The sequence below is a fragment of the Streptomyces sp. NPDC002835 genome (assembly GCF_053591995.1).
The window spans coordinates 1-40756 of record NZ_JBSFUW010000050.1 but is presented as its reverse complement, the minus strand read 5'-3'; the positions used below and the strand labels follow the sequence as shown (position 1 = coordinate 40756).

39 protein-coding genes and 1 pseudogene are annotated in these 40756 nt (G+C 69.4%); 38 read left to right on the top strand and 2 right to left on the bottom strand.

All coding sequences use genetic code 11. The annotated features are described in order from the left end of the window. From ACWD01_RS33595 to ACWD01_RS33410, 38 genes are all read left to right on the top strand, one after another. Nucleotides 1-975: hypothetical protein (locus tag ACWD01_RS33595; RefSeq protein WP_451167258.1), on the top strand; the 975-nt coding region annotated here is incomplete at its 5' end. 1027 nt (nucleotides 976-2002) lie between these two features. Further along, complete coding sequence (locus ACWD01_RS33590; RefSeq protein ID WP_451167256.1) at nucleotides 2003-3502, top strand: ParB/RepB/Spo0J family partition protein; 1500 nt, start codon at nucleotides 2003-2005, stop codon at nucleotides 3500-3502. 70 nt (nucleotides 3503-3572) lie between these two features. Then, entirely contained in the window at nucleotides 3573-3956 is a 384-nt protein-coding gene (locus ACWD01_RS33585; protein WP_451167254.1) for a hypothetical protein, read from the top strand. 59 nt (nucleotides 3957-4015) lie between these two features. Then, nucleotides 4016-5200 carry a DUF3560 domain-containing protein gene (locus ACWD01_RS33580; RefSeq protein ID WP_451167253.1) on the top strand — a complete coding sequence of 395 codons (1185 nt, stop codon included), beginning with the start codon at nucleotides 4016-4018 and terminating at the stop codon, nucleotides 5198-5200. A gap of 145 nt (nucleotides 5201-5345) precedes the next feature. Continuing rightward, entirely contained in the window at nucleotides 5346-5708 is a 363-nt protein-coding gene (locus ACWD01_RS33575) for a hypothetical protein (RefSeq protein WP_451167251.1), read from the top strand. Nucleotides 5709-5832: 124 nt separating this feature from the next. Next, complete coding sequence (locus ACWD01_RS33570; RefSeq protein ID WP_451167250.1) at nucleotides 5833-6417, top strand: hypothetical protein; 585 nt, start codon at nucleotides 5833-5835, stop codon at nucleotides 6415-6417. Nucleotides 6418-6944: 527 nt separating this feature from the next. Beyond that, nucleotides 6945-7358, top strand: coding sequence for a hypothetical protein (locus ACWD01_RS33565; protein WP_451167248.1), 414 nt, complete (start codon nucleotides 6945-6947; stop codon nucleotides 7356-7358). 269 nt (nucleotides 7359-7627) lie between these two features. Then, nucleotides 7628-8017 carry a hypothetical protein gene (locus tag ACWD01_RS33560; RefSeq protein WP_451167246.1) on the top strand — a complete coding sequence of 130 codons (390 nt, stop codon included), beginning with the start codon at nucleotides 7628-7630 and terminating at the stop codon, nucleotides 8015-8017. 65 nt (nucleotides 8018-8082) lie between these two features. Then, nucleotides 8083-8583, top strand: coding sequence for a single-stranded DNA-binding protein (locus tag ACWD01_RS33555; RefSeq protein ID WP_451167244.1), 501 nt, complete (start codon nucleotides 8083-8085; stop codon nucleotides 8581-8583). Between the two features lie 294 nt (nucleotides 8584-8877). Continuing rightward, nucleotides 8878-10098, top strand: coding sequence for a hypothetical protein (locus ACWD01_RS33550; protein WP_451167242.1), 1221 nt, complete (start codon nucleotides 8878-8880; stop codon nucleotides 10096-10098). Nucleotides 10099-10111: 13 nt separating this feature from the next. Beyond that, complete coding sequence (locus tag ACWD01_RS33545; protein ID WP_451167240.1) at nucleotides 10112-10837, top strand: hypothetical protein; 726 nt, start codon at nucleotides 10112-10114, stop codon at nucleotides 10835-10837. A gap of 68 nt (nucleotides 10838-10905) precedes the next feature. After that, nucleotides 10906-11817, top strand: coding sequence for a phosphoadenosine phosphosulfate reductase (locus ACWD01_RS33540; RefSeq protein WP_451167238.1), 912 nt, complete (start codon nucleotides 10906-10908; stop codon nucleotides 11815-11817). Nucleotides 11818-11845: 28 nt separating this feature from the next. Continuing rightward, nucleotides 11846-12181, top strand: coding sequence for a hypothetical protein (locus ACWD01_RS33535; RefSeq protein WP_451167236.1), 336 nt, complete (start codon nucleotides 11846-11848; stop codon nucleotides 12179-12181). A gap of 180 nt (nucleotides 12182-12361) precedes the next feature. Continuing rightward, entirely contained in the window at nucleotides 12362-13228 is an 867-nt protein-coding gene (locus ACWD01_RS33530; RefSeq protein ID WP_451167234.1) for a helix-turn-helix transcriptional regulator, read from the top strand. Nucleotides 13229-13434: 206 nt separating this feature from the next. Continuing rightward, nucleotides 13435-13644: a DNA cytosine methyltransferase gene (locus ACWD01_RS33525; RefSeq protein WP_451167232.1), complete on the top strand. Its 210-nt coding sequence runs from the start codon at nucleotides 13435-13437 to the stop codon at nucleotides 13642-13644. An 87-nt stretch (nucleotides 13645-13731) separates the two neighbouring features. After that, nucleotides 13732-14373, top strand: a complete 642-nt coding sequence (locus ACWD01_RS33520) for a hypothetical protein (RefSeq protein WP_451167230.1) — start codon at nucleotides 13732-13734, stop codon at nucleotides 14371-14373. 146 nt (nucleotides 14374-14519) lie between these two features. Continuing rightward, nucleotides 14520-15074: a hypothetical protein gene (locus tag ACWD01_RS33515; RefSeq protein ID WP_451167228.1), complete on the top strand. Its 555-nt coding sequence runs from the start codon at nucleotides 14520-14522 to the stop codon at nucleotides 15072-15074. Between the two features lie 424 nt (nucleotides 15075-15498). Continuing rightward, the gene (locus tag ACWD01_RS33510; RefSeq protein WP_451167226.1) at nucleotides 15499-16263 is read left to right on the top strand and encodes a conjugal transfer protein; all 765 of its coding nucleotides are present in this window, start codon (nucleotides 15499-15501) and stop codon (nucleotides 16261-16263) included. Further along, nucleotides 16263-16559, top strand: coding sequence for a hypothetical protein (locus ACWD01_RS33505; RefSeq protein WP_451167224.1), 297 nt, complete (start codon nucleotides 16263-16265; stop codon nucleotides 16557-16559). The genes ACWD01_RS33510 and ACWD01_RS33505 overlap by 1 nt, the downstream gene beginning before the upstream one ends. Beyond that, a complete protein-coding gene (locus ACWD01_RS33500; RefSeq protein ID WP_451167222.1) occupies nucleotides 16556-17080 on the top strand; it encodes a hypothetical protein in 525 nt (174 codons plus the stop codon). Before ACWD01_RS33505 ends, ACWD01_RS33500 begins: the two co-directional genes overlap by 4 nt. Beyond that, nucleotides 17080-19725, top strand: coding sequence for an ATP-binding protein (locus tag ACWD01_RS33495; RefSeq protein ID WP_451167221.1), 2646 nt, complete (start codon nucleotides 17080-17082; stop codon nucleotides 19723-19725). Before ACWD01_RS33500 ends, ACWD01_RS33495 begins: the two co-directional genes overlap by 1 nt. A 349-nt stretch (nucleotides 19726-20074) precedes the next feature. After that, the gene (locus tag ACWD01_RS33490; RefSeq protein WP_451167219.1) at nucleotides 20075-22573 is read left to right on the top strand and encodes a hypothetical protein; all 2499 of its coding nucleotides are present in this window, start codon (nucleotides 20075-20077) and stop codon (nucleotides 22571-22573) included. Between the two features lie 29 nt (nucleotides 22574-22602). Next, nucleotides 22603-23712, top strand: coding sequence for a C40 family peptidase (locus ACWD01_RS33485; protein WP_451167218.1), 1110 nt, complete (start codon nucleotides 22603-22605; stop codon nucleotides 23710-23712). A gap of 269 nt (nucleotides 23713-23981) precedes the next feature. After that, nucleotides 23982-24281 carry a hypothetical protein gene (locus ACWD01_RS33480; protein WP_451167216.1) on the top strand — a complete coding sequence of 100 codons (300 nt, stop codon included), beginning with the start codon at nucleotides 23982-23984 and terminating at the stop codon, nucleotides 24279-24281. Next, on the top strand, nucleotides 24263-26881 hold the full coding sequence (locus ACWD01_RS33475; RefSeq protein ID WP_451167214.1) for an ATP/GTP-binding protein: 2619 nt from the start codon (nucleotides 24263-24265) through the stop codon (nucleotides 26879-26881). Before ACWD01_RS33480 ends, ACWD01_RS33475 begins: the two co-directional genes overlap by 19 nt. Beyond that, a complete protein-coding gene (locus tag ACWD01_RS33470) occupies nucleotides 26878-27822 on the top strand; it encodes a replication-relaxation family protein (RefSeq protein ID WP_451167212.1) in 945 nt (314 codons plus the stop codon). The genes ACWD01_RS33475 and ACWD01_RS33470 overlap by 4 nt, the downstream gene beginning before the upstream one ends. Before the next feature lie 181 nt (nucleotides 27823-28003). Further along, the gene (locus ACWD01_RS33465; protein ID WP_451167210.1) at nucleotides 28004-28612 is read left to right on the top strand and encodes a hypothetical protein; all 609 of its coding nucleotides are present in this window, start codon (nucleotides 28004-28006) and stop codon (nucleotides 28610-28612) included. Next, a complete protein-coding gene (locus ACWD01_RS33460; protein WP_451167208.1) occupies nucleotides 28606-29493 on the top strand; it encodes an ATP/GTP-binding protein in 888 nt (295 codons plus the stop codon). The genes ACWD01_RS33465 and ACWD01_RS33460 overlap by 7 nt, the downstream gene beginning before the upstream one ends. A 20-nt stretch (nucleotides 29494-29513) precedes the next feature. Further along, complete coding sequence (locus tag ACWD01_RS33455; protein WP_451167206.1) at nucleotides 29514-30209, top strand: SAF domain-containing protein; 696 nt, start codon at nucleotides 29514-29516, stop codon at nucleotides 30207-30209. Continuing rightward, the gene (locus ACWD01_RS33450; protein WP_451167204.1) at nucleotides 30206-31054 is read left to right on the top strand and encodes a hypothetical protein; all 849 of its coding nucleotides are present in this window, start codon (nucleotides 30206-30208) and stop codon (nucleotides 31052-31054) included. The genes ACWD01_RS33455 and ACWD01_RS33450 overlap by 4 nt, the downstream gene beginning before the upstream one ends. A gap of 94 nt (nucleotides 31055-31148) precedes the next feature. After that, the gene (locus ACWD01_RS33445) at nucleotides 31149-32504 is read left to right on the top strand and encodes a CpaF family protein (protein ID WP_451167202.1); all 1356 of its coding nucleotides are present in this window, start codon (nucleotides 31149-31151) and stop codon (nucleotides 32502-32504) included. A 212-nt stretch (nucleotides 32505-32716) separates the two neighbouring features. Continuing rightward, the gene (locus ACWD01_RS33440) at nucleotides 32717-33409 is read left to right on the top strand and encodes a type II secretion system F family protein (protein WP_451167200.1); all 693 of its coding nucleotides are present in this window, start codon (nucleotides 32717-32719) and stop codon (nucleotides 33407-33409) included. Next, on the top strand, nucleotides 33406-34299 hold the full coding sequence (locus ACWD01_RS33435) for a hypothetical protein (protein WP_451167198.1): 894 nt from the start codon (nucleotides 33406-33408) through the stop codon (nucleotides 34297-34299). Before ACWD01_RS33440 ends, ACWD01_RS33435 begins: the two co-directional genes overlap by 4 nt. 46 nt (nucleotides 34300-34345) lie before the next feature. Then, nucleotides 34346-34603, top strand: coding sequence for a hypothetical protein (locus ACWD01_RS33430; protein WP_451167196.1), 258 nt, complete (start codon nucleotides 34346-34348; stop codon nucleotides 34601-34603). Further along, entirely contained in the window at nucleotides 34603-35016 is a 414-nt protein-coding gene (locus ACWD01_RS33425; RefSeq protein ID WP_451167194.1) for a TadE family protein, read from the top strand. The genes ACWD01_RS33430 and ACWD01_RS33425 overlap by 1 nt, the downstream gene beginning before the upstream one ends. A 3-nt stretch (nucleotides 35017-35019) precedes the next feature. Beyond that, nucleotides 35020-35463 carry a TadE/TadG family type IV pilus assembly protein gene (locus ACWD01_RS33420; protein WP_451167192.1) on the top strand — a complete coding sequence of 148 codons (444 nt, stop codon included), beginning with the start codon at nucleotides 35020-35022 and terminating at the stop codon, nucleotides 35461-35463. Between the two features lie 5 nt (nucleotides 35464-35468). Next, a complete protein-coding gene (locus ACWD01_RS33415) occupies nucleotides 35469-35930 on the top strand; it encodes a pilus assembly protein TadG-related protein (protein ID WP_451167190.1) in 462 nt (153 codons plus the stop codon). 56 nt (nucleotides 35931-35986) lie between these two features. Continuing rightward, entirely contained in the window at nucleotides 35987-39076 is a 3090-nt protein-coding gene (locus tag ACWD01_RS33410) for a LysM peptidoglycan-binding domain-containing protein (protein WP_451167188.1), read from the top strand. A gap of 135 nt (nucleotides 39077-39211) precedes the next feature. On the opposite strand, the gene ACWD01_RS33405 is transcribed toward ACWD01_RS33410, so the two are convergent. Next, on the bottom strand, nucleotides 39212-39664 hold the full coding sequence (locus ACWD01_RS33405; protein ID WP_451167186.1) for a hypothetical protein: 453 nt from the start codon (nucleotides 39662-39664) through the stop codon (nucleotides 39212-39214). Nucleotides 39665-39676: 12 nt separating this feature from the next. Continuing rightward, nucleotides 39677-40756, bottom strand: a pseudogene (locus ACWD01_RS33400) (hypothetical protein); the annotation flags it as partial.

The window sequence follows — 40756 nt, the reverse complement described above, 5'->3', positions numbered from 1 at the left end:
GTGATCATGCCCTGGGCGGCATCCCACGACCTCGGCGGCCGCAGCTACGCCGACGTCGTCTCCTCACCCCAGGTCCACTCCCCCCCTGACCACCCCACCAGCTCAGAAGTCAGCAGGAGACGACCAGTCATGCTCGAAGTGACCACGTCTTACGGCCCGGTTCGCCTCACGGCCGCAGAACCCGACGAGTCCGGAGCGGTTCTCTACACGGCCACCGGTGCCGTCCGGGGCCCGTTGCACGTGACAGCCACCCACCACCCCGCCGAATGGCACCGGTTCAGCGCCGTTCGCGTCACTCTCGGCGCGTTGCACGGCATGGATGCCATGCCGGCCGAACCCCTGCCGCGCGTCGCGAGCAGCGCCCGTCCCTACTGGGCAACGGCCCTGCGGAAGACCGAGGAGCCCGCCCATGTCCCGTGGGCATGGCAGTTCGGGGAAACGGTCGACGCGCGGAACGGTGACACGGCGCGCCCCCGCCCCGCTCAGGCACTCGAAGCCGTGATGCGCGCGTGCGCCGAGGACTACGCCAGCAGGCCCGACCTGCCGCGCCTTTCCGCACTCGCCCGACGTCGAGAGACGCCCGGACTGGTCCGGTGGCTCGTGATCCACGGCATCCCCAGCCGCGAGCAGGACGTGCAGAAGTACGAGCAGGAGGCCGAGCGGCACCGGCAGAACGCCGCGCAGGCCACGGCGGCATGGTGGGCCGCCGCCCGCTTGTTCATGGCAGCGCCGTCCCCCGTGCTCGCCCTGGTGCTCGCCCACACGCCCCACAGTTTCGCTCACCGGGCCGCGTATCTGCCGGAATTCGCGGATATGGCCGACGAGCAGGCGCGCCGAGAACGCCGGATCCTGCGGCAGTACCGGACCGAGGTCGAGGAGTTGCGAGGAGCAGCCCGCGCCGAGCGTCTCGCGCGCCGCTGCCTGTCGCATCTCCGCGGCGACGGGGAAGCACGCAACCAGGAAGTGGCCGCATGAATGGCTGTACTCAGGGAGTCCGCCGCAAGCGCGCCCGGCGTACCGTGCCGATCGCCTGCGTCCAGGTGGGCGGGTACGGAGTGAGTATCTACGTGCGTACCGGCCGGTTGTCCGGCCGGTACAGCGTGGACCCCGGTTTCCGTCCGACGCCGGACGGAGTGCTGCACCGTGTGCCGGTGGACAATGTCCGGGCGGTAGGGCGCTGGGCAGCGATCCGGGCCGCCCAGCACAGCGCCAGCAGGCACCGCACCGTTACGGAGAGGCGCGGCCGGGTGCCGGACGGGCCGGTCGTGCCGTTTGGGGGCGGAGCAGTCACTCTGTCCGACCCGGTTCGCCTCAGTCCCGCCAGTCTGGCGCGGCACCCGCACGGTACATACGTAGTTGCCGTGCCGTCATCCGTCATGGGCGACGAGTGGGCCGAGTGGTGGGAGCACGGTTACAGAGGCCGCCTCCGAGGAGTGCGCGCCCTTCAGTGGGCACGCCGGTACGAGACCCGGGCGGACCGTTTTGCATCGGTGAAACGGCGCGCCAAGTAGTCCGCCGCCCGCCGGTCCGTGCGGACCGGCGGGCTCTCCGAGCCGAGTTGACCGGCGCCGGCGGGCCCGCGCTCGGGCGGCCCCACGGTGGCCGACGTGCCGGACGCCCTCACCTGACCAGCGCTCAGCTCCGCCCATCGGCGCAGTTGGGACAGCCCTACAACCGGAGGAGAGCCCGATGGGCAAGCCCCGCACGACCGCACCGCAGACGCTCGCACGACGGCCGCGCGCGAGACCGTACAACACGGGCTGCATCTACTGCGGCGGCACAGCGAGCCGGCGTACTGACGCTGGACGGTGAAGAACGGCCGGTGCTCGCCTGCTCGCGCGACGCCCGATGGCGCGGCCGGCCCTGACGGGCAAGCAACACCGGTGGTGGGGCAGCCGACTTACGCGAAGTTGCCCCACCCCCGCAGCTTATGTATTATGGAACATGTCCGAGGGTGGCTCCCCCGGATCCCCGCAAGATCGTCATATACCAGGAGGTCCCCATGACCACCGTCATCACGCCCACTCCCGCCGAGACCCCCAGTCCCGATGAGGATCAGTTCGAGGTCGTACGGCTCGACCCCGCAGACCTCGAACGCGACCCGTGCAACGCACGCACCGAGGGAACGGCCCCTGACGACCGCCTGATCAACTCCGTGAAGGCCCTTGGAGTCGAGGACGCCATCAGCGTCCGTCCCCTGTCCAACGGCAAGTACGGCGTCTTCAAGGGCTGGCGGCGCGCCCAGGCCGCCCAGATCGCCAACGAGACAGCCGAAGCCGACGGACGGCCCCGCCAGACAGTCAAGGCCGTCATCCGCACCGACCTGGCCGGTCGCGACGCATGGACTCGCTTTTTGTCGCTGGTCGAGAACGACCACCGCTCCCAGATGGAGGCACCCGACGCCATTCGGGCAGCCGAACTGTCGCTCGTCGCCATGAACGACATCGAGCGCAGCCAGGCGAAGCGCGCCCTTGGGCTGAAGGGAAACGCGGTCAAGTCAGCCCGTCGCGCCGCAAAGCTCAGCGACGCCGAACTCCGCAAGGCCAGCGCCGAGGGGATGGACCTGGAACAACTCGCGGATCTCTCCGAGGTCGAAGGTGTCCCTGGAGCCCTGGACAAGCTGAGCCGCGCCAAGGCAGCCGACGACGAGGAAGGCCAGGGAAAGCGCGGGCACTGGGACCACGCCATGGCACAGCTCCGCCACCGGCTCGCCGACAGCGAGGCCAAGCAGAAGGCAGTCGAAGCTCTCAAGGAAGCGGGGGTACCGCTCCTCCGCGCCACGTACGGCAGCGACGGCCCCCGACCGCTCAGCGAGCTGACCAACGAGCTGCACGACCCGCTCACCGAGGACCGGCACACCTCGTGTCCCGGTCACAGCGCCAAGCTCAGCGAGGACTACCAGCCGGTCTGGTACTGCTCCGCCCCGAAGCAGTACGGGCACAACATCGTTCCCAGCGAGCAGGAGCCGAAAAACAAGCTGTCCCCCGAGGAATCCGCCACGCGGCGGCGCAGGATCGCGCGCAACAAGGCATGGGCCGCAGCGCAGGAAGTGCGCCGGGCCGAGATCGCCAAACTGTGCCGGGCCCGTTCGCTGGACGACAAGGCCCGCAAGTTCGTTCTCGTCTGCCTGATGAACACCAGGTCGGCGCACACGAAGTTCGCTCACAGCGCGATGGACAGCACCGCAACCGAGCTCGTGGCCGGGTTCCTCGGAGTGGACGACCCCAACGCCGACACGGCCGCCGCGATCCGGCGCAGCGGCGGACCGTTCGACGAACTGGTCAGCCAGACGGCAAAGGCCAGGGAGTGGCACCTGTTGTTCGCACAGGTCGCAGCCGCCATGGAGTACGCCATCCGGGAGCGGAACGCCTGGCAGAACCTCAGCTCCGAGGAGGGCCGGTGGCTGCTGCTACTCGAAGACCTCGGCTACACGCTCTCCGAGGTCGAGGCCGAGGCAGTGGCCCAGCACCGTCCGACAGCCCCGGACACAAAGGCCGCCTGACCATCCCACCCTGCCGGGGGCCGCTGCACGCGGCCCCCGGTGCCCCTCGCACAGAATCGAGCACCTCAGCATGACCGAACTGTCCGACGTTCTCGCCTACATCGCCCGCGCCAGCAAGGACGATCTCCCGCACCTCAAGCACGCCGCAAAGATCCGTCAGCGAAGGCTGCTCCAGGAGGCTGCCGCCAAGCTCGCCCCTGGCACGCTCGTCACGATCGCGGGGATGAGCCCTCAGGACTGGAACGGGAAGCAGGGCGAAATTGTCGAGGTCGACGCCAAGGCCGCGCGCCTGACGTTCACGGAGCAGTCCACCGCAGCCCTGCGACGCTCACGCGCTACCAGCATCACCCGCCGGATCCCTGAGGGCGTCGAGCGGTGGACGACGTACGCGTGGTTCCCGCTCCAGTGCCTGACGCCCGTGGACCGGGCCGACGGCGGCACCCCGACCCCGTGACATCCACCCGGGCGGCGGTCCTTTCACCGCCGCCCGGGCCCCTTCCACATGGAGCATCCATGGCCCAGAAGCCTTTCCCCACTGTTCAGACCTTTCACGTCGCCTGGTTGGCCGAGTTCGAGGCAGCCACCCCGCAGGAGGCCGCCGGCATGGCGCGCGATCAGCTCCGGAGCATGGATGAGCCAGAGGCGTTCCCGCCCGTGTTTCACGTGTCCGGCCCCGACGGTGAAGCCGTCACCATCGACACGACCGACAAGGGGGGTGCGATCACCATCCGGCACACCCGGTCCCAAGGAACGCTGATCGAGGGCAGCAGCAAAGGCGACGGTGTCTACGACGTCGTCCATCGGCACGGCTTCCGGTACTTCCGGAGCATCAACCGGCTCGGCCTGCCCCGGTCACGGGACCGGGCAGCCCGGCACGCAGTGATCGACGGGGCGGCCGAGGATCTGAGGAGCGCCGGGTACGCCGTCACCGTAGAAGTTCAGGAGGACGTGCGGCGCACCTTCACAGCGGCCGAGGAGGAGCGCAGGCGGCGGGCGGCAGTCCGCGCCGGCAGAAGTCAGGCCGCGGCGAACCGCGCCCAGGCGAAAAGCGAGGAGCTGTGGGCGGAAGCCAACCGGCGGCGCGCGTCGATCCCTCCGGGGCAGCCGCTGCTCATCGATCACCCCTCGTACTCCCGCGAGCTCAAATTCCGTGAGCGGACGTTCGCCATGGAAGGTCAGGCCGTCGCCGAAGGAGAGCGGGCAGCGCAGTTGTCCCACCGTGCCGAAGCAGCGGCGAACTACACCAGCCGCCGTGAAGCAGTGGGAACGACACGCCGCCGCAGAGAGCGTCTGGAGGCGGAGCTCCGGCAGGTACTCCGCCGCATCGAGACCGCCCATGCGGAGGCACCGTCACGCGAGGACCCGGCGGAGCTGGAACGCCGTGCAGCAGAGATCCGCGAGGAACTGACTCACTGGCACCAGGTGCTAGAGGATGCGGAAGCAGCGGGGCGGAAGGTGTGGACGCGAGATGACTTCGCAGCGGGCGACTTCGCACACGTCTGCGGGCGGTGGTACGAGGTCCTGAAGGTCAACGCTCGGTCTCTGACGCTGCCTCCCGGCCCGGTCGACAGCCGGCGGGTGGTCACCCGCGCCGACGCGGCGCCGGGCCGCAGCAGCTCCCGCGTGACCTACGACCAGATCACCGGGCGGCGCACCGCGGACGCGATGACGGCTGCGCCGGCGGAGGCAGACGTCTGACCCCGCACCGGGCGAGGCGTCCGCCTCGAGTCATGCCTGTGCCCACCGCGCTCCCGCGGCGCGCGTGCACGGCACCGCCGGCGGAGCCGAACGGCCGCTCCGATCCACCGCGACGCCCACCCACCGTCTGTTTCTGAGGAGTTCCATGCGTTACGAGGACGAGAGCTCAGCCGACGAGGTGGAGGCCATCAAGGGCGAGCAGGCGGAGGCGGACCAGGAGGCTGCCGCCATGCACGCGGCAGCGGACGCCTGGCACGCCGTGCGGGATCGCGGGTACTGCAACCACGGTTCGGCCGTCGGCTACCGGCACCCCGCCGTCTACCCCGAGCAGGAAGGCCTGGCAGTGGGTCAGCTCCGCTGCACCGCCGGGTGCGGCACCGTCTTCGAGTCCGACGCGGCCTGGTGCGCCGCCCTGGACGATCCCTTGGCGGACCCGGTGCTACTGCCCCGCCATGCGAGCGCGTTGGGGGCGCGGACGGCGGTGGATGGGGGTTGCCCTCCCCTCTGACCTTATGTAGATGCCCGGCCCCGGAGTGACACACCCTTCACGGCCGGGCATCCATCAGCGCTGAGTCGCAGCCCCCGGGGCCTGCCCGCGGCGCGAGCAACGCAACCCCTACGGGAGAGGTATTATGGAAAATGAGTCAAGCTCGCCGGGTCCCGAAACTCCCCTCCCCTATCGACTCGGTGAGCCCGACGTCGAATGCCACTACCCCGTTTCCATCGACGACGGTAAGCACATAGGCCGGATCTTCCGCTGGCACGGCGCGTGGCTGGCCGTCCCCGCTGGCTCCGAGGATGAGATCCGCGTAGCCGACGGACGCAAGGGACGGGACCGCGCCGCCCAATACCTGGCCGCCGAATACGCCGCGGGCCGCATCACCCCCCTGGACTCAGCCGCGAGTAGCGCCCGGGTTCCAACGCTCAGCGGCCCAGTGCCGCTGCTGCACTGGCGCCTGCCTGCCACAACGCGCAACGTCGAGGCCGCGCGGACGGCGATGGCTGGACTGGCCGCGTACCGATGGTGGCCGCTCAGCGGCTATCCCGGCAGCGACAACCCCTGGTTCATGAGCTGTCAACTCTGCGAGTGGACGGGACCGCGCTACTGGAGTCACCTGCGGGGTCGCAACAAGCAGCCACCGCCGCTGTCCCGTCATCGGGGGTGCGTCGACCCCGAGACGGTGCGAGCGCTGATCCCCGCCTACCGCGAGAAGTGACCAGCCAGCACCTGGGTCAAGGGGCCCAGCTCGTCACGCCATGAGGGCGGAGCCGGGGCGCGACCGTACGCGCCCCGGCGGCCCATCCACCCACCCCTGCACCACGAAGAACAGCCATGCCGCACCACACGCTCCCGGACACCACAGACACCTTCCATCTCACCGAATGGCCAGCTGACACATCCGAGTTCGACCCCCTGCCGCCCGGTGTGAGTCCCCGGCCACCACTCCTTCGAGACAGGAGCGACACCATGACCGATGCCGACGGCTCCCGCGGCCGCCACACCCAGACTTCACCAGCCACACGCCGCCCCCCGATACCCGACCGCTGCCGGCACCTCGCGCTGCAAGGGGGGCTCGCCGTTCCCTGGGTCTCTTACCAGCACGCAGGGCACGCCTTGTTCGGCGCGCTGGACTCTCGGCGACGGCTCCAGGCCCTCACGCAGCAGCTCTGCCAGATCTGCTGTGGCCCGTTGATCGAGCGGTCCTGTCTGCTGGTCCGCCCCCGTGACGAGGAAGCCGGGTATGTGGCAGAGCCAGCTCTCCACCCCGAGTGCCTGGCCTACGCCCGCCTGGCGTGCCCGATGCTCAACGGCAACGCGGACACCTACCGCTCGTCAGGAGTCCCCGCCGGACACCCGGTCAACCGCTCCTGCGCTGACCCCCAATGCCCATGCCCGAAGGCACCGAGCAGTGGAACGGACGCCCGCGCCGGCGCGATCGCGGAGGGATGGGCCTGCTGGTTCATCGACACCGCTACGGCCTACCGGATCAAGACCACAAAGGCTGGTGTCGTTCTCGGCCTGGACCTGAACGTCCCCGTGCTACGCATCCGCGTCATCCGGCGTGCCTCCCGGCCTGACCTCGAGACTCTGATGTCCGGCATCCGAGAACTCCTCGGTCTGGAGCAGCCCCCCGCCGAACCTCCGACCGCTTCCTGACCGACGCCGCTCAGTCCTCTAGCCGTGGCTCCGCAGCCTCGTGCGGGGCCACGGCCCGTACGTGCTCCAGCCCACCCCACCCCGACGGCCGAGCTTGACTGCCTCGCGCCTCTCCGGCGGTTGCCCATCGCTGCCCACGTCGTGGGCGGTGCCCGACTGCACCGCGCACGCCTGGCATACGCGGCTCTCTTCCCCGATGGCGTACCCACCCTCTCGCACAACACAGCCCCGAGCCACCGAACGCCACCCGGAACCCAGAAGGACCGACAGTGAACGCACCCATCCTCATCGTTGCCCCTCGGCTTCCCCTCGAACTGCTGCCGACAGCACGCACGTTCCCGCTCCTGACTCGCGAGTTCAGCGAGCTGACCCCCTCCGAGTGGATGTCACCGCCCCTCGTACTGGCCCACCGGATGTACTGCTCCAGGCTCTCCTCCCCAGACAACGACTTCCGCCGCCGGCCGGGCATCGTGGTCCTCGGTGAGGACCTGGACGACGCCCTGATCTGGTCCGACGCCGCAGCCATAGGCTCCGAGGCCGTCGTGATGCTGAGCGAAGACGTTCCGTGGCTCGTGCTGCGCATGCACGAGGCGACCGACTTCCGCTACGTCGACTGGAGCGCCCCCTTCAACGACCCGGGGCCCCAGCCCGTGTCTTGACCTTCCGGGTCAGAAAGTCAAGACACCCGCCAAATTATGTATTATGGAACACGATTGGAGTCGCCATGAGCGGCGAGATCACTCCTACCGTCCACGGCATCGTCCAGGGCGACCCACAGCTACGGCACGCACCCAGCGGCCGCCCCGTCGCCCGCTTCCAGCTCGCATCCACTCCCCGGGAGTACCACCGGCCGACCGGCGAGTGGCGCGACGGCGCACCTGTCATCTTCCTCTGCACCGTCTGGGGCCGCCTGGCCCAGCACGTCGCGGCCTCCCTCGCCGACGGAGTCCACGTGGTCGTGACGGGCCACCTGACCGCCTGTGACCGCGAGCTCCACATGACCGCCAGCCGCGTCGGCATCGATCTGAACACCCACGTCGCCTACGTCGACCACACGCTGCCCGCCCAGCTCACGGGGCGGCAACCTGCCGCTCCCCCGCCGAACCACCGCCTGCGCGACACGGCCCAACCTCCCCCGCAGCGCCACCCGGCAGCCGTAGGCGTCCCACGCGGCTGGGCAGCACGCACTCCGGCAGACGTCCCGACCTGGACGCCCGCCGCCTGACCCAGTCCTCCATTGACGTGCCGGGGCCGTGACCGCGCGCCCCGGCACCGGACACGCGGGGCGAGCAGCTCCCCGCCCCTCTGCCTCCTGCACGACACGAGCGGCATCACGGCCGGTGCGGCCGCGATGCCCCCACCCAGCCGGCGGGAACCCACCTGCACGGTCGCCGGGGCCTGACCACACCGGCCCGCCCGGGAGTTCACCCGGGCCCGGGGCCGGGTCTCCGCTACGCCCGCAACCGGGGCCGCTTTCACATCCACCGCCGTTCCGGCGACGCGACTTCACGAGGTACCGATGTCACACGATCACCCCACGGCGTTCCCCTTGTTCCAGTGCGGCGAGACCATCGACACCGTCGTCAACTGGGGCCTGGGAGTAGATTCGACCGCCTTCCTGGTCAAGATGCTCGATGATCCCCACGCGTACGGCGTAGACCTCGCGCGCACCGTGGTGCTTCACCAGGCCACGGGCAGCGAGTGGCCCCGCACCCGGGAACTGGCAGAGACCTACGCCCTGCCCCTGCTGCGCCGCAGAGGTGTCCGGCTGGTGCAGCTTGCGCGTGGCGGCCAGCACAAGGCCGCGGGCATCACCGTTCTCTCCGACACCCGCCAGCCCCACGAAGTGGTCGACCGCGGTGAGTGGACGCTGTGGGAGGAGTACGAGACCAACGGCACCGTCCCTCAGCAGGCTGGCAGCAGGCTGTGCAGCTTGCGCGCAAAAGGCGAGGTGGGCGACCGGTGGATAGCCGGAGCGATCGACCGCCCGTTCCGCCAGTTCATGGGCTTCAACGCCGACGAGGAAGGACGCAAGTTCCGCGACCAGGCGGCGGCGAAGAACCCTTTGCGCACCGGCTGGTACCCCCTTATCGACGACTGGAGGTGGGGCCGGGAGCGGTGCGAGCAGTTCCTCAGAGACCGTTTCGGCGTCACCTGGGACAAGTCCTACTGCACCTTCTGCTGCTACCCGGTATCGATGGGTGCCCTGCCGGCGCACCTTGCCCGGATGCGGCAGCACCCGGACATCGCCGGAGAGGTCCTGCGGCTTGAGTACACGGCCATGGGGCTCAACCCGAACGCCCGGCTGTTCGGGCGCCGCAGCCTGCTCGAGCAGTTCGATCCCGACCGCGCCAACGACCGCCGCGTCCTGGCCGCATTCGAGGACGAGCTGGACTGCCCCTGGGCTCTCTATCACGTCCGGCGGATCCTGCCCGCGTCCGCAAAGGACCCGGGCATGCGCGGCCGGGCCAAGCGATCGGTCCAGCGCATCGACATCGGCCGCCCTGGTCCGCTCGGAAGGCGCCTGAAGTCCCTTTCCGACCGCCACGGCGTTCCTGTGGAGAGCGACCCGTACGGACGTACCCGAGCGTGGGTGCGCACCCGCGGCACGGTACTGCCCGTGACCGAGGAGCTGTTCGTCACTGGTCCTGCGCGTGTGCGCGACAAGCAGACGAGCGGGTTCGAGGCGGCTTGGCGTGCGGCCGTCGGCGATCCGTCCACGCGACTGCCGACCGGCTGAGCAGGGGGTTGCTGTGCTGTACCTGGCGACGCCCTCCGGCGGCGCGGTCCGGGATGCGATGAGCCGCGGCCTGCTGGGCTGCATGACGACACCGGCTCAGGGCAACCGCATCCCGGACGGTGCGCTGTATGCCTGCGACAACGGCAAGTTCGGCAAGGGCTGGCCTGGTGCCGAACGGTGGTGGGCGTGGCTTTGCGCCACCGTGGACCGATACGGCCCCGCCCACTGTCTGTGGGCCGTCGCCCCTGACGTTCCGCTCGATAGCGCGGCGACCCTCGTGGAGTCGCTGCCCTGGCTATCGCGCATCCGGGAGCTCGGCGTTCCGGCGGCCTTCGCAGCACAGGACGGCTGCGAGAACTCCCGGCTGCCATGGGAGGAGTTCGACGTTCTCTTCCTCGCCGGCAGCACCGAATGGAAGACCGGCCCCGCCGCCGCTGGGCTCGCCGAGGAGGCCGCGGAGCGCGGCGTCACCGTCCACATGGGGCGTGTGAACTCCCTGCGTCGAATGGGCTGGGCCAACGCGCTGGGCTGCTCCAGCTGTGACGGAACGCTGCTCGCCTTCGGTCCGGACATTCACCTGCCGCGCCTGCTGGCATGGCTCGACTCACTGCCCGATCACTCAGGCCCTCCCGCGCAGCCACCGCCCGCCAGCAGTGCGCTCGGCGGAGACACCATCACCCAACTCCCAGGAGGAAGCACCCCGTGTCCGCTCACCAGCAGGTCGCCATTCCCGACCTGACTCAGTACGACGTGATAGCCCCGCAGCTGTCAGGGGGCAAGGGCAGCGCCGTGACAATGTGACTGTGCATGGACGCCGCCCGGCGTGCCGGCGTGGTCGACCGCGTGCGCAGCTACCATGCTGCGCTCCCGGTGCTCGACTGGCCAGGAGTCCACTTCGCGGGCCGCGAGTGGCTCGGCGTCGCCGAACTCGCCGCCGCGCAGAGCCTGGCGTTCGGCCTGCCGCCCGCTCAGCACCGTGAAGTGACCCGGACCGTGCCCGGCCCCGACGGCAGGCGAATGCCCCACTCCCTGCTCACTGAGATCGCGCTGTACGGGAGGTTCCCCAGGATGGGTACCAAGTACTGCACGAAGTCGGCGAAGGAGTCGGTCGTATCGGCAAGCTGGACCCCATACGTCTCGGCCCGCTCGCGGGAGCTGGGCCGACCGGTGCGCATCCTGAAAGTGCAAGGCCAGCGACGGGCGGAGAGCCGCCAGCGGCGTGACCTGCCGGCCATGCGCACCGTGCTGCGCAACAGCGCCCGCGTCGTCGACGAGTGGCTGCCCGCGCTCGACTGGTCTACGGAGGCGGTGTATGAGTGGCTCGACGACTACCCGGAGCTGCGCCACTGGACGTACGACTCGGCTCCCGGGGCGTACGACCGGGCGGGCACGTCGCGCTGCTCTTGCTCGCTGTGTGGCTTTGCCTCCCGGCGTGATCTGCTGATCTCCGTCGGTCGGCGGCCGCGGCTGGCCGCCCAGTACGCGGAGGTCGAGGCCGTTCGCGGAGACAGCTTCCGGCCGGACTACCGCATTCACCAGCTGATCCACGAAGCCGCCATGTCCGGTGCCCCGGAGCCGGGCATAGTCTGCGACGATGAGACTCCGGCCTTCGACCATGTCGCAGCGCAGGTTCGGGCAGCGCTCCGGAAGGAGCCTCGCAAGCTGGTCGATCTCGCACGCCGCGCAGCCGGGGAAGACGTCTGCACGCTCTGCACCTGATCGCCACCACAACAGCTGGGAGAAAGCAATGACCGCAACGAGCACCGCCCTGCTGCTGCAGCTCGCAGCTGTCGACGGCCCGACCGAACTGGAGCAGCGGCTCCCCGCGGGCCACGCCGCCTGGTGCGCGGGCTTCGCCGCCTTCCGCTCCGAAGTCACCATGCACTGTGAGGGGCTGAGTGCTGCGGAGTTGGCCGACCGGTGCGCCCAGGCCGGTGCCCAGCCGGTAGTAGGACTGACTCGAGACGAGGCCGTGGCCGAGTTGGCCTTCGCACTGTGGGAGTGCACGCCGGCCTCTATCGCTTACACGGAGGCGGCTGAGCGAGCCGCTGAACTGGGCATCTGTCTGGTCGACCAGTGGTGAGCGCACCGCGGTCGGGAGGGTACGCGGCCTGTCGGTAGCTTTCAGGTCGGCCGCACGCTTCCCGCGGAGTGGACAATTTTCCACGCCGTATGCATTATGGAACTTGCCGCTCGGGTTCGCGCGGCGCCCCTGACACTCTGGATGAGGTGCATCATGTCGCAGGCTGCGGATCGCCGGCTCGTGACCACTGCCGAGATCTGCGAGGAGTTCGACGTGCGGCCCTCGCGCATCAGCGAGTGGTCCGGGGCCCGGGCCGAGTCCGGATTCCCCGAGGTAGCGAAGACCGAAGGCCGGAAGCGCTACTGGCACTTCGACGAGGTCGCCGCGTTCTTCGCCAAGCGCGCCCAGGCGCGGGCTCCGCAGCCACTGCCGGCCGACGTCTACGAGAAGGACCAGGGTGAGCTGCTCACCACGGCCGAAGTCGCCAAACTCCTTGGTTACGCCCCGTCGACGATCTACTGGTGGTTGCGCCAGCTGCCCGGCTACTTTCCTGAGCCGGACGAGACCATCGATGGCATGAAGTGGCGTCTGGGCACGGTTGTCGCCTGGCACTCGAGCCGACCCGGCTCGGGCCGCACCAAGGGCAGCAGCCGGAAGACGGTAGCCCTGCCAGAGGTCAGCTGGGAGGGCGACCCGGAGGACCTCCTCGGCACGAAGGAAGTCGCAGCGCTCCTTGGTTTCTCCAGCTCCACTTCGTTCTCCAGCTCCCTGTACCAGGGCAATCTCCCCCGGCTGCAGGAGAACGTCGTCAAGGTCCCCGGCCGGGGGCGCGAGGTCAACAAGTGGCCCCGGCGCGTGGTCGCCGAAGTGGCCCGCGAACGCGGCATCCTGAAGGCGACCACGGAGGAGACCGTGGGCATCAAGGAAACAGCAGAGCTCCTCGGGTACAGCGACTCCAACAGCTTCCTGAGTGCACTGTCGCGAGGAAGGCTGCCGGAGCTCGCCGAGCCCGACGAACGGGTCGCTCCCGCGGCCGGCGGCCGCCAGCAACCCAGGTGGACCCGTGCCCGCGTGGAACGGGTCGCAGCAGCTCGCACCTCCTCCTGACGAGGTTCGGGCACCATAGATGTGGCCGTCTGGCTGTGGGCACGACGATCGCCCCGGCGGGCCGGACGCGCCACCCGATGGTCGGTATGAAGAGGCAGCCACCTCTTCTCCCGTACCGGCTCCGGCCGGTACGGGGCCGACCGTTGGCCCCTTCCACCGAGGCTCTCCATCAGGACACAAAAGAGCAGATTTAGACATCTAAGAGAGTGTATTTAGCTCTTTGCTGGGCGGCGGCAACCGTCGACGACTGCACCATCCGGATGCTCGGCACCAAGGAGTTGATGGCCTGCCAGCGGTTCCCCGCAGACTACGAGGTCCACGGCAACCAGACCCAGAGGATCCTCCAGGCCGGCAACGCCGTCAGTGTCAACGCAGCTCGCTGGCTCGGGGAGCGCGTGCTCCCCTGCCTGGTCTGAACCCCCTCCCGGCTTCCGAGGCGGCAACCGACGAAGCCGGGCCGACCCACCACAGACGCGGCCACCGAGCCGCTCGAAGGAGCCACCATGCCTTTGAATCCGCTTCGCCCTCCCCTGTGCGTCATCCACGCCATCATCGCCGACGAAGACGGACAACACCGGACCGTCGCCCGGTACTCGCCCGCCGCGCCTTTCGGGACAGCGGCCTGGCAGCTGCCGGTCATCTCGGGGTACCTCGCGCACCTGCGTCGCTCAGGGTCCGCGCCCTCCAGCAACAGCTTCGCCACCTACCTCGAGCAGCGCCGGAACACACCGGTGCCCGCCCCGCACCTGCCGTTTCCACACGCCCCCTGGCACGACACGCGGGTGACCTGCTTGATCGACCTCGCGCTCACCCCCAGGGGATCCATGGGGTGGCCCTCCGTGTCCCTCGTCGTCATGCAGCAGGAAGCCGGGCTTGGCCGCTGCTCCTGGAGCAGAATCGAGCGGCGCATCGGCTACCTCTCCGTCATCGACCACGCACGGCAGGAGATCGCCGCCGAGGAGCTCCGCATCCGCGAACGGCTACGCAAGAGCGACGACAGCGGGGTACGCGAGCTGCAGGACCTCGCCACCCACGTCGTCGCCTGGACGAGAAAGCTGCACAAGGCAGCGCAAGGTGACTACACGCTGTCACGGGCGAACGTGGTCCGAGCGGCCACCGCGGGTGCATCCAGGCCCTCGCGGTGAGGAGATGATGGCCGACGGGAGCACCATCGCTGGTGTCGGTCCGGGCGGCAACCCGACCGATCGTCCCGTCGGCCATCTGCACTCCAACCCACCAGGTCGAAGCGGTGCCAGTGTAGTGCCCTGTACGTTCACACCCAGGAGGCACGATGGCGAGGAAACGACGCCCCCAGGCGCGCGTCGTAGACGGACGCCGCGTGGTGAACCGCGACTGGATCGCCGAACGCACCGGCGCGGGGGCATCGACCGTCAAGCACTGGTACGCCTCCCGCCACGATCCTCGATACCAGGACGCCGGCTGCGAGCGACCGCCCGCCCCGTTCCCGGAGACGGCCTGCACCATCGGCCGCGTCGACTTCTACGACGAAGAGCAGTTCGAAGCGTTCTACGCCGCGCATCGCGCACGAAAGAGGATGCGGGTTCTGCCCACGGACCCGGAACTGTACGAGGGCAGCCATGAGGACCTGGTCTCCATCAACGATGCTGCCCGCTGGTTCCACTTCGCCGGTCCCGGTGTCATCCGGAAGTACCTGAGAGCGAACCCCGGCTACTTCCCCGCCCCGGTCGACACCGTCACCGGGCCTTCGGGGCGGGACATCCCTGCCTTCCTCCGGGGCGATCTGCAGGCCTTCGCCCGGCGCCGGGACGGAGACAATACCGGGGTCGCAGGCCGTCGATCCGCCCCGCCTGGCAGCACCGACTAGCTGTGCCAGCTCCCCGCCCCGTCTGACCTGCAGCGGGGAGTACGAGTCTGGCCAACTCCCTGCCGACTCCCCACTACTCCCAGCGCGGATCGCCGCCTTCTCGTGATGTAGCAGGCCCGGGACTGGGAGCGGATCAGGGAGTAGTACGCGGCTCCATGGAGGCGTTCCTCTCGCCTCGACTTGTGGAGTCCTCATGCCTACTTCTCTGCGGCGCAGGCCCGTAGAGCCTGGCGAGGGCCGGCCTCCGGTCCGCCTACGTCCGATGCGACGCGGTGTCTCGGCTACGCGGGCTGTCGCCTGGGCGGCCATTGCCACCGGCCCGGTCGCCCTCATCGTCTCCCACCTCACTCCGCGCACCGTCGTGGCGCCTACGCAGCAGGCCGCCGCAGCGGCACCTGCTGGGCGCACCGTTGATCCGTCCGGTGTGGCGGAGCTGTTCTGCGATCTGTGGCTGCGCAGCGATGCCCGGGTACCGGACAGCGACACTGCGCAGAGCGTTCGCGCCCTGGCCCCGGAAGTCGACCTCCCACGCAGCAGTACGCACGGTGATGCGCAGCGCGTGGTGCGCACGGTGGCCGTGCGCAGTGCTCAGCTGCAGGAGAGCCGTTGGTCGGTCGTGGTCGCCGCTCACTTCGAGGCGCCGGCCGGCCGGGACAGTGCGCAGACGTCGGTGCGGTACTTCGCCGTTCCGATCGCGGTGGCGCCGTCCGCGGGTGGTGCGGGGGCATTCACTGTCACAGGTGTCCCGGCACAGGTAGCTGGTCCCCGGACCGTCGGCCTGAGGGACGGTTCGTTCCCTCACGTTCTGCCTGCCCGCAGCGCACTCGGCACGACGCTGGGTGAGTTCTTCAATGCCTACCTGGCCGGTGTCGGCCGGGTTGACCGGTACCTGGCTCCCGGGACGGAGCTGGCCGGGGTCGGCGGGGCGGCGTACGTGTCGGTGCGGCTGGATGAGGTCGCTGCCGAGTCCGATGCCGGGGACGGGCCGGTTCCTGGGGACGGAACGCGAGTACGCGTGCAGGCCAAGGTGACTGCGCAGGGTTCCGGTCAAGCCCGCATGCCGCTGCGGTACACCGTGGTGATGGCTGCGCGGTCGGGCCGCTGGGAGGTCTCGGTCATCGAGGCCGGTGCTCCCGCCACGCCGGTGCGCAGCACGGGGACGGAGTCTGCGCAGGGGGGTGCGCAGTGATGCGCACTGTTCAGATCGCCGGCGCGCTGGACGACTTCGGAGATTCGCTCATCGACACGGCCGCATCGTGGGGTGACCGGATTCTCCCGATCGCTCTGATCATCATCGTGATCATCACGATCCTGCGGAAGGTGTCGTTCAAAGCTGCCATCGGGGCGTTGATCGCCATGGTCCTGGCGATGGGTATCTACAACTCCCGGGACAGCCTCTCGAAGATGGTCGAGGACGAGGTGAACAACCCGGCCGGATCTGCCGGGGTGGAGCAGGCCCCCGGCGGGGCGGGGGATCAGCCGTGAGCGGGCACGGTGCGGGGCGGCAGCGGGTCGCCCGGGTCTACACCTCCGCCCGGCGCCATCCGTGGGTGCTGGGCAAGCTCGGGGACTGGGTGATCTGGTTCGGCCCTTACACGCCGGCCCAACTGGTGGTCATGGGGGGCGGTGCTGTCCTGCTCATCTACACCTTCTCCTGGTGGTCGTGGATGGGCCCGATTCCGATCGCCGCGTGGGCTGTATCCATCTGGGCGGCCCGAGGGGCCAAGGTCGGGGGACGGTCGCCGTTCACTGCACTGCTCGGCTGGGTGACGCTGCTGGCGCAGCATCCGGCCGGGCGGGTGGGCGGCCATGTCGCACGGGACCGGCGAGCAGCCAGCCTCACCGGGTCCGTGGTCATCGAGGAGGGCCCTGCCTCGGTCGTCAAGGGTCAGGCGCGACCGCTTCGTGGGCCGGCATCGAGCCCTCAGCCCGCCGCAGGGCCGGCCAGTGGGCTGGCCCGACTGCTCGCCGAGACCGGTGACCACGCCGGGGCGGGGAGGTCGTGATGCGAGTTCCCTTCCGGCACGTGGCCGGGAATCTGGTGTGGTCGGCCAGCGGTGTCTGGGCGGTCTGGCGGGTGGATCCCACCGGCGGCCGATATGTCCCTGCCCGAGTTCGTGAGGAACTGCTCGACCGGGTCACCGGCCTGGTGCGGTCCCTGTCCGGTGCGCCGCGGCTGTACGGGTTGGCCGCCCGGGTCGATCCCGGCGAGGTCGCGGAGCAGATGGTCGACGGAGTCGACTGGGAGAACCGTCCGGCGTGGGCGGAAACCACGGCTGCATGTCTGGACATGCTCGCCGGACAGGAGATGCACCGGAGAACGCTGTGGCTGGCCGTTCCTCTGGATGCCGATCACAGCCGCCTGGGACTTGGGCCCGCAGTGACGGCTGCACGGGCTGAGCTTGATGACCTGCTGGGACTCGATCCGAAGCCGGTGTCCGCCGGAGCCGTGGCGGACATGACGGAACAGGCGCGGCGGGTCGAGGCGGAGTTGAGCGGTGGGTTGGCGATGCGTGCCGCCCGTCCTGCGGAGATCGTGTGGATGGTTCAGCATGCGGTCCACCGCGGGTTGGAGGAGCCGCTCCTGTCCGATGCCGAGAACTCTCGCCTGTTCGGGAGCCGGGTCACGGGCGGAGTGCTGCGGTCACCGTCGTATGCGGACCTCGGACAGGTCCGGATGCTGGAGGGTGGCCAGGGGGCGTCGTCCTACGCGCCCGCCGGCTCGGAGCCGGCGCAGGGGAAGGGGCGGCGGCGCGAGAGGAAGGCGCGGGGGCCCTGGTGGCGTGCGAGCGGGGCGTCACCGCTGGGGCGGCGGTGGCTCCAGGTGGAGTGCGAGAGCGGCACGGGCTATCAGGCTCACCTTGCGCTGGCGGAGATGCCTGCTGCTCGGACGGTGGAGTACGCGGATGTTCTGGCTCAGCTGGAATCTCTGGACTTCCCCGTGGACTTCACGGTCGATCTTCAGCTGGTTCCCGCGAGTCGGGCCAAGGAGCAGGTGCAGCGGAAGAAGAAGGACTTGCTGGACCAGGCCGAGCAGTACGGGGCTCAGCCGACGGGCATGCCGCACTCACTGCCCGACGCGGCCGGAGCCCTGGCGGAGGAGGACGAGCGGCTGTCGCGGACGAGCGTCGAAGTGGAAGTCCAGTCAGTGACGGTCTTGAGTGTGTGGGGGCCGGACGCGGCTGTGTGTGACGCTCGGGCCCGGGCGCTAGCTGGGCTGCTGTCCGGTGGGGACTACCGTGCCGTGCGCCCCCACGGCATGCAGGAGCAGCTGTTCCTGCTTGGTCTGCCCGGCGCTCGGCGGCCGCCGGCGGTGCGGGAGTTCGTGCAGCATCAGCTGTCGGAGGACTGGGCCGCGACGGGGGCGTTCACGAGCACACGGCTGGGTGATCCCACCGGCGTGATGGTCGGCACGGATCTTGATTGCGGCACGGTGCGGCCGGTCCTGCTGAACATCGCGGACGCGCCGCAGCGCAATGCGTCGGCGTCAGTGGGCATCGTCGGGGACCTCGGCGCGGGCAAGAGCGTGCTGGAGAAGCTGCTGACCTCCTCTGTCGTCGACCGAGGTGGGCGGGCCATCGTCATCGACCGGACTCCCATCCGAGAGTGGGCCTCCTTCGCGCGGTCGGCCGCGGGCGATCGCTGCCAGGTGATCGACGCCGCTCAGGCGGCGCTGTCGATCGACCCGCTGCGGGTGTTCGGCGGGCCTGTCGGGGCGCATTACGCCCTGTCATATCTCACCTTGCAGCTCGGGGTGGGCCCGATGTCAGCATCTGGCGCCGTGCTACACCATGCGGTGGAAGAAGCGGCAGCCGGCACGGCCCCGTCGATGGCGCGAGTGCTGGAGATTCTGCGCGAGCTCGCGCGGGGCGACAGCGGTTCGCCGACGCGCCGGGACGCGGCGGCGACCATGGCGGATCTCCTTCAGATCGTTGCGACCAACCCGCTGGCCGCCTTGGTGTTCGATCCCTCGCTGCCCCCGGTGACCTTGGACGGCGACCTCGGCGCGGACATGGTGGTGGTGACCACCGCCGGGCTGACGCTTCCACCGCGGGAGGCCTTCGCGAATGTGGAGATGCTGCGCCAGCAGCCGCTCGAGGCCTTGATCGGCCGGGCGGTGCTGTATCTGATTGCGGCGATAGCCCGGCAGGCCGCGTTCAGCGACCCGTCTCGGTTCTGCACGGTGTCGATGGACGAGTGCTACTGGCTCACCTCCTCTGCGGAGGGCAGCGCGCTGGTGCACGAGATCCTCCACGACGGCCGCAAGCACGGCGCCGGGTGTCTCCTTGGCGCACACGACACCGACGAGCTGGGCAAGGACGCGGGTCTGTTGGCGTACAAGGTTCTGGCGCGGACCAGCGACACCGCACGCGCCCGCAAAGGGCTGGAGTTCCTCGGACTGGACAGTTCGTCGGAGGACCTCGTGCGCTTGGTCACCACCGGGTTGTCGCCGGTCGGGCAGAAGGGCCGCGACGGCGAGATGCTGCTGCGGGACCCGCGGATGCAGGTGGGGCGGGTCCGTGTTCATGTTCCTCCCGTGCCGCGAATTCAGCGGGCGATCTTCACCACCCCGCCGACGGCTGCCAGGCACGAGACGGCGGACGGCAAGGACACGGCGATGGTGTCCCCTGTACAGGAGTCTGCGCTGTGAGCAGGAGCAGGCGGGGAGGAGGGATCGCCAAGAGCTGGTTGGTGGTTCTGACCGGCTTGGCCCTGCTGGCGTGTGCCGGCGCGTCGTGGTGGCTGCCCTCCGCGCCGCCCGCGGAGAGGGAGAAGCAGCACAGGCAGGCGCCGGTCGGTCAGGACGGGGCGCAGTGCGGTTCCGCGGAATACGGCCGGCCGTCAGGTCTCCGTCGGGGCCTCTGCTCAGAGCAGCAACGGCTGTGGTTGCTCGGCTTCTCGACTGCCGCGCTGGTGTCGGGAGCGGGACTGATCGTCACGGCAAGGCGGGTGCGGCAATGATGTGCCTGGACAGGAGTAGAGCGCGGTCGGTCGCCTGGGTGTCGCTGCTGACGATCGTCTTCCTGACTGTCAACAGCAGTGTCGCGCATGCGGCCACCGGGGGGAACGCGGCCGGTGACTTCCTGGCGCCGCTGAACGTGCGCAGCAGTGAGGGCGTGCCGATCAATGGGTACGAGGTCGATGCCTCGGGCGGCTCGGTGCTGGACATCGAGGGGCAGGGCCTGTCGTTCGTCCTCGGCGGCCTGTTCACGATCGTGCGGCTCCTGGTGGGCCTTGCTGGCTGGGCGCTCGAGTTCGCCTTCCGGTTTCCTCTGTTCGGCATGCTGGCCGGTCCTGCCCAGGAGGTGTCCGACGCCTACGAGCGCGTTGTCGTCGACAGCCTGGGGCTGAAAGGGTTGCTGCTGTCATGGGCGTTCGTGGTCGGGCTCGTCACCATGGTCCGGGGCAGGGTCGGGCGCGGACTCGGCGAGATCCTGCTCACCTTGGTGATCGCGGCTCTGGCTGCTTCCGCGTTGGTTCGGCCTGACTACCTGCTCGCCGAGCACGGCCCCCTGGTGCGCACTCAGCAGGCCGCGGCGGAAGTCGCGACCACGACGGTCAATTCGTACGACTGGGGCGGAAAGATCGCGACGGTGGGGCCGTGCGACAACACGAGCGGCAGCGCGGAGCGGGACTGTTACCAGCGTGAGGCGCACACACCGGTGACTGCAGAGCAGGTGACCCGGCCCTTGCTGGACTCGGTCACCAACGCTCTGGTGGTGAAGCCGTACATGCTCCTGCAGTACGGCCGGATCCTCGACCCGGGCAAGGAGTCCGACCGCGCCGCCTACCAGGTACACCTGAAGTGGGTCAGTGGCGCGTATCGGCCTGCCGAGCAGTCGGACGGTGACGACAAAGAGGACCCGTGCGGCATGCTGAAGGGGCCGGCCAAGGAGTACTGCCGCGACGACGGCGATCCCAGCACTTCAGCCCCGGACGCCGATCTCCCCGAACTGACGCCCGGCGGCGAGCTTCTGGAAAGCAGAAGTCCCCTCGTTTCCGACGAGGACCGGCAATTCGCCGCCTTCCTCAAGGACCTCGAGGAGGCGGGGCCGGTCGGGAAGGCCTCCGCCCAGTACGCCAAGGAGCCGACCTGGTGGCGTGTCGGTGGCGCCGTGCTCCTCCTGGTCGCTGCCCTGCTGATCTGCGCCCTGCTGCTCTCTTCGGCCATGGTGCTCCTGGGGACGCAGGCCGCGAATGTCGGGGCAGCCGCCTTCGGCGTCGTCACGTTCGTGTGGGGCATGCTGCCCGGTCCGAGCCGCCAGGCGGTGTGGAAGTGGTTGGGGCTGTTCTGCGTCAGCATCATGACCCTGTTCGTGATCTGCATGGGCATCCCGGCCCTGGCTATCGCCATGGACGTGATTCTCACGGACGGGCCCGAGCTGATGGTCGAGCGGCTGCTACTCCTGGATGCTCTGGCCGTCGTCGGGCTTGCCTTCCATCGTCGCCTGCTCAACGGCGTCTCCACATTCGGGCAGCGGCTCGTTGTCCAGATGCGCTACGCCAAGGTCGGCGGGACGCACATGCCGGGCGACAGCTCCGAGATCGGTGCCGCGCTCGCGATGCATGGAGGTGGTTCCTTCACGGGGGTGCGGTCCGGGCTGCTCGTCGGCCCGTCCGGCGCACATCGCGCGTTCGGGCTGCGTCAGGCCATGCTGGGGAGTCTCACCAGCATGGCCGACGGAGCAGGGTCGCCGGGCGACCCGAGCCGGCTGCTGAGCGATGCGCGTATGCAGGCCCGTCGGGGCCTGGCCCCGCTGGCTCTCGGCGCGCACGGCGGCCGTCTGGCTCTACGCGGTGCACACGCGGCTCTCATCGGGCCAAAGCCCCCCGAGGAGGACCCCTCTCTGAAACTGCTGCGTGCCATCGCCGAGGGCGGCGGCGCCGGATCGGGGGCGCGGGGACAGGGACCGAACGGCATGGTCGTCAACCACCGGACCGGCGAGGTCCTGCACGACCCGCAGACCGACCGTCCACTGCTCGGACCGCGGATCCATCAGCACGCCTCCCGGCTGCGGGGCTACCGAGTGGCGGCCCGCGCCGCGCAACTGGGGTACGGCGCGACGATGGGGCTGCCCCGAAACGTGCGCACCGCCCGCGCGGGGGCCACGCAGTTCACAAGGGACGCTCGCACGCAGCTGCGAGTCACGGCGAACCAGGTCCGTAATGACGCAGAGCGGTGGCAGGGCATGGCGCAAGGCGCCATGCGCAGAGTCGACACCGTCGGCCAACGAGCCGCAGTGGCATGGCAGGTCAATGACCCGGCTGGGCGCGCGCGTGCCCTGGCCCGCGACGCGGCTGTCGGTGCGGCTCTGTACGCCCCGCCACCCGAGTCGCGCGACAGCGGCCCGGCGGCAACGGCCGTACGCCCGGAGGATCCATCCGTCGACGCGCGCCGCCGTGTGCTCGATGCCCTGATGCAGGCCCAGCGCGCCAGCTGGCCCAGCGACCCCCATTGGGTACGCCGTCGCGACGAGCGGGAGGGCAGCGAGGAATGAGTGCGTGGAGGAAGACCGGCTGCCTCGCCGTGCTGCTGCTGGTGTGCGCTGCCGGATGTGCGGTGCCGGTGCTCAATGCGTTATCCGCAGCGCGCAGCGTGCCGCTCGCCTTCGGGGGCGAGGTGAGCCCAGATCAGGGAGGCGCAGCGCCGGGGATACCGGTGCGGATGCTCGCGGCCTACAAGGGCGCTGTGCCGCAGATCAACGCTGCCGTGAAGGGATGCAAGGGGATGAGGTGGCCCATCCTGGCCGGCATCGCACGGATCGAGTCGCATCACGCGGCGAGCGCGGCGGTGACCGAATCGGGAGACATCCGGCCGCCGATCCTCGGGCCCGTTCTCAATGGCTCCGGGGCAGGCGGCAACATCACCGCCTTCCCGGACACCGACGGCGGCCGATGGGATCAGGACGTGCGGTTCGAGAGGGCAGTCGGACCGTTCCAGTTTCTGCTGGCGACGTTCAAGGCCTTCGGCCGGGACGGTAACAAGGACGGCATCGTCGACCCGCACAATGCCGACGACGCCGCTGTGTCGGCCGGGGTGTATCTCTGCGGGAACGGACGGGACCTCGGTGACCGCGGGCAGCTGAAGAAAGCCCTGTTCGCGTACAACCGGTCGGACGCCTACGTGGCCGACGTCCTCGGCTGGATCGACCAGTACGCAGCTGCTGCCGACTCCGGTTCTGACCTCTCCCAGGTGACCGGCACGGTGAAGACCGTCCTGGACGCCGCGCTTGCTCAGCGCGGGGTGCCGTACTCGTGGGGCGGGGGCAATGCCCGGGGCGCGTCCGCAGGCATCTGCTGCTCCCCCGGTGGGCAGAACGGCGCAGCGGTCGTCGGGTTCGATTGCTCGGGCTTGACCGTGTACGCGTTCGCCCAGGCCGGCGTGACTCTGCCCCGCACCGCAGCTGTGCAGGCCGGCATCGGAAAGCGAATCCCAGCCTCTGCGGGAGTCGGCGCACTCCAGCCGGGCGACCTCGTTTTCTACGGCTACCTGCCCGAGCGGAGCAGCACGATCCATCACGTCGGGATCTACCTCGGCAACGGAAAGATGGTCAACGCTCCCCGTCCGGGCACTTCCGTCCGCATCGACCCAGTATCGGCCATGCCCGACTACGCCGGAGGAGCACGCCTTCTGTGACCACGTCTTCACGCCCGACGCAGGGTCTGTTCATCGCCGCTGGTCTGCTTGCTGCTGGTGGATGCGTCATGATCGCGACTGCGCTGTCGCCCGGCATCCCGCAGACTCCGCGATCCGCGCCAGCACACATGGCCACCCCTTCCGCCGCGGCCGCCGCATCTGCTCACGCCTCTGCAAGTCCTGGGGCAGCTGCCGCTTCCGGAGAACTCCCGCCACCCGGGTCGGGCCCTCGAGCCGACCCGGCGATCCAAGACGCCTTGGACCGAGCCGTGAAGCCCAACCTGCCACTGGCTGTGGAGCAGCAGCTCAGGAGCGTCGGCCGCCAGGTCTGGATGGCTGAAGTCGGCGGGTTCGGCCGGGAACGCTGGCCCGAGTACTTCGCCGATTCGCGCCCCACGGCCTACAGCCGGGTGAGGATCCAGGCCGCCATCGCACGCCGGGAGGGCGGCGACGTGGTCGTGCACCTGGTGTGGGCGGGTGCGGACCCTTCTGGCCACTACGCCGACGGCCGGCGCGCCATGGTCCGGTTCTCGCATGAAGGAGGCAGCAAGTGGACACCGCGGCGTTGACTTCGGAGGCCGCCTCCGAGACAGGATCTCTGTTGATCGGACTGATCCAGCGGGTGTGGAGCGTCGGCCTGTGGTGCATGGCCAACGCCCTCTGGCTGGGCCTGGTGGGGCTCATCTGCGCCTGCGTCTGGCTCTATGTTCAGCGTCGGCTCGCAGCACGCGCTCTGGAGCAGCGTTCGTGTGTCGAGCTTGTGCCCTCCCGGCAGTTCGCAACAACTCCAGAAGAGGTACTGCGGTTCGGAACGCAGCTGATCCGGGCGGCGAGCGCCGGCAAGTGGTGGACTCCCCGGGCGGCCCGCACGGTGCGCATCAGGATGCGATCGGACGGGATCACCCCGCTGCGGTACCAGGTGGAGGGCCCTTCGTCTGCTGAGCATCTGCTGGTTCAGACGCCCTATGGGCCTCGAGTCCGGACGCGGGCCACGCAGCCGGTGAGAGACAAGGCTCGAAAGCACACGGTCCGCGCCGTGTTCGCGCTGCACGGACTGCCTGGGGCTGAGTTGCGGGAGGTCCCGCTCGAGCCAGACCCGCTGCAGCCTCTGATCGACGCAGTGGCTGACCTCCGAGAGGAGCATGGGGACTTGGCCGAGGTGTGTGTCGATCTCTCGCCGGGTGTCCGTTGGGGGTTGAGGGGGCGCCGCCGTCGCGTCATGCAGGGGGCTCGTGAGCGGGCCCGTCGCGACGCACGGCGGGAGGCTCGGTGGGCGACGGAGGACGCCGCATCGATCCAGGACTCTTTGCTGTGGCAGCTGTCGAACCTGCTCTCGCTGCGAAAGAGCCGTGACCGGCTGCTGATGTCACCGCGGCCGCCGCGGATCAATCGCGATGAGGTCCTCGGCAAGCTGACAGAGGACGTCGGCCTGGTGCGTGTCCAGATCATGGTGCGGTGCCAGTCCAACACAGTTGGACGGGCCGAGCGGCGCCTGCGCCACGTCGAAGCTGCTCTCGACATCTTCGCTGCACGTGTACGGATGTCGTCTCTGGGCTGGTCTCTGGGGCCCGTCCGGTTTGGCCCCGATCAGTGGCCGTGGCGGAATCGGTTCGATACGCGGTGGGCGAGCGGGCTTATACGGCCGGCTCGCGACTCCTGGGCCCGGGTGGAGGAGCTCGCCGGGCTCTTGAAGCCGCCGACCCGGCACGCCCGGCTGCCGCTGCTGCACAGCGACATCCCCTCGTACAGGCCTGGTGAGCAGCTGCTCCCCCAGGGGGTGCACCGCGGGCCGGACGGCAGACTGCGGCTGCTCGCCACTCGAGAGGACGACACGCTGTTCGAGGTTCAGGTCGGCAAGGCCGGCTGGGGGAAGACGATGCGGGCGCTGTGCCAGGCAACGGCTTCCGCTTACAACGGTCGAGGGCTGGCTTTCGTCGACCCGCACAAGGACTCCTGGGCGACGGTGGCGCCGTACCTGGCTCAAGAGGACCTGCTGCCGCGGGTCGACTTGTTCGACCTCACGGTCCGCGGCGACCAGGAGGCGCTGGGGTGCTGGAATCCGCTGGGCATGCACCGTGGTCAGGCCGGGCACGAGGTGGTGAGTGCCCTGGTCGACGGCTTCGCGACGAGTTTGGGGTGGGGGGATGCGAACGCCCCTCGGGCCATCACCATCCTCACCAAGGCTGTCGAGGTACTTGTCGCTTTGAACGCCAAGGCCGTAGCGGCAGGGCAGCCGGATTGTCAGGCCACGGTGCTTCACATCCGTCCTCTTCTGACCGATCCGAAGTTTCGCGCGACGCTTTTGGCCTGTCTGGGCGAGGGTTTCAAGTCCGAGGCGCGTTGGTGGAAGACGTCGTTCCCGGAGATTCCGATGGACGCGCTGCCCACGGTGCTCAATCCGCTCGACCGCCTGGTTTCGTCACCCGTGCTGAAGGCCTTCTTGGGCTCGCCGGTCGGCACTTATGACATTCGCCGGGCGATGGACGAGTCCCGAGTCGTGTGGATCTGCCCGCCTGGAAGCGGGCCGACGGACCGCCTGCTGCTTTCTCTGCTGGTTCGGGACATGCTGCGGGCCGGCCTGTCGCGGCGGGATACCCCGGACGGAGCGCGTCGACCGTTCCGGGTCTATCTCGACGAGCTCATCTCACTGGACGGTGCGGCTTCCGTCTCACTGGCGCAGATCACCGAGCAGCTGCGGAAGTTCCAGGTCCGTCTGCATGCGATGACTCAGCTGCTGCATCGCATCAGTCCCGAGGTACGGACCGCGCTGGTGCAGAACGCGTCCTGCCTGTCGACGACGGCCGGCTCCGTTGAAGCCATCAAGCACATCACCGATGAGTGGGGCGGCAGGGTGGAGGCCGCAGACGCGGCCGAACTGGACCGTTTCGAGCACTGGGCCTCTTTCACCGTCGGCGGTAAGCGCATCGGGCCCGTACAGATCCGCGGTCCGCTCTTGGCGGAGGTGTTCCCCCGGCGGGCGGCCAATAGGGCCCGCACGGCGCGGCTCGTCCGCGCAGCACTGCACAACACCGGGGCCGTTCGGCTCCCGGAACTCATCCGGATCGCGGACGGTCAGGAGGAGCGGGTTCTCACCTTCGCGAGCCAGCACGCCGGAACAACCGCTCAGACCGGCAGCATCACCGATACCTACGAAGGACAGCACCGATGACGGTCAACGATGCCCCAGAGCACACGTACTCCGCCGGTTCGACGACATCCACGCGTCCGGGGGCCATTGGCGAGACGTCCGCACGGCGGGCGTTGGCCCTCCTGGGTCAGCATCGGCTTCTGACCACGGCGCAGGTTCACATCATGCTGAGCCCGCACGCTGGCCGACGGGTGGTGACCAAGCGGCTCGCGGCGCTCGAGGCAGAGGATCTGGTGGGACGGCAGAAGGCGCCCACGGGGTTCGACCACCTGTGGTTCCTCACCGCGCATGGCGCGCGGACTGTCGGTGACTGGCCAGAGTTCCGCGGCCGGACCGTACCAGCGCCTGCCAATGGGTTCGATGCGTCGCTCCGGGCCGCGCACACTCACGCGGTGACGCGGACGCATCTGGCGTTCCTTGCTGATGCTCAGCGGCGCGCTGACGAGTACGGGCCGCTCGACTGGCTGCCCGAGACCGCCCACAGGCTGCCGGACACCGGCGGCGACGACCGTCTCATCGCCGACGCGTTGCTCTATTACACGGCAACAGCTCCTCGCAGGCTGCAGTACCGCGCCTTCGTGGAGGTGGACCGCGCGACCATGAGCTCGGAACGTCTCGCGAGGAAGCTGATCGCCTACGCCCGCTTCTTCGACTATGCGCCCCAGCCGGTCGGACGACGCGGCGCCGTCGGTGATCAGGCTGCGGGGCTCGCCTGGCAGCGCTTCTACCCCCGCTTCCCCCGAATCCTGTTCGTCCTCACCGGTGCCGCGAGGCCGAGCCTGGGGCGGAGGATCGAGGACCTACGGGCCATGGTGACCGGCCACGCCCTGGTCGCCAGTATGGCGTCGGAGGTGCCGCTGGGCGCGGCCATCCTCGACGACTTGGAGGCGAGCGGTCCGTCCGCCGCGGTGTGGTCGCCGTTGGCCGGTACTGGCCAACCCTGCTCCTGGATGGAGTTGTAGGGGCCCTGACGCATCTGCCGCTCGTGAGGGCTGTGCAACCCGACAGCTGTGAGCGCCGCGTTTGTGCAGGGATGAAGTGTCGGGGGTGCTCCCTTACTCCTTACGGTGAGCCTGCAGAGGGCCGCCCCTTTGCGGCGATGGGGAGCGGTACGCCGGGATGGCGCCGAACACAGGGGGATTCATGCGACGCGTCGAACGCGATGCGGGTTCGCAGAGGCGGGTGCAGATCGCTGCGGCCGGTGCCGCTTGCGCGGTGCTGCTGGTGGCGGCCTGCGGTGGTGCCGAAGATGCGTCCAGTGAGCCGACTTCGCCGTCTGGTGGTCCGTCCGCATCGGCCGCCGAGACGTCGTCGGCGGCGAAGCCAGAAGATCCAGATGCAGGGGCGAAAGCGGCCGCGTTGAAGGCGTACGGCTCCTACTGGAAGGAGAAGCAGGCCGCCTACGCGAAGGCAGATGCTCAGGGCACCCGCCTGCCCGAGTACGCCGTGGCTGAGGCGTGGGCATCCGCTGAACGCGAGATCGCCAGCCTCGCCAAGCGAGACTTCGTCGCCCAAGGCGTGCCGAGGCACGATCCGTCCGTCACCAAGGTGGACGTGACGGGGAAGGTATGGGCGGCCACCTTGAAGGACTGCCTGGACATCTCCGGTTGGACGCTGGTCGACAGGAGGACTCAACAGCCAGTTGATCTGCCTGATGAGCGTCGCACCCGGTACGTCAGTTCCATCTCGATGGAACGCTGGGACGGCCGGTGGGTCGTGGTCAAGACGACTCAGGAGAACCGGTCATGCTGAGCCGGCGAGTCGCTTCGGCACTTGCCGGGACCGTGGCGGCGTTCACGCTCGGCGCGGCCGGAGCGGCAACAGCCGACAACGGACCGTCGGTTGACGTGGGCGGTTGTGAGTTCGAAATGTTCTGTGTCGGCGCCAGCAGCCCCGGTTCGTCGGGGAAGCAACCGGCCGGCGGCACCGACGACGCGAGGTCAGGTGACGGGTCCGGCTCGGCGCAACCTCCGGTATGCACGGTGAAGAAGATGGAGCCCCAGCCCCCTCCGGGCAGCCAGTACTGGCAGGGGCACAACCCGAAGACGACCACTCTCTACATCCGATCGTGCCCGTACTTCATGCGCGAGGGTGCGAGCGCTATGTTCGACGAGCCCGTCTGGGCTCCGAATGGAACTGAGCCCGAAGCACTGAACCCGATCGTCCTCGCCCAGCAGGCAGTGGACAAGATGCGGCTCTCCGGACCCGAGATCGGGATGGCTCCACGGCTCGGGGCAACCGGGCTGGTGGGAATGCCGGTGTGGATGTGGACAGAGACGGGTCCCACCACCTACGGGCCGAACACGGCCTCCGCGACGGCGGGCGGGATCACCGTGTCGGCGACGGCGAAGGTATCGAAGATCGTATGGTCCATGGGCGACGGCAGCACAGTCACGTGTGCCGGGCCGGGGACCCGGTACGAGCCTGCCTACGGCAAGAGGCCCTCCCCCACTTGCGGTCACACATACAGCCGGACCTCCCGTGACGAAAGCAGCGGACGGTACACCGTTTCCGCCACATCGACCTGGGTGATCGACTGGCAGGTCACCGGTGGGGCCAGCGGCGGGCAGTTGACGGAGACACGCACCTCGCAGGCAGAGGTCGCGATCGGCGAGATGCAGGCAGTCGGCTGATGGGGTCGGGAGGCTCTGCCGTGAAGGAGGCGTCCTCACCGGCTCCGGTCGTAGAGGCCGGGCAGGACGCCGCGGTGTCGTTCCGGGCCCGTCGCCGCCGGCCTGGCATGGCGGCCCTGGGCATTGCGCTGGTAGCCGCAGGGGGTCTGGGGGGCTTTGTGGCCTGGGAAGAGTCCGGTCAGCGGGTTCAGGTCCTTGCCGTCGCCCGCGAGGTTCCGGCCGGAGAAGTGATCGAGGACGCGGACGTCAGCGTAGTAGCCGTCTCGCTGGACCCCGTTGTGTCGTCGTTGAAGGCGTCCGACCGAGCCGAAGTGGTGGGGCGGCGAGCTGCGGTGCCACTCCTGCCGGGTGCGCTGGTGTCGGCTGGACAGGTCACCGACAGGCCACTGATCGAAGCGGGTGAGCAGCTGGTTGGCATCGGATTGAAGCCTTCACAGCTGCCGGCGTCGCCACTCGCACCCGGAACCGGAGTCCTCGTGGTGTTCACCGCTGGGGAGAGTGGCGGTGAACAGCAGCAGGGACAGGCGCGACAGGAGACGCCGGCGGTCGAGAGCGTGAAGGCGCGGGTGGTGCGCGTGGGTGAGCGCGAGCAGGCCACCGGCGAGGTGGTTGTGGACGTCGCGGTGCCGCCCGGTGAGGGGCCGCGGCTCGCCGTGCAGGCGGCGACGGGTGGCGTCGCGCTGGTCGTGGACGCCAGGAAGGGTGGCGGGCGATGACCGCTGTGGCGCTGGTGGGCCTACCGGGGGCCCCGGGGGTGACGACGACAGCTCTGGCACTGCTGCGGGCCTGGCCTGTGCAGGATCGGCGGCTGCTGCTGGCGGAATGCGACCCCGACGGTGGAGCGATTCTCCCCGGTGCATTCCAGGGCCGGGTTGCGGCCGACCGGGGCCTGGCCAACCTCGCGGTGTCGCGGGCCCAGGAGCTCGTCTCGTCGTTCTGGACCCAACTGATCTTCGTGGACGACGGTCGTGACTCCAAGGACCGGCGCCGGCTCCTGCTGCCGGGCCTCGCGGATCCGTCACAGGCCGCCCAGTTGCGCGGCGTGTGGCGGCAGTTGGCGGAGCTCCTGGTCCGCATCGATGAGCATCAGCACGACGTCCTGATCGACCTCGGCCGCAGCGGAGCATTCGGCCCTTCCCAAGAGCTGGCGGCGCGCGCTGATGCTGTGGTGCTGGTGGTCCGCGGCACTATGCGCAGCATCCACGCGGCACGTTCCCGAGTCGCGACGTTGCGCCGGATCCTGGACGCCGACGGGGCCCGCGGCTCGTCAGGTCTCGGGGTACTGCTCGTCAAGCAGGGTCCGTACGGGCGGCAAGAGGTGCAGAAGGCCTTGGGGGTTCCCGTCGTGACGGCCATGCCGTACAGGCCGGAAGAGGCATCGGTGCTGTCTGACGGCACGCCGGAGGACAGGCGGTTCCCGCACGGCGAATTGATGCGCACTGCGCGTCAGGCGGTCATCGACCTGAGGGGATTTGGTGAATCGCGCAGGGTGCGCGGGCCCTCAGGTCATCGGCCGGTGGTGAGCGATCCTCGGCAGGCGGTGGCCCGTCATGCGGGCTGAGCCGGTGCATCCGCAGCCGTGGCAGCCGTCGGGGTCGAGTGTGCGGGGCCACGGCAGCTCTGGCAGAGCTCTGGATGCTGAGCGCCATGCGGCCGTGCCGCAAGTGCGGGTGGACTACCGGGTGGCACGAGAGATCAAGCGGACGGTCAGCGAGCAGCTGCTCGCTGAGTACAAGGCCGGCGGGCGGGCTCTGTCGGAGGCGGCGTCGGAGCAGCGCGCACGGGCGCTGATCAACGAAGCGGTGACCGTGTGGGCAGATGCTGCTCACACCAGCGGGCAGCATGTGTCGCAGAAGGTCGAGCTGGCACTTGGCTCCGCGGTGTTCGACATGCTCTTCCGCGCAGGCAGGTTGCAGCAGTATCTGGACGACCCGGCGGTCGAGAACGTCTTCGTCAACGGCTACGACGCCGTATATGTGGACTACGGCGACGGCAGGCTGGTCCAGGCGGATCCGGTGGCGGACTCCGATGAAGAGCTCCGGGAGCTAGTGCGTGATCTGGCCCGTACCAGCGGGCAGGCAGAACGGACGTTCTCGACAGGCAGCCCGCTGTTGGGGCTGCGGCTCGCGGACGGTTCCCGGCTGCAGGCGATGACCGAGGTCACGGGTGAGCGGACGTACGTGACGATCCGCCGCCACCGCATCCAGCACGCCGACCTGGACGAGCTGGTGCGCCTGGGCACCCTGACCCCTGCGGTTCAGGACCTGCTCGGCGCCGCCGTCCGCGCGGAGCGGAACATGATGATCGTCGGTGAGCAGAACAGCGGGAAGACATCGCTGCTCCGGGCGTTGCTGCGGGAGATTCCGGCCGACGAGAGGTTCGGGACGCTGGAGAGCGAGTTCGAGCTGTGGGCGCACAAGAACGGCTACCACCGTCAAGTCGTGCCGATGGAGGCCCGCGAGTCGAACGGTGAGCGAGTCGACGGCCGGGCAGCCGGGGAAATCACGCTGCTGGACCTGATGCAGCGGGCGCTGCGGATGTCGCTGAGCCGGATCGTGGTCGGCGAGGTCCGAGGACCGGAGATCACCGCCATGATGCAGGCGCTGACGAACGGACGTGGCGGCAACCTGTGCACGATGCATGCCTCCGCGCCGCACGTCGTGTTCGACCGGATCGCGGAGCTCTATCTGCTGGCCCAGGGCAACTTCAGCGAGCGGCTGGCCTACCGGCAGATCGCGAACGGGCTGCATCTGGTGGTCTTCCTGTCTGTGGACCGGTCGGCCGGGCGATTTCAGCGGTACGTGTCTCACGTGTGGGAGATCACGGGCCTTGGTGAGGGCGGCCGTCCCGCGTACAACGAGTTGTTCGGGCCGTCACGTAAGCCTGGGGAGACGGCAGCGGTGCCGCGGACGCCGCCGTCGCCCGCGCTGGCGAAGCTCCTCGAGGAGCATGAGGGCGATCTGTCGTTGTTCCGGCAGGTCGGCGGGTTCCGTCCGGCGGTGAGACTGTGACAGGCGGGCTGTGGTGGTCTCTGTGCGGTGCGCTGGTCGCGGCGGGCACCTTGGCGGTGTTCGCCGGCGTGCGTGGGAGTGAGGCTGTGCCGCGGTCCGGCCGGATCGCACGGTGGCGGGCGGCTGCGTTCGGCCCCGGAGGCTTGAGGCAGTCGGCGCGCTGGCGGATGCTCGCAGGCGCGGGTGCCGCCGTGACAGCTCTTGTGTGGCTGATGACCGGCGTGTTCGTCGCGGGGGTGCTGCTGGGTGCAGCGGTGCTCGGGGTGCCGTGGCTCCTTTCGCCGACGTCGTCGCCAGCGGTGCGGATCAGCAAGCTTGAAGGCCTGGCGGAATGGACGCAGCGGTTGTCGGACGTGATGCGGCTCGGTTTTGCTCTGCAGCAAGCCCTGTTGTCCACCCGGAAGGCGCCGCCGGAGTCCATCGGTGATGAGGTCGCGGAGCTGGCGGACAAGCTGCGGGCGGGGTGGCATCCGCGCGAGGCGCTTGAGGAGTTCGCTGATCAACTCGACGACGTCACCGCGGATCGGGTGTGTGCTGCGTTGGCGCTGTGCGCAGTGGACGCTGGTCCTGGTCTTGCCCAGGCGCTCGAGGACATGGCGGCGTCGGTGCGGGAGGAAGTCGCCAAGCGTCGCCAGATCGAGGCGGACCGGGCCAAGTCCCGTACGGCAGTTCGCTGGATGACGCTGATCAGCATTGGTGTGGTGCTCGCCGGTTTCATGGTGCCTGACTACACCGCCCCGTACGGGACGTTGCTGGGGCAGTTGGTTCTCGCGCTGCTGGCCGGGGCGTTTGTACTGGTGCTGCTGTGGATGAGATCGCTGGCGGGGCACAAACCGGTGGCTCGGTTCCTCGTTCATGACCCGCAAAGTCGCGTGAAGGTCGCCGATCCGGGGGTGGCGCCGTGAGCGTGACGACGGTGCTGGTGCTGAGCGGTAGTACGGCCGGTCTTGGGCTCGCCGTGATCACCGGGGCGTTGGTGCCGGCGGCGCCCCGTCTGGGTTGGGCACTGCGTCGCCTGTCGCCGCCTGGTCCGGACAGACCTGCCGTCCCTGCGGGCGGGGGTCGTGCTGCCGTGGCTCAGCAGGCATGGGGGCGGTGGCTCGTCGAGCGGATGCCGGGTCGTCTGCCGCGCGCGGATCTGAATCTCCTGGGGCAAAGGCCCGAGCAGTACGTGCTGGCCAAGGTCGCCTTCGCATTGGCAGGTCTGCTTCTGCCAGTGGTCGTCACGGCCGGGTGGAGGCTGATGGGTCTGGGTGTTCCGGTGCTGGTCCCGGGAGTGGTCGGCGTGGTGGCGGCCGCGGGCCTCTGGTTCGTGCCGGACTGGCAGGTGCGCGACCAGGCCGGCAAGGCCCGGACTGAGTTCGCGCACGCGGCTGCGGCCTATCTGGAACTCGTGGCGCTGCGGATGGCGTCGAATGTGGGCGCGTCGCAGGCCCTTGAAGAAGCCGCGTGGGTCGGCCGGGGATGGGCTTTGACCAGGGTGCAAGACGCCCTGCTGCGGGCCCGTACGGACAAGTCCTCGCCGTGGGCGGCTCTGGACGACCTGGGTGAGCAGCTGCGATTGCCGATCCTCGGCGATGTGGCCGACATCATGCGCCTCTCGTCGGCCGACGGTGCCGCTGTCTACGACACGCTGCGCGCCCGAGCGGCCAGCCTCCGTACCGAACTTCTCGCCGCACAAGCCGCAGAGGCGAACGCGGACAGCGAGCGGATGAGCGCACCGGGAGCGCTGCTGGCCGCCCTCGTGATGCTCGGCATCGCGTTCCCGGCGGTCTTGAGCATGGTGATCCTCTGATCGCTTTCCCCCGGCGGGCGTGGTCAACGATTCAGGAGAACGAACAGTGCAGAACACCCAGAAGGGCCGGCCGTCGGTGAGGTCGGGAACGCTGCGCGCCACGGTGCGTGGCCAGGTTGCGGCCAACGCCGTGCGGGCACGGCTGGTAGCTGCGCGGAGCGAGATTGCCGAACGCGGCGACCGAGGGGACGGACCGATCCCCACGGTGATCATCATCCTGGCGACGATCACCGGGGCGATACTCATTGCGGGCGCACTCGCGGCGCTGTACGGGAAGTACAGCGCGAAGCTGACGGGCGGCTGATGCCTCGGCCCGGAGCTTGGACGAGGTCGCAGGACGACCGGGGACATGCGGCCGTTCAGGCCGCCATCATCTACCCGTTCGTCCTGCTCATCGTGATCGTCGGCGTTCAGGCCGCCCTGTGGGGCTATGCCCGCAACATCGTCCAGACCGCAGCGCGAGACGGTGTCGCGGCGGGCCGTGTGCAGGGGGCGGGACCGGAAGTCGGTGCCGCTCAGGCACGCAGCGCGCTGGCCCGGTTGGCCGGAGGGAACCTGACTGGTCACCAGGTGTCGACAACGGGAAGCACCCCGGAACGCATCCGGGTCCGTGTCTCCGGGACAGCCGTCTCGCTGATACCGGGGGTGCCGAACTGGTCGGTGTCCGCCGAGGCTTCCGGCGCGGTCGAGCGCTGGACGACGCCGGGAGGGGAATGAACGATGCCGGAACGCCGACCGTCTGCCTCGGACCGCGGGAGCGCGCCGATCGAGGCGGTGCTCGTGGTGCCGTTGCTCATCGCTCTGGCCCTGCTGTTCGTCGCAGGGGCGCGGATCTCCGCCGCAGGACAGCGGGCGGACACCGCTGCGGAGCACGCCGCTCGTGCCGCGTCCCTGGCCCGGACCCCTGCTGAGGCGCAGAGCGCGGCGCAGGCGGCGGCTGCGGATTCGCTTGCGGGGCAGGGCCAGCCGTGTACGTCCTCGCGAGTGCATGCGCAGACGGCTGGTTTGGCCGTTCCAGTGGGTCAGGTGTCGTCGGTGACGGTCACCGTCTCGTGCACCGTGCCACTGGGGGACCTGTTCGTCCTGGGCGACGGTGGCCCAGGGACGCGCACCGTGACGTCCACTTTCACGTCCGTCGTCGACGCCTATCGAGAGAGGGGCTGATCAGCGTGTGGATCCGTGCCCCGAGACGCTACCGGCAGGACGCCCACGACCGCGGCGGCGTCTCGGTGTTCGTTGCGATCGTCGCCGTCCCACTGCTGATCCTCGGTGGGCTGCTCGTGGTCGACGGCACCGGCAAGCTTCGCACCGCGCAGCGGGCCGACGCCTTGGCCATGGAAGCAGCACGCGCCGGGGCCCAGGCCATCGACCCGGGTCAGGCTGTCGGAGGTGACGGCGTGGTCGCCGATCCGGCATCCGCGGCCGCCGCGGCCCATGCCTACCTGTCACGCGCCGGGGTGAGCGGAGACGTGACGATCGGTGCCGGCGGTTCGCGGGTGGAGGTCATCGTGCACGCCAGATACCGGACCCGCTTCCTGACCCTCGTCGGTGTCACGGCGATGCCCGCGACCGGTCATGGCCAAGCGTCTCTGCTGCACGGCGTCACCGCCCCTCAGGAAGGCACCGGATGAACGCCAGCCGCTTCCGTTCCTCTCCCCCGGGACCTTTGGCCCGCTCCCTTCGGGGGGTGGCGTCACTGCTGCTGCTGGCCGGGGTACTGGTGGGCCTGCCGTGGCTGCTCCTCCATGCAACCGCCGCAGTCGCCGCCAGCGGCCTGGACGACCTGCGCCACCTGTTCACACGATCCGACACGACTGGCGCGTTCCTCCTCGCGCTTGCCCTCGTCGGCTGGATCGGGTGGGCAGCGTTCGCGGTATCGGTGCTCGTGGAAATCCCTGCGCAGCTCAGAGGCCGGTCCGCCCCGCAGCTCCCGGGCCTACGGACCGGTCAGCGCGCGGCAGCCACGCTGGTCGGCGCGATCATTGTTCTGCTGCCGACCGGCACGGCGATGGCCTCCACGACCGCATCTCCCGTCACAGCCGTCGCGACACAGACCCCTCCCAGCTCCCCGGCCAGGGATGCATCTGTCGCACAGGAGGGGCCCTCTGGCGCTGAGCACCGCGAGTACACGGTCCGGGATACGCGCCCGGCAGAAAGCCTATGGCGGATCGCGGAAGACGAACTGGGCAGCGGGGAGCGGTTTGAGGACATCGTGGCCCTCAACGAGGGCCGCACGATGCCGGACGGATCCCGTTTCACCGCCAACGTGGTTCTTCAGCCTGGCTGGACGCTCCTGTTGCCCGGACCGGCGGATGCCAAGGCGGCGCAGACCGCGGGAGCCGAGGCCGGGTCCTACACGGTGCGGCCGGGCGACTTCCTGTCAAAGATCGCCCACGCCGAGCTGGGCGACGGCAACCGGTGGCCGGAGCTGTACGCGGAAAACCGCGACCAGATCGCCGACCCTGACCTGATCCGGCCCGGGCAGCAGCTCGACCTCCCCCATGACACGAGAGACGCCTCTGAGGACGGCAAGGGCGATGAGAAGGACACCGGATCCAGCGCCCCCGGAACGCCCGCGCCCACCGAGCCCGCTCCCCCGCCGGCAGACCGGCCGGACACAGGGCCAGGCGGCGACACGTCTCCCGCCCCGTCGCAAACAGACCAGGCACCAGCGCCAGCCGCCTCCACGCCCGGCCCGGAGGCCTCCCCCAGTCCTCAGCCGAGCACGGCGCACCCCGGCACCCCGGTCGCCGACCACGAAGACACGTCGCCGCTGCGGCATGCAGCATTGGTGGCCGGGATCGGCGCGCTGCTGGCAGCCTCGCTGACCGGCGCGCTCGCGCTGAAGCGGATCCTGCAGCAGCGCCGCCGCCGGGCCGGGGAGACGATCGCGATCAAAGACCCCACCACCATTGAGCAGATCGCGAACGCCTCCGCAGCGCCGTCCGGCGTAGCGCTGCTGGATGCCGCCCTGCGGGCTCTGGCCTCCCATTCGGCGGAATCCGGGGCCGACCTGCCCGCCATCCGGGGTGCCCGGATCACCGACTCGTCCGTCATCCTGCTGCCCGACGACCCCACGGCACCGGCCCCCCAGCCGTTCAAGGCCGGGCAGAGACGAGGCACCTGGGTCCTCGACCGGGAAGCCCCTCTGGATGACGGCGGGCCGGCCACCGGGCCGGCGTATCCGTCGCTGGTCACACTCGGCGCCGCCAAGAACGGCGACTTGCTGCTCACCGACCTGCTGCACACCCGGGCTCTGCTCCTGGGCGGCGGCAACGACGATGTTCTGGCCGTGTGCCGAGCTCTGGCACTGGAGGCGGGCACGAACCTCTGGAGCAGGCAGAGCGAGATCCTCACGGTAGGACTCGGGCAACGCCTGGCCGCTCTCCTGCCGAAGGGGCGCATCAGGGCGATGCCTCATCTGTCGGCGGTGATAGCAGACATCGGTGAACTGCTGCTGGAGCTGCACCAGCACCGCGACAACCCCAGCGCAGTGGCAGGCCCGCTGCCATGGATCCTGATCAGCGCGGTCACCGCCGATGCCGAGGAGGCATGGCAACTGGCGGACGCCGTATCAGCCGCCCGCGGGCTTCAGATCTGCGTCGTGCTTCCCGCGACCGACGACACCCGCCGGGCGTTCCCCGAAGCGCTGGAGATCAGCGCCGTCCCCGACGCCCTGGTCGAACTTCCGGACCTCACTGCTGAACCGATCCGTCTGCAGCGGCTCACCGACGTCCAGTACCAGCAGTACGTCCACGCCCTGGAAGTCGCCGAGACACCGGCTGAACCCGCAAGCGATGCGTGGACAGGAGCGCACGACCACTCGAAGGCAGCAGCCGAGCCAGCTCAGCCGGGCCGCTACGGAAGCGAGGATCCGAGCGACCCCTTCCCCGCCCTGCTGTCCTCCGTCCGGCTGCCAGCACCCGCGACCGAGAAAGAGCTATCGGACGAGGCTCCCGCTGGCAGTTACGTCAGCACGCCACAAGAGGCCAAGCCCGACCAGGGGCCGGAGGAAACAAACGACAGGCCACCCAGCGGCCCGTACATCGAGGTACTGGGACCGCTGCGAATCCGGGAACTCGACACCTCAGGCCAGGCGCTGAAAGTCGCTGTCCTGGCCGCGTTGATCCACCTGCGGCCCGGCCGAACAGCGACATGGCTGTGTGAAGCAATGGACCCCCTGAGCCCGTGGTCTGTACACACGCTGCAGAACCGGCTCACAGAGATTCGAAACCGGTTCGGCAGCGCCCCCGACGGGGGCCCCTACCTGCCCCGGCCAAAAAACGGCTATGCCTTCCGCCCGGAAGTCACCTCGGACTGGCAGCGGTTCCAGAACCTCGCCCAACAGGGCCTGACTGCCGGCCCGCCGGCGGGCCTCCCGTTCCTCGAGAAGGCCCTGACGCTGGTACGGGGCCGACCGTTCCATGACGGCGCCTACCCGTGGGCAGCACCGATCCAGCAGGAGATGCTCTCCCGCATCGTCGACATTGCGCACACGCTGGCCGCCTGGCACGCCGAGGGCGACAGCCCCGATCTGGACGCCGCCCGGCAAACGGTGCAGCACGGCCTGGACATCGACGAGTCCGCCGAAGTCCTGTACCGGGACTGGATCAGCATCGAGCGGGCTGCCGGGAACAGCCGCGGGCTACAGAAGGCAGTAGAGCGGACGCGCGATGTCGCTCGAACCTACGACATCGCTCTGGCCCCAGAGACCGAGCAGGCGATTCACGCAGCACTGGCCGGCGAGCGGGCCCCTGTTCCGCTTGTGCAGTCCTGATACGCACCAGAGACCAGCCGATCCGGCCGCCACTCACCGTTCACGGGTTCGATCGGTCGGCCACGTGCCCACTGATGATGCCCACAGGGCTCTGACCTGGGATGCGCACACTGCGCACCACAGGTCAGGCGCGCATTAGGTGCTGGAGGAACACCGGCTCAGGCAGTACCTGGCTGCTGCCAGGATCTCTGCCCGAGCAGCTTGCTCTCCCGCAGGTCGTCGCGTGCGCCATTCCAGAAGGATGCCTCGCACAGCCGCGGCGATGTTGCGTACCTGCGTCTCGAGGTCGGCGTCCAGGGGCGCGAAACGGCCGTCTCCCGGGCCGGTGACTATCACCCGGCCGTGGAGGCCATAGTCCAAGTCCACCCCCCGCCATGCGCAGGCCAGGGCCCAGGCCGCTGGATTGAACGGCAGGCCCTGCGTGGCGCCGCTTCCATGAACGTGGAGCAGAGCACGGCGGTGATACAACGCAGGGTCGACGGTGTCTCCGAGGAGTGCGCGCAGGACTTGTCGCTGCTTGTGGCCGTCACCACGGAACGTCAGCCTTTCGGCCGAGCCGTCGGTCTCGATGCGCAAAGCGGTGATCACTTGCTTCCCCTCCTAGGCAGGGCCGCCATGGGCGTTCTCTGGTTTGTGCTCGTCTGATAGGCGTGAGCCGGTGCTGGTCTCGTCATGCCAGGTCCTGCTACAGGTTCCGCGGATGGCGTTGTAGCGGCGCTCGAAGTCGACCGCGTACTTCTCCACGGTGGCCTCTGGGATTTGCCGGCTGTACTGGCCGGTGATCCCAAGCTTGGCAAGGTGGTCGGCCACACCTTCTGCGGACGGTGTCTGTCCTGTTTCGGCCCGGCGTAGGGACCATTGGCTGTAGATGCGGAACTCGAGGAAGTACCGGCGCAGGGTGCTGGGACTGACCGGCCCTCCGCTGCGGTTGGTGATCTGGCGGGTCATGAGGAAGACGGACAGTTCAGCGTCTTTCGGTTCGCGTCCATGGCGCTCGCGGAACTCTTCCCATGCCATGTAGTACCGGTCCACAATGGTCAGCGCACGGGGCTCGAGGTTGTCCTGGGTGCTCGTCGGGGGCGGCACGTTGGCCGATTCAGAAGTCGGAACCGCTACTCCCCGATCATCTGGTTCCTCAGCCCGCGGGTCGCCTTCCTGCCACGTCGTGGCGTCTGGCTGCGTGGCCAAGGGTGAAATGCGTGACGCGTGTGCGGGCGGACCGACAAAGTCGAACGAGCCATCGGGTCCGTGCTGCGCATGCAAGCCGGCGGGACGGAAGGACTCGTCGGGCGGATCGCCAGGGTCAAACTCCTGCGCGGACGGCGCACCGTACTCACCCATGGTGCTTGTCTCGGTCGGCACCGCCGCCCCTCCGAATGCCACGTGCGCGCTCTCTGCATCAGGTGTGACCTCCCAGTGCGCAGGGGAAGGCGTGTGCGGCTGCGCCGGGGCGAACCACGGGCTGGGGTGCCGCTCGCTGCCAACGGGGCCTGGCTCCATGGATTCGGCAGCCGACGGAGCCTTGTCCACAGGTTCTGTCCGGGAGACAGGCTGCACCCGTTCCAGCGGCACTTGCGCCGGGGCGGGCGGCAGCAGCACCGGCTCGATGCCCGCGGCGGCCAGACCGGCCGGGGCCGTGTCCGCCAGCGGCACGCCGAACTTCGCGAGCCGCAGCGGCAT

Excerpts from the sequence above, each read along its gene's own strand:
- ACWD01_RS33570 (WP_451167250.1), top strand. The coding sequence starts at position 5,833 with ATGGAAAATGAGTCAAGCTCGCCGGGTCCCGAAACTCCCCTCCCCTAT.
- ACWD01_RS33450 (WP_451167204.1), top strand. The coding sequence starts at position 30,206 with ATGACCGCTGTGGCGCTGGTGGGCCTACCGGGGGCCCCGGGGGTGACG.
- ACWD01_RS33555 (WP_451167244.1), top strand. The coding sequence starts at position 8,083 with ATGAGCGGCGAGATCACTCCTACCGTCCACGGCATCGTCCAGGGCGAC.
- ACWD01_RS33580 (WP_451167253.1), top strand. The coding sequence starts at position 4,016 with ATGGCCCAGAAGCCTTTCCCCACTGTTCAGACCTTTCACGTCGCCTGG.
- ACWD01_RS33520 (WP_451167230.1), top strand. The coding sequence starts at position 13,732 with ATGCCTTTGAATCCGCTTCGCCCTCCCCTGTGCGTCATCCACGCCATC.
- ACWD01_RS33585 (WP_451167254.1), top strand. The coding sequence starts at position 3,573 with ATGACCGAACTGTCCGACGTTCTCGCCTACATCGCCCGCGCCAGCAAG.
- ACWD01_RS33550 (WP_451167242.1), top strand. The coding sequence starts at position 8,878 with ATGTCACACGATCACCCCACGGCGTTCCCCTTGTTCCAGTGCGGCGAG.
- ACWD01_RS33535 (WP_451167236.1), top strand. The coding sequence starts at position 11,846 with ATGACCGCAACGAGCACCGCCCTGCTGCTGCAGCTCGCAGCTGTCGAC.
- ACWD01_RS33440 (WP_451167200.1), top strand. The coding sequence starts at position 32,717 with ATGACCGGCGTGTTCGTCGCGGGGGTGCTGCTGGGTGCAGCGGTGCTC.
- ACWD01_RS33515 (WP_451167228.1), top strand. The coding sequence starts at position 14,520 with ATGGCGAGGAAACGACGCCCCCAGGCGCGCGTCGTAGACGGACGCCGC.
- ACWD01_RS33420 (WP_451167192.1), top strand. The coding sequence starts at position 35,020 with ATGCCGGAACGCCGACCGTCTGCCTCGGACCGCGGGAGCGCGCCGATC.
- ACWD01_RS33505 (WP_451167224.1), top strand. The coding sequence starts at position 16,263 with ATGCGCACTGTTCAGATCGCCGGCGCGCTGGACGACTTCGGAGATTCG.
- ACWD01_RS33425 (WP_451167194.1), top strand. The coding sequence starts at position 34,603 with ATGCCTCGGCCCGGAGCTTGGACGAGGTCGCAGGACGACCGGGGACAT.
- ACWD01_RS33590 (WP_451167256.1), top strand. The coding sequence starts at position 2,003 with ATGACCACCGTCATCACGCCCACTCCCGCCGAGACCCCCAGTCCCGAT.
- ACWD01_RS33470 (WP_451167212.1), top strand. The coding sequence starts at position 26,878 with ATGACGGTCAACGATGCCCCAGAGCACACGTACTCCGCCGGTTCGACG.
- ACWD01_RS33575 (WP_451167251.1), top strand. The coding sequence starts at position 5,346 with ATGCGTTACGAGGACGAGAGCTCAGCCGACGAGGTGGAGGCCATCAAG.
- ACWD01_RS33460 (WP_451167208.1), top strand. The coding sequence starts at position 28,606 with ATGCTGAGCCGGCGAGTCGCTTCGGCACTTGCCGGGACCGTGGCGGCG.
- ACWD01_RS33495 (WP_451167221.1), top strand. The coding sequence starts at position 17,080 with ATGCGAGTTCCCTTCCGGCACGTGGCCGGGAATCTGGTGTGGTCGGCC.
- ACWD01_RS33465 (WP_451167210.1), top strand. The coding sequence starts at position 28,004 with ATGCGACGCGTCGAACGCGATGCGGGTTCGCAGAGGCGGGTGCAGATC.
- ACWD01_RS33540 (WP_451167238.1), top strand. The coding sequence starts at position 10,906 with ATGGACGCCGCCCGGCGTGCCGGCGTGGTCGACCGCGTGCGCAGCTAC.